38 protein-coding genes (2 of these 38 running past the window's edge) are annotated in these 57,671 nt (G+C 71.2%); 17 read left to right on the top strand and 21 right to left on the bottom strand.

Annotated features, from left to right (window positions below; all coding sequences use genetic code 11):
• Positions 1-411, bottom strand: partial view of a GTPase HflX gene (gene hflX / locus D7X30_RS24980; RefSeq protein WP_120565462.1) — the 5' portion only. Its footprint begins 1,059 nt before the window's first position; only the first 411 of its 1,470 coding nucleotides appear in the window; the start codon lies at positions 409-411; the stop codon falls past the left edge of the window.
• Between the two features lie 89 nt (positions 412-500).
• On the opposite strand from hflX, the gene D7X30_RS24985 reads away from it, so the two are divergent.
• A complete protein-coding gene (locus D7X30_RS24985) occupies positions 501-3,272 on the top strand; it encodes a hypothetical protein (protein ID WP_120565463.1) in 2,772 nt (923 codons plus the stop codon).
• Positions 3,269-4,186: a CPBP family intramembrane glutamic endopeptidase gene (locus D7X30_RS24990; RefSeq protein ID WP_233591766.1), complete on the top strand. Its 918-nt coding sequence runs from the start codon at positions 3,269-3,271 to the stop codon at positions 4,184-4,186. The genes D7X30_RS24985 and D7X30_RS24990 overlap by 4 nt, the downstream gene beginning before the upstream one ends.
• Before the next feature lie 9 nt (positions 4,187-4,195).
• Here D7X30_RS24990 and D7X30_RS24995 read toward each other — a convergent pair whose 3' ends face one another.
• The 11 genes from D7X30_RS24995 to D7X30_RS25045 form a co-directional block, all read right to left on the bottom strand.
• A complete protein-coding gene (locus D7X30_RS24995; protein ID WP_120565464.1) occupies positions 4,196-5,452 on the bottom strand; it encodes a type II toxin-antitoxin system HipA family toxin in 1,257 nt (418 codons plus the stop codon).
• On the bottom strand, positions 5,439-5,786 hold the full coding sequence (locus D7X30_RS25000; RefSeq protein ID WP_120565465.1) for a helix-turn-helix domain-containing protein: 348 nt from the start codon (positions 5,784-5,786) through the stop codon (positions 5,439-5,441). The genes D7X30_RS24995 and D7X30_RS25000 overlap by 14 nt, the downstream gene beginning before the upstream one ends.
• 33 nt (positions 5,787-5,819) lie before the next feature.
• On the bottom strand, positions 5,820-6,803 hold the full coding sequence (locus D7X30_RS25005; RefSeq protein ID WP_120565466.1) for a hypothetical protein: 984 nt from the start codon (positions 6,801-6,803) through the stop codon (positions 5,820-5,822).
• Positions 6,804-6,868: 65 nt separating this feature from the next.
• Positions 6,869-7,666 (bottom strand): ABC transporter ATP-binding protein, encoded by a 798-nt coding sequence (locus D7X30_RS25010; protein WP_120565467.1) that lies wholly within the window; start codon positions 7,664-7,666, stop codon positions 6,869-6,871.
• A gap of 44 nt (positions 7,667-7,710) precedes the next feature.
• Positions 7,711-10,590 (bottom strand): CHAT domain-containing protein, encoded by a 2,880-nt coding sequence (locus tag D7X30_RS25015; RefSeq protein WP_120565468.1) that lies wholly within the window; start codon positions 10,588-10,590, stop codon positions 7,711-7,713.
• Position 10,591: 1 nt separating this feature from the next.
• On the bottom strand, positions 10,592-11,104 hold the full coding sequence (locus D7X30_RS25020) for a hypothetical protein (protein ID WP_147443291.1): 513 nt from the start codon (positions 11,102-11,104) through the stop codon (positions 10,592-10,594).
• Positions 11,105-11,158: 54 nt separating this feature from the next.
• Positions 11,159-11,902, bottom strand: a complete 744-nt coding sequence (locus D7X30_RS25025) for a hypothetical protein (RefSeq protein ID WP_120565470.1) — start codon at positions 11,900-11,902, stop codon at positions 11,159-11,161.
• Positions 11,899-12,444: an RNA polymerase sigma factor gene (locus D7X30_RS25030; RefSeq protein WP_233591767.1), complete on the bottom strand. Its 546-nt coding sequence runs from the start codon at positions 12,442-12,444 to the stop codon at positions 11,899-11,901. Before D7X30_RS25030 ends, D7X30_RS25025 begins: the two co-directional genes overlap by 4 nt.
• Before the next feature lie 120 nt (positions 12,445-12,564).
• Positions 12,565-14,487, bottom strand: a complete 1,923-nt coding sequence (locus D7X30_RS25035; RefSeq protein ID WP_120565471.1) for a M23 family metallopeptidase — start codon at positions 14,485-14,487, stop codon at positions 12,565-12,567.
• Between the two features lie 119 nt (positions 14,488-14,606).
• Positions 14,607-15,827, bottom strand: a complete 1,221-nt coding sequence (locus D7X30_RS25040) for a GAF domain-containing sensor histidine kinase (RefSeq protein WP_120565472.1) — start codon at positions 15,825-15,827, stop codon at positions 14,607-14,609.
• Positions 15,828-15,956: 129 nt separating this feature from the next.
• Entirely contained in the window at positions 15,957-16,703 is a 747-nt protein-coding gene (locus D7X30_RS25045; RefSeq protein ID WP_120565473.1) for an SDR family oxidoreductase, read from the bottom strand.
• Between the two features lie 121 nt (positions 16,704-16,824).
• On the opposite strand from D7X30_RS25045, the gene D7X30_RS25050 reads away from it, so the two are divergent.
• Positions 16,825-17,715 (top strand): LysR family transcriptional regulator, encoded by an 891-nt coding sequence (locus tag D7X30_RS25050; protein ID WP_120565474.1) that lies wholly within the window; start codon positions 16,825-16,827, stop codon positions 17,713-17,715.
• A gap of 12 nt (positions 17,716-17,727) precedes the next feature.
• Here the strand turns inward: D7X30_RS25050 and D7X30_RS25055 are convergent, their stop codons facing one another.
• The 5 genes from D7X30_RS25055 to D7X30_RS25075 form a co-directional block, all read right to left on the bottom strand.
• Positions 17,728-18,300 (bottom strand): glutathione S-transferase family protein, encoded by a 573-nt coding sequence (locus D7X30_RS25055; RefSeq protein WP_120565475.1) that lies wholly within the window; start codon positions 18,298-18,300, stop codon positions 17,728-17,730.
• 87 nt (positions 18,301-18,387) lie between these two features.
• Positions 18,388-19,869, bottom strand: a complete 1,482-nt coding sequence (locus tag D7X30_RS25060) for a serine hydrolase (protein WP_120565476.1) — start codon at positions 19,867-19,869, stop codon at positions 18,388-18,390.
• A 56-nt stretch (positions 19,870-19,925) separates the two neighbouring features.
• Positions 19,926-22,496 (bottom strand): magnesium-translocating P-type ATPase, encoded by a 2,571-nt coding sequence (gene mgtA / locus D7X30_RS25065; protein WP_233591768.1) that lies wholly within the window; start codon positions 22,494-22,496, stop codon positions 19,926-19,928.
• Positions 22,497-22,620: 124 nt separating this feature from the next.
• The gene (locus D7X30_RS25070; RefSeq protein WP_120565478.1) at positions 22,621-24,552 is read right to left on the bottom strand and encodes a penicillin-binding protein 2; all 1,932 of its coding nucleotides are present in this window, start codon (positions 24,550-24,552) and stop codon (positions 22,621-22,623) included.
• Positions 24,553-24,654: 102 nt separating this feature from the next.
• A complete protein-coding gene (locus tag D7X30_RS25075; protein ID WP_147443292.1) occupies positions 24,655-27,285 on the bottom strand; it encodes a right-handed parallel beta-helix repeat-containing protein in 2,631 nt (876 codons plus the stop codon).
• Between the two features lie 295 nt (positions 27,286-27,580).
• Here D7X30_RS25075 and D7X30_RS25080 point away from each other — a divergent pair, with 295 nt between their 5' ends.
• The gene (locus D7X30_RS25080) at positions 27,581-28,240 is read left to right on the top strand and encodes a cytochrome b/b6 domain-containing protein (RefSeq protein ID WP_120565480.1); all 660 of its coding nucleotides are present in this window, start codon (positions 27,581-27,583) and stop codon (positions 28,238-28,240) included.
• Positions 28,233-28,928: a molybdopterin-dependent oxidoreductase gene (locus D7X30_RS25085; RefSeq protein ID WP_120565481.1), complete on the top strand. Its 696-nt coding sequence runs from the start codon at positions 28,233-28,235 to the stop codon at positions 28,926-28,928. Before D7X30_RS25080 ends, D7X30_RS25085 begins: the two co-directional genes overlap by 8 nt.
• A 9-nt stretch (positions 28,929-28,937) precedes the next feature.
• Here D7X30_RS25085 and D7X30_RS25090 read toward each other — a convergent pair whose 3' ends face one another.
• Together D7X30_RS25090 and D7X30_RS25095 are read right to left on the bottom strand one after the other, a co-directional pair.
• Complete coding sequence (locus D7X30_RS25090; protein ID WP_120565482.1) at positions 28,938-29,372, bottom strand: hypothetical protein; 435 nt, start codon at positions 29,370-29,372, stop codon at positions 28,938-28,940.
• Between the two features lie 13 nt (positions 29,373-29,385).
• The gene (locus D7X30_RS25095; RefSeq protein ID WP_120565483.1) at positions 29,386-30,174 is read right to left on the bottom strand and encodes an alpha/beta fold hydrolase; all 789 of its coding nucleotides are present in this window, start codon (positions 30,172-30,174) and stop codon (positions 29,386-29,388) included.
• 201 nt (positions 30,175-30,375) lie between these two features.
• On the opposite strand from D7X30_RS25095, the gene D7X30_RS25100 reads away from it, so the two are divergent.
• Together D7X30_RS25100 and D7X30_RS41710 are read left to right on the top strand one after the other, a co-directional pair.
• Positions 30,376-31,107 (top strand): SAM-dependent methyltransferase, encoded by a 732-nt coding sequence (locus D7X30_RS25100; RefSeq protein ID WP_120565484.1) that lies wholly within the window; start codon positions 30,376-30,378, stop codon positions 31,105-31,107.
• Between the two features lie 133 nt (positions 31,108-31,240).
• Positions 31,241-32,278: a hypothetical protein gene (locus tag D7X30_RS41710; protein WP_147443293.1), complete on the top strand. Its 1,038-nt coding sequence runs from the start codon at positions 31,241-31,243 to the stop codon at positions 32,276-32,278.
• A gap of 21 nt (positions 32,279-32,299) precedes the next feature.
• Here the strand turns inward: D7X30_RS41710 and D7X30_RS25105 are convergent, their stop codons facing one another.
• On the bottom strand, positions 32,300-32,662 hold the full coding sequence (locus D7X30_RS25105) for a hypothetical protein (protein WP_120580531.1): 363 nt from the start codon (positions 32,660-32,662) through the stop codon (positions 32,300-32,302).
• A 68-nt stretch (positions 32,663-32,730) separates the two neighbouring features.
• Entirely contained in the window at positions 32,731-33,351 is a 621-nt protein-coding gene (locus D7X30_RS25110) for a hypothetical protein (protein WP_120565486.1), read from the bottom strand.
• A 284-nt stretch (positions 33,352-33,635) separates the two neighbouring features.
• On the opposite strand from D7X30_RS25110, the gene D7X30_RS25115 reads away from it, so the two are divergent.
• The 10 genes from D7X30_RS25115 to D7X30_RS25160 form a co-directional block, all read left to right on the top strand.
• Positions 33,636-34,991, top strand: a complete 1,356-nt coding sequence (locus D7X30_RS25115) for a sensor histidine kinase (protein WP_120565487.1) — start codon at positions 33,636-33,638, stop codon at positions 34,989-34,991.
• Positions 34,988-35,944 carry a cyclopropane-fatty-acyl-phospholipid synthase family protein gene (locus D7X30_RS25120; RefSeq protein WP_120565488.1) on the top strand — a complete coding sequence of 319 codons (957 nt, stop codon included), beginning with the start codon at positions 34,988-34,990 and terminating at the stop codon, positions 35,942-35,944. Before D7X30_RS25115 ends, D7X30_RS25120 begins: the two co-directional genes overlap by 4 nt.
• A gap of 147 nt (positions 35,945-36,091) precedes the next feature.
• Positions 36,092-36,514 (top strand): hypothetical protein, encoded by a 423-nt coding sequence (locus D7X30_RS25125; protein WP_199724542.1) that lies wholly within the window; start codon positions 36,092-36,094, stop codon positions 36,512-36,514.
• 247 nt (positions 36,515-36,761) lie between these two features.
• Positions 36,762-38,012: a DNA repair exonuclease gene (locus tag D7X30_RS25130; protein ID WP_120565489.1), complete on the top strand. Its 1,251-nt coding sequence runs from the start codon at positions 36,762-36,764 to the stop codon at positions 38,010-38,012.
• On the top strand, positions 38,009-41,209 hold the full coding sequence (locus tag D7X30_RS25135; RefSeq protein WP_120565490.1) for an AAA family ATPase: 3,201 nt from the start codon (positions 38,009-38,011) through the stop codon (positions 41,207-41,209). The genes D7X30_RS25130 and D7X30_RS25135 overlap by 4 nt, the downstream gene beginning before the upstream one ends.
• A gap of 398 nt (positions 41,210-41,607) precedes the next feature.
• A complete protein-coding gene (locus tag D7X30_RS25140; protein WP_120565491.1) occupies positions 41,608-44,991 on the top strand; it encodes a carboxypeptidase regulatory-like domain-containing protein in 3,384 nt (1,127 codons plus the stop codon).
• A 51-nt stretch (positions 44,992-45,042) separates the two neighbouring features.
• The gene (locus D7X30_RS25145; RefSeq protein WP_120565492.1) at positions 45,043-47,769 is read left to right on the top strand and encodes a hypothetical protein; all 2,727 of its coding nucleotides are present in this window, start codon (positions 45,043-45,045) and stop codon (positions 47,767-47,769) included.
• 12 nt (positions 47,770-47,781) lie between these two features.
• Positions 47,782-54,315, top strand: a complete 6,534-nt coding sequence (locus D7X30_RS25150) for a HEAT repeat domain-containing protein (RefSeq protein ID WP_120565493.1) — start codon at positions 47,782-47,784, stop codon at positions 54,313-54,315.
• Positions 54,312-56,171 (top strand): SWIM zinc finger family protein, encoded by a 1,860-nt coding sequence (locus tag D7X30_RS25155; protein ID WP_120565494.1) that lies wholly within the window; start codon positions 54,312-54,314, stop codon positions 56,169-56,171. The genes D7X30_RS25150 and D7X30_RS25155 overlap by 4 nt, the downstream gene beginning before the upstream one ends.
• A gap of 399 nt (positions 56,172-56,570) precedes the next feature.
• On the top strand, positions 56,571-57,671 hold the 5' portion of the coding sequence (locus tag D7X30_RS25160; RefSeq protein WP_120565495.1) for a reverse transcriptase family protein. Its footprint extends 348 nt past the window's final position; 1,101 of the gene's 1,449 nt are visible here — the first part of the coding sequence; it begins with the start codon at positions 56,571-56,573; its stop codon lies off the right edge, out of view.

The raw sequence follows: 57,671 nt of genomic DNA on the forward strand, positions 1-57,671 counted from the left end.
TTCCGCGTCCGTGTCCGTGTCCGTGAAGGCGTCGTCGTCCTCCTCCGACGGGTCCTCCACGTCCGCGCCCGCATCGCCGGGAGCGACGGGTGCGTCCGGGTCCTCGGGCTCCGCGTCGGCTTCGGCCTCCCACTTCTCCCGCGCCTTCGACGTCTTGCCCTGCGCGCCGGACGGGATGACGCCCGAGCCGCCGGTGAGCGCGGACAGCTCCTTGAGCTTGCCGGAGCCGAGCACCGTGCCAGTGGCCAGCCGCTGCCGGCGCTGGGACACGGTCGCCACCGCGTCGAAGCCCAGCGTGTGCACCAGCCGCTTCAGCTCCGCCAGGTCGGCGGCATGCGCTTCATCCGTCACCCCGGGAAGCTGGACACCAACGAGGACGGCGCGCGGGCGCTCGGGAAGGGTTTTCGCCATGCATGGGCTCGTAACACGCCGGGCCCCGGGATGAGCGGTATGGTGTGTCTGTTGACGGGGGCCCGTCGGGGCTCCCACGGGGGGCAGGCATGTACTACTGCACCATCTGCGGCTTCTACGGCTCCTTCATGCTCCAGCCCCAGAGGTGCCGGGGCTGCAGGGCCATGGGTTCCATGAAGAAGGTCACCCGGGTCATCTTGAAGGGGAAGCCCAACCGCAGGCCCGGGACCTACACCCTCCGCAGCGGAGAGGTCATCCGCCGGTCGGGCTTCAAGGTGTCCCCGCGCTCCAACGAGGCCCGCAGGGAGATCAAGAGCTTCAAGGCCCCGCTTCCCGACAACCTGCGCTCCCGCGGAAAGCAGCGGCAACCGCTGTCGGGCAAACGGCCCTCCCGGCGGTCGCCGCCGCCCATCGAGCTCGCGATGGTGGTCGACGAGAAGGAGGAGGAGGCCGCGCTCGACCTGGGCGTGGGCACCTTCAACATCAACCACTTCAGCGCGAAGACGGAGCAGGACAAGAAGGACCTCCTCCTGCGCCTCTTCCTCCAGAACCCCTGGCTGGACGTGCTCGTGCTGCAGGAGATCAACAAGAAGGCGCTCCCCCTGCTGCTGGAGATCGACTTCGAGAAACACGGGCTCGCCCTGGCGCTGGGGCCGCAGATGCAGGCGGTCTACCCGAAATACAAGGGCCAGAAGGTCACCGAGGAGGACTCCGACGACGAGGAGGAGGAAGAGGACCTCGAGGCAGAGGAGAAGGGGACGGGCGACTGGAGCCTGGGGAAGAGCCAGTGCGAGTGGTACCCCATCATCTACAGGAAGAGCTCCTGCGCCCATACCGGCTGGCGCGCCTTCAGCGATGACTCGGTGGTGCGGCGGAGCTCCAGTAAACGCGCCAAGGAGCCCATCCACTGGGCCAAGCCGGTCAACCGCACCAAGGCGCCCAAGGGCTGGAGCACGCAGTTCCCCAAGCTCCTGGCGGAGCGCAAGCAGCAGTACGAGCAACTCAACGAACGCTTCATCTCCTGGCGTCCGGTGGTGGTCCATGACGTGCGCATCGGCGGGCGCGACGTGCACATCGGCGTGGTCCACACCTCCCCCGCGGGGAAGGGGCTGGGCCGGCTGGGTGAGTACGAGCAGGTGTCCGGCTTCTTCGAGCACGTCTCCGAGAACAACGACCTGCCGTGGATCATCGCGGGCGACTACTACATCGACCCCGAAGCCTCGGTGGGCGTGAACTCGGACACGAAGAACCGCAAGTGGGACGACCTCTTCCACGAGAGGGCCGCGGCGCTGGAGCTCACCCTGGCGGTTCCCCTCTCCGCCACGAACCAGTCCCCCCAGACCGGGCGCAGCGTGAACTCGAAGAAGAACAAGGAGCAGTTCGAGCAGCAGGGGTACATCAAGGACTGGGCCCAGGTGGGCACGAGCTTCAAGCTCAACAAGCGCGCCGACTTCTTCGTCATCAGCCGGGCCTTCGCCCTCCATCACACCGGCATCTTCTCCCCCTTCAAGGGGCTGCTCCCGGTGGATCCGAACCACCAGGCGCTCAACTTCTGGTCCCGCACGAGCGACCACGCCCCCACCGGGGGCATCTTCTGCACCACGCCGTTGTCCTCGAAGTGGGCCCAGAACCGGCAGCTCATCTCCGAGTCCCTGGGCTCGCGCCAGTCCCAGGCCCAGCTCCAGGTGTGGGAGCTCCACAAGCAGGCGGTGGACGCCTTGCAGTGCTCCACCACCCAGCTGGGCTCCCTGCTGAAGCGGCTGCCGGAGGATGCCCAGCGGCTGACGCAGCGGCTGTGCGTCCTGGTGATCAAGGCGCTCAACTCGCCTGCGGCCATCGCCATCCAGGGCAGGCCCTACCCCCATGACGCGCAGGCGTACGCGACCTGGAAGCTGAACTCCCAGAACGTGACCGAGCAGCACCTGAGCGACTTCTTCGGCCTCTGCGCCCAGGTGGATCCCTCCACCGTCTGGCTGAGCAACAACCCACTGGATGAGCTCGCGGTGGTGTTCCGCAATGCCTACCGCGCGCTCCAGCAGCTGGCCGTCCGCGCGGGCAGCTTCGACCTCACCCCGGAGGGGGAGACGTACTCGAAGGTGAAGCTGGGCGTCCTGTCGCCGTCGTCGAGCCTCAAGGGCAAGGAGCAGGCGACCGGGGAGCTGGAGGAGGACATCATCGGGATGCTGAGTAAGTACCTGGAGCAGCGGCGCGACCAGGGGTCTCCTCCTGAAGTCCTGCCCGGCTGCACCCAGGGAAGCGTCAACCAGTTCCAGGTCCCGGGAGGACGGACCGCCTGCTCCGCGATGGCGGTGCTGGGGATCGCGGCGCTGCTGTCCAACCCGGACGGGCTCGACACCGGCGGCATCGACAACGTGCTGCTGGAGGGCACGGCGCTCTACCAGCGGATGAACACGGCGACCGAGGACGAGGCCCTGCTGATGCAGGCGTTGGCCCTGTCCTGCGGCGGGGTGGTGGATCCGCTCGTCCTTCAGCCCCAGGCGCCCTACTACAACCCGCTGGAGATTCCGGAGGAGGACGTCATGCAGCGAGGGCTGCTCATGGCCACCTCGGGGTCCGTCCACCGGGACACCCTGCCCCAGGAGCTGCTCGGCATCCTGAAGCAGGCGCCCCGAATGGGGGTGGCGCTGGTGCTCGGTGGCTACACGGTGGCCGTCGTCCGGAGGGACGATGCCTTGTATCTCTTCGACTCCCACGGCTGGAAGACCCGGAGCAACGCCTTCGTGCAACGGTATGCCTTCGTCAACCAGCTCCTGGACGACGTGGCGAAGATGGCGAGGAATCGCGCCCTCTTTGATCCCGAGATAGGCGTCACCCTGTACCTGCCCGCCGAGAACTCATGACGCCCCTGCGTGGTGATGTCGCCGTCCTGCTGGAGAATGCTCCGCCGAAGCGCCAGGCGCTGGCGGAGGCCGCGTTCGTGTTCTTCGCGGTGCTGGGCCCGTCGTCGGTGGCCCGGCTGGGCCGAGGCGCCGCCGTGGCGGTGGAGCTGGCGCTGCTCGCGGGAGGGCTGCTGCTGCTGCGTCCCTGGGAGTCCTCGCGCCGTGGGGCGTGGTGGGGCGTGCTGGGCCTGGTGGTGGCGCTGGGCGGCGCGGGCGCTGGCGCGTGGGTGGCGTCGGACGCGGAGATGACGAAGGGCTTCTCGCTGTCCATGGCGCCGCTGGTCATCCGGGCGCTGGGCATGTGCCTGCTGGTGGCGGTGCTGTTGTGGCGTGACGGTCAGGGGCCCGCGCAGGTGGGGCTGGTGCGCGAGGGCTGGGCGCGCGAGCTGCTGCTGGGCGGAGGGGTGCTGGTGGGCACGTACGTGGTGCACCTGGCCGCGTCGGTGCCACTGGCGGCGGTCGCGGTGGCGTTGAAGCTGGCGGGCGAGGAGCTGGCGGCGCGCAAGGGCGTGGCGGCGGCGCTGCTGGACACGGGGCTGGGCATCCCGGCGTTCGCGGCCATCATGGTGGTGGTGACGGGCTTCGAGGAGTTCGTCTTCCGGGGCTTCCTGGTGCCCCGGCTGAAGGTGGTGCTGGGGGGCTGGGTGCCGGCCATCCTGGGGGCCGCGGTGCTCTTCTCCGTGGGGCACTTCTACGAGGGCACGCTGGCGGTCTTCCAGACGTTCGTGATGGGCGCCTGGTTCGGCTTCGTCCTCTGGTACCGGGGACGGCTGCTGCCGCTCATCGTGGCCCACGCGGCCTTCAACACCATCAGCTTCGCGCTGATGCTGTGGCTGTCGCGCTCGGGCTTCCTGGAGAAGCTGCCGCCCCTCTGATGCTCTGGCTCAGAGTTCCGTGCCGTACTCGAAGCCCTCGTAGTCGAAGGCTCGCTCGATGGCCTTCAGGTCCGCTTCGGTGCCACCACTGTGGCTGACGACGTCGCGCCAACGGGACGACACGCGGGCCTTCATCGCGTCGATGACCCGGGTGGCTTCGTTCCTGGACAGGCGGAAGCGGGCGCATTCGCTCAAGAGGTTGCGGCGATTGGCGCGGCGATGCTGGGCGCTTCCCAACTCCATCGCCAGGTCGCGCTCCGTGCTGGCCTGGGGCGCCGGGGTCAGGTCATAGGCGGGCGACAGGCTCCAGTGGGCGTCGGGTGCGATGAGCGCATGGTTCCGGGGATGGTCGTCGATGTTCGAGATGAGCGCGTTGAACACCATCCGGGAGAACAGCTCGCGAAGGTCCTCGTCCGGGTCGCGGACCCAGCGTTTCAATTCATCCGCCAGCAGCAGGTATGACCAGCTCCTGCGCTCGCGAGGATCCGCTCGTGGATCTTCATCCGCACGGAGCACCGTCAAGGCGCTGACCATCCGGTGGCGCAGGTAGTTCGGACCGGTACGCTCCCGGTCGAAACGGCGCACCAGGAGCACGTCATTCCCCGCGACCCGGATGAGCCTCCCGGAGGCGGCGCGAAGACCACACTCGCGTGCGAGCTCCAGCATGCCGTGCTCGACCACGGCGTTGTTCCACCGGTCACTTCTCGATGGGAACTTGGCGATCCACAGGCCGTCATCGTCCTCGACGACGTTCTTGGGACGCGCGCCGCCCATGGAGCTGCCGGGCTGCACCAGCGCGTCGACCTGGGGTGACTGCGGCAGTCCCTGTTCGACGCGACTTGCCTCCTCGAGCAACTGCCGCAACTGGAGCACCTTGTTGAACTGATGAACGGGAGCGGGCGGCGTGGTGCTCTCCCCGAACGACAGTGCACCCGCGCGGTCCTCCGGCGAGTTGAGCAGGAAGCCGACCTCATTCAGGTCCCCGCGCCCCAACTGACGTTCGATGACCCTGCGTCCCCACGCATCCGGAGACGCGTCTCGCAGCGGACCGAAGATGCCTCCCAGCTTCGCTGTCGTGAAGACGCCTTCGCGTAACGGGAGTTCGAATGGATCCAGCGCGACGGCGCGGGGATTGGCCAGGTAGCTCCTGCCGTAGACAAACTGCCCCACGCCTTCCTGCTGCACGTAGCGTCCGCAGGTTACGACGTCGAGCGACGCCGGAAGCTGGAGGTACACGTAGCAACCGGACGGATCAGAAGTCGCCATCGAGTCCTCCCTTCGCCACGAGATCCACCCGCGCGCGCTGGCGCGCGGACTCCAACGTCTTGCCCTCTTCATCCCGGTCCGGCGAGGCCAGGTCGCCGAACTCGCGCTCAAGCCCCAGCGCCCAGAGAACCGTGAAGTAGGCGCTGAGCGCCGTGGTGGGGCTTCCTTCCTCGATTCGACGGATCGTGCCAAGGGCCAGCCCCGTCTTCTTCGCGAGGTCCACCTGCCGGAGTCCGCGCCGGGTCCGTGCGCGCTCAATGTTCTGCCCCAGGGTGGTGATGGAGCGGGCCACGGCGAATGGCGTCGTGTCGTGGGTCAGATTCTGGCGAGGCATGACCAATAGATTGGTTCTAAATGCGATTTAAAATCAATCTATTGATTGAATTCGAGCCAGCACACCAGGCATCAGCTCGGACGCCAGCTCCCTTACGAGCCCGCGGGCCACTTCCGCGGTGGGCAGCCCTGAGTGGCGGGCCACTTCGTCCGGCAGGTGGCTGGACGCGGCGTCCCGCTCCAGTTCGCGCCAGGCTTCGCGGCGAGCTGCTTCCACTCGCTCGCGGGCGACCGGGGACAGTTGCTCCAGCGCCCACGCGTCGATGGCCCAGGACAGCTCCGCGTGCCTCAGTTCATCCGGGGCGATGGTGCCCAGGGACTCGCGCACCTGCGCGTCCTCCGCGCTCCGGGCCTGCCAGCCCGCCAGCAGCGCGCCAAAGGTCTCCCGCACGCAGCCCTCCACCGCGTTCTCGATGGCGAGCGCCTCCAGTGACCGGGACTGGAAGGGCTCCACCTTCAGCTCCGGCATCGGCGCTCCGTGACGGCGGGCCAGCGACTCCATCGCTTCCGCGTGGCGCACCTCATCCTTCGCGGAACGCCTCGCGGCGCGCACCAGGTGCTCCGGCGCGCCGTGTTCAGCCAATTCTTCCGCGAGCCTTTCGAAGGCCGGCACGGACGCGGCCTCCAGGTGCGCCATCTTCGCGAAGAGCGCTCCCAGCGTGGTCGTCCCCAGCGCCACCGCGCCGTCGCTGCACAGCCCTTCTGGCCTCCGACCCTCGCAGAGGAAACGGGCCTCGCAGCTCACCTCATCGCGCAAGCCGCCGTCCTCCCCCGTATGGGGCCCCTGGACGCGAGCGCAGGGCGGCCTGGCCCCGAGCGCCTCGCATAACTCCTCACAGGAGGTGTCCTGGGTGGGGACGCTTCCGTCACGCAGGGTGGCGGGAAGGAAGAAGGTCTGCTGTTCCCAGTTCTCATCCGGATCACATCCCCACGTCGAGGAACACCCCACCCCCAGGGTGGCGACGGGCGCGAGCAACCACAGACGCTTGAACATGGGACGCAGCTTGCCGCGGGACATGCGGACTCCTGCTTCCACCACGAACCCGCCGGCCCCCGGGCAACCGCAGCCTACCTGAATCCTTGTCAAGCCTGGGGCGCCTGGGTCTGCGCGGAGCGGCGCCGCAGCCAGTTGCGCAGGAAGGCCTTCACCTCCGGGTGCTGCGACTGACGGAAGTGGTCCGGCGGGCCGTACTCCACCACGCGTCCCTCGTGCATCAGCGCCAGGTTGTCCGCCGTTCCGAAGGCGGAGGCCACGTCCGGCGTAATCACCAGCGACGTGGCGCCCAGCTGCTGCTTGCCCGTGGTGATGATTTCGTTCACCGCCGCCGTGGTGAGCGGATCCAGGCCCGCCGTGGGGTCGTCGTAGAGCAGGATCTTCGGCTGGAGGATGGTCGCTCGCGCGAAGCCCACGCGCTTCTGCATGCCGCCGGACAGCTCTCCCGGGAAGCGCGTGGCCGCGTGCGACAGGCCCACCTTCCCTAGCGTCTCGTTCACCGTCTTGGTGATGTCCGGCTCGGACATCTTCGTGCGCTCGCGCAGCGGGAACGCCACGTTGTCGAAGACGTTCAGCGAGTCGAACAGCGCGTTCGCCTGGAAGAGGATGCCCAGCTTGCGGCGCATCTGGTTGAGCTCGGTCTCGTTCATCTTCGCCACCTCCGCGCCCTCCACCAGCACCACGCCCCGGTCCGGCCGCATCAGGCCCATGATGTGCTTCATCAGCACCGTCTTGCCCGAACCGGACACGCCCATCAGCACGCAGGTCGTGCCCTCCGGCACCACCAGGTCCACGCCCCGCAGCGCCGCCTGCCCGCCAAACGACTTGTGCAGGTCCCGCACCTCGAGGGTCAGCTTCGGCGCCGGCTCACGGCTCGCGTCACTCATCGCCCTGGAACCCTACCGCGCACGCCCTGCCGGCCGCTCTGGATTCACGCTTGCCCGCTCCCCCGCTTCCGGCGCGCGCGGCGCATCCCGAGACCCCACAGCCCCAACGCCAGCAGGCCCGCTCCCGCGGACAGCCCCAGGAGGACACTCCGCCCCATGCCCCCGGCGGCGGGCCGCACCGGCACCAGCGCCGCGTCCCCCATCACCCCCAGCCCGGCCCACATGGCCGCGGGCTCTCCGTCCTCCCATGCCTCACGCTGGGCCTCGCGCAGCGCCGACGCCGCGCCCTGCCCCGCCGCCAGGTGCCGGTAGTAGCGCTCCAGCAGCTCCGCGGCCTCGGCGTCGCGCATGGGCCACAGGCTGGCCACCACGGCTCGCGCTCCCGACTCGAAGAAGGCCCGCGCGAGGCTCAGCACGCCTTCGCCCGCGAGCTGCGCGCCGGAAGCTCCCCGGCAGCTGGAGAGCACCACCAGCGCGTCCCGCAGCCGCAGCTCCGCGATCTCCCGGGGCTGGAGCAGGCCGTCCTCCCCCGCCGCGCCCGGGGCCAGCACCAGGGCGGAGCGCTCGGGGGACTCGACGTCCACGACCGCGTGCGCGGCCACGTGGAGGATGCGCACCGCGTCCCAGTGGGACGCCTTGAGGGCCTGCTCGGACGCCTCCGTCCCCATGAGCAGCCGGGGCTTCACGGCCGTGTCCTCCAGGGCCTCGCTCACGGTGCGTCCCTCGCGCCGTGCCTCCGGAAGCGCGCCCAGGCTCGCCGTCTCCAGGAACATGCCGCCCCTCGCGGAGGCCACCGCCGTGCCCTGAAGGGTGCCACCCCGGTCTGGATCCGCCAGGACCAGGGCCTCGCCTTCCGGAGGCCGTGCGGGCTGTTCGCGCCAGTGGTGGAGCAGGCTCGCGGAGGGCACCCGCGCCAGTTCGTACCGGGTCATCAACGGCGGTCCGTCCGCGTGCTCCCGCAGCGCGGCGAAGGGCAGGTCGTGCAGCGGACCATCCGGCACCAGCAGCAGGCGCGACACCTTGGGTGGCAACTCACGCAAGGCGGGGGCGAGCAGCTGCGCGTACAGCGCCGCGGCGGCCGCTGCCTCCGAACCATCGCGGCGCTCGATGAGGCCCGACAGGAGCGCCACCATGGGGCGCAGCCGTGCGCGCTCCGGGATGCGATACGCGCGCGTGCCTTCGCGTGTCACCGCCAGCACCCACGCGCCTCCCGCGCGCTCGCCCTGAAGGTCGTGGTCCGTGCCCGCGAGGAAGACGAGCAGGGCCTCCTCCTCGCCCAGGCGCTGCTCGGTCGCGGACAGCGACGCGAACGACAGCTCCGCGCGCTGGGTCGCGGGTCTCAGCTCGCGCTCGCGGCGCTCCAGTTCCTGGAGCTCTCCCAGCAGCCGCGTGCGCTCGGACGCGGACAGCGCCGGATCCAGGAGCCGCCGCTGGGTGGCGGACAATCCGCGCAGCACGCCGTCCCGCGCCTTCCGTTGCTCCGGTGGCTCCTCTTGCGTCGGGAGCGCGCGCGAGGCCACCAGCGCCTCGAACAACGTCCTCGCCCGCAGGCGCTCACTCACCGCGAAGGCACGCTCCAGGGCTTCGCGGGGAGGCACGGCGGAGGCCTCTCCCGCCTCCAGCGTTCGGCCCGCGAGCCGGTGATAGTCACTGGCCCAGCCGGAGAAGAGCTCGGCCTGGCTGGTGGCATCCCGCTGCCACTGGCGCAGCACCTCCACCGCGGCGAGCGCGCGCTCCGCCTCACCCAGCGCCTCCGGCAACGGGCGCGTGCGGAAGGCCACCATCGACCGCGCTCGCCACGCGGAGGCGAGGTAGAGCGGGTTGTCGTGCTCGGCGGCCAGTGCCAGCGTCTCGTCCACGTCCCGCCACGCGGCGGCCGCATCCACCGCCGAGCGGCGTTCGGCGCGCGTCCACAGACAGGAGATGCGCCGCTCGGGCAGGCCCGTCTCCCGGGCGATGTCGATGCAGCGGCCCAGGGCGTCTTCCGCTTCGTTCCGCTCCTCCGGCCCGTCGCCCAGCAGCTCCGCCACGAGGCGCAGCGACATCGCCTCGAAGGCCTTGCTGCCCGCGCGCTCGGCGCTCGCGAGCGCCTCCCGCGCGAGCCGCAACAGCTCCGGCCGGCCCCCTGGTTCGGGGCGCTCCTCCTGCCGCCGCCAGGCGAGGTTCGCGAGCGCGAAGCGGACGCGCGCCTCCGTGCCCGCGTCCTTCGTTCGCTCCGCCAGCTCCGCGAGCCGCGCGAAGATGTCTCGCGCCTCGTCGAAGCGCCCCAGGTTCACGCTCACCGTGGCCAGGGGGCTGAGCAGCTGCTTCTTCATGCCGTCGGTGCCGTCCGGGAACGTCAGGGCCTCCGCGCGCTTGAGCAGGCGGTAGGCGCGGCCCAGGTCCTGGCCCAGGTCGGACAGCTCGGCCGCCTCCAGGATGAGCGCGCGCACCTCCAGCTTCGGATCCCCGGAGGCCCGGGCCACCTCGCCCACCCGCAGGACCCACTGGTGCGCTTCCTCCGTCCGGCCGCGCATCCCCAGCACGCTGCGCAGATTGATGCCGGCCAGCACCTCGCCCTCCGCGTCCCCCTGCTCGCGGAACGCGAGCGCCGCGCGGAGGTAGGACGCCTCCGCCAGCGCGGGCTCGGACAACAGCTCCATGTGCCCGAGCACCAGCGTGAGCCACGGACGGTCCGGGTGCCGCGCGATGAGCCCCTGGAGCCTGCGCCGGGCCTCGTCGCGCCCCGGGAGCCCCTGGGCGTTCCGGAAGAAGCACATCGCCGCGTCGGAGCCCTCCGGGTGGGCGTCGAAGGACTCCTCGCACCGGGCGAGCGAGGAGGGCTCCGGAGGGACGGCGGCCCACGCGGGGGCGCACAGGGCCAGCCCCACCCCCAGGGTGAAGCCGCCCAGCCACCCCACGCGCTGTCGCCGCCCTCCGGTCACCTCAGGACTCCTCGGTCTCCACCCAGCATTTCCCCATCGTGACAGGCTCCGGCATGGTTGTGCCGGGGTCCCCAGCGCGGGGAATCAGGCAGTGGAGCTCCCCGGGCGGCGGCGGCGGATCCCCCAGCCCTTCCCGCGTGAGGATCAGGTCGCCAGCGGTGAGCTGCTCGGCGTCCTTCGGCAGGATGAGCTGCGCGCGGACCCCGGCGGAAGAAGGGGCCCTGGCGCTCACCCACAGGGGCGCCGTAGGGCTCGCGATTCCCGTGACGGTCGCGAGCACGGCGCCGTGTTCATCCAGGATGCGCAGGGTCATGGGCACCGGGGCCCCCCTGCGCAGGACGGACGCATCCACGGAGGCCTCCACCGTGTCACGCGCGGCCCCCGCCAGCGGCTCCGTGGTGATGACCCAGCTGTCCTGCGGGGGCGCTGCCTGCGCCGCGGCCGAAACGCCCCACAGCAGCGCCATCACCGCCAGCGCGCGCACCCATTCCCTACCGACATTGATTGTCTTCATACATCCCCCTCTGTTTGTCATTGAGCCGCCGGCCTGGCCCAAGTGGTACGGCACTCACCGCAACCGGTTCATGAACGTACTGCCGCGCTGGACGCTTCCATCCGGAAGCAGCGCTTCCACCTGCCACAGGACGCGCGCTCCGGAGGGCAGCTCCGCGAGCACGTCCGGCGGCACCGTGTACTCGCGCGACCCCAGCCGCTCCGCGCGATGGAACACCTTCAAATCCTCCGACGACACCTGCACGCTCCAGGACACTGCCTGGGGCACTCCGCTCCAGCGGAGCACGAACTGCTCGCGGGGAAGCGCGGTGGCTTCCGGCACGCTCGAGGTGATGGCCTCCGCCGCGCCGCCACGGATGAGCGTCGGATCCACTTGCGCCTGCTGCTGCCGCACCACCACGACCGCGCCCACCAGGACCACCACCGTCGCCGCCATCGCGGTCATCGCCTGCCGCCCCTGCCAGAAGCGCCGGGCCGTCAGAGACACCACCTTCGCGGGAGTCTCCACGGCTGTCGCGGGCACCTCCGCCTTCCCATCCGCCGGAGCCCCCCGCTCCGCCTCCGCCGCTGCCTGCGACATCGCCTTCGCCAACCGCCAGGCTTGCGCCCACGCGGGATCCGCCGCGACGCGCTCGATGACCGCCCGGCGCTCCTCCACCGGCAACTCCTGCCTCACCGCGCGCCAGACGAGGTCCGCGTCCACCGGCTCCCCTGCCGCGTCATCCTCGCGCAGCGCCGTGCGCAGCCGCTCCACGCCCGCGGCCTCCAGCGTGTCATCCTCGGGACGGCGGTCGCTCACGGCTGGACTCCCTTCAGGGAGAGACAGGCACGCAGCGCGCTCAGCCCCCGGTAGATGAGGTTCTCCGTCCGCTTGGCCTCCCACCCCAGCAACTCCGCGGCCTCCGGGACGGTGTGCCCTTGCAGGTGCAGCGTCACGGCGAGGCGGCGGTCCTGCACCAGCCCCTGAAGACAGTCACGCACGGCCCGGGCAATCTGCGCGGCCCCCGCCGCTCGCTCCGGGTCGCCTGGCGCCACCGGTTGGGCGGGCCCCTGCTCCACCTCCTCCAACGCCACCTCCTTGCGAGCCCCCATCCGGCGAAGCTCGTCGATGAGCGTCGTGTACGCCACCCTGTACAGGTACGCGGGGGTCAGCTCCGCCTGGCCCTGGGTGCGCCCGCGCAGCTCCACCACCTTCATCATCGCGACCTGCAACAGGTCCTCCCGCCGGTCCGCGAGCGACGCGGGACAGACGCTCGCGAGCGCCCGGCCCAGGTCACGCCGCAGCGTCTCCAACCCGGCGTCCGCGGATGCTCCCGCCCATGGGCCGTGCCGCAACTCCAAGATGCCTCTCCTCGCGAAAGGGCGCCGAGCGTCGTTCGAACGCATCATCGGCGGCCAGGAGAAGCCGGGCAATCCGGGAAAATTCCCCAGAGCCCGCGGGCTCTGGGGACGACACTCGCGCTACCGGAGGTTCGCGTCCCAGGCAATCAGACGCAGGTCCCCGCCGCCCGTGCCCGTCGTCAGGCGCACGGCGGTGATGACGAAGCGGGTGCCCACGGTGGTGGGGGTGGCGGCCAGGCCGGACACGATGGCGCCCGCGCGCTCCTTGCCGGAGCGGTGCACCTTGCCCTCCAGGTCCACATCCCAGGTGTAGACGCGCAGGTTGCCCGCGGTGTCACGCACCGGGGTCACCAGGTGCTGGGCCCCCACGCGCGCCGAGCCGACCTCCAGGATGGCCTCACCGTCCTCGTGGTCACGGCGCACGAACTGTCCGGCCGCCGAGACGTCGAAGGAGATGTTGCGCAGCACGCCGTTGGTGAGGCGCACGCTGGCCACCACCATGTCGCGCACGCTGTTGCCAATGGTGACAGTGCTGATGGACACGTCCGTCACCGCGCCCGCCAGGTGGGTGCCCCGCTGGATGAGCGTCTTCTGCGGGGTGATTTCCCACGCCGTCAGGCTCAGGTTGCCCGAGGGCGTGCGCACCGCCGTGACGACGCCGGTGAAGCGGTTCACGTCCCCGTCCACGCGGCCGTTGAGGATGGGCGTCAGCGCCACCTTCGTCGCCTCCTCGCCGAAGCCGTTGCTCCTGCGGGTCACCGTGTCCTGCGTCGCGGACGTCTCCCACGTGCTGACCTTCAGGTGGCCCGTGGAGTCGCGGAAGGCGCTCACCACGCCCAGCCCCTCCGGGAGAGCGGCCAGGTTGATTTCCGTCGCGTCCGCGTCGCCGCCGGCCTCGCCCTTGCGCTCGATGGAGCCGTTCGAGGCGACCCGCCAGGCGATGAGCTTGAGGTTCCCGCTCCCGTCCCGCAGCGCCGTCACCACGTCGCGCGTGCTGCTGCTGCCAGGGTGGGCCATGGCGATGGAGGTCGCCGCGCCCGCGGAGGCGTCATGCAGCTTCGTGAAGTCGCCGCCCGGCGACAGCTGCCACGAGTTCAGCGCCAGCCGCCCCGTCACGTCCCGCGTGGCCGTCACCACCATGCTGCCCGAGGCCGCCATGGCCACCTCCAGCGCCGGGTCCCCGGTGATGTCGCCCCGGCGCAGCAGCGGATCCGGGTGGATGGCGGAGGGGAACAGGTCCAGCGCCTCGTTCTGCATCGGGGCGAAGCCAATCGACGAGTTGTGGTCCGCATTCCCGCTCTTCCGCCATGCATGCGAGTAGGGCAGCGGCAGGGACGTGCCCACCGTCGTCTCGCTCGTCATGGGCTGCAGGTGCACGTGCAGGTGGGGATGCGCCGAGGCGCCGGAGCTGCCCACGCGGCCCACGAACTGCCCGCGCTTCACGCGCACCCGCTGCGCCGCGGGGACGATGACCTCCCGGGGCAGGTCCCCCACGCGGTCCTCCGCGTCATCCACGTAGGTGGCGTTGAAGGGGCAGAGTTCCTCCGGGACGCTCCCGGGCTGCAGGTGCGCGTAGAGGATGATCTTCCCGTCGTCCGTGCGGATGTTCACGTGGTTGCCCGAGCGCGGGATGCGCAGCGGGTTGGAGGTGCGGCCCGGGTGGGGCACGTCGTCACCGCCGTGCACCATCGGCTTGAGGCCCTCCGGGGCGTTGCGCCAGCAGGTGAGCACCTCGCCATCCGCGATGGCGGTAACGGGCAGCCCGTAGATGACCCAGTCGGAGTTCTTCGGGTCGGCCGCGTAGTCCGCGAAGGGAATCTTCACGCGGGTGAAGCGCTTCTCGTCGTCGTCGAAGCGCACGGCGTGCAGGTCTCGGTTATGCGTGCCGCCGTGGTCATTGATGATCCACCAGTGGCTGCCCTCGGGAAGGTCCGCGCTGTTGCCGGGAAAGGCATACGTCTGCGCGGACGCGCCGAAGCCCAGGGTGGTGAAGGCCACGGCGGTGAGCCGGACCACGGAACGGAGGCGTGGGGACGGTGACATGGGGTGCTCCCGAGGAGTGACACCCGGCGGCCGTGATGGCCATCCGGTTTCGCGCCTGCCCCCACCCAACGGAAATGCCCCTCTTTTCCCCTCACCCCCGCCGCGCGATTCCTCCCCGCCTACCCGGCCACCACCGGCAGCGACAGCGCGAAGCACGTGCCGGACCGGGACGTGGAGAACACCTCCAGGGTGCCGCCGTGCGCCTCCGCGATGCGCCGCGCGAGGTACAGGCCGATGCCCAGCCCCTTGGAGTCCGGTCCCCGCGTGAAGCGCTCGAAGAGCGTGGGCAATTGTTCGGACGGAATGCCCATCCCCTGGTCGCTCACCGTCACGCGCACCCACGGCCCTTCCGGACGCGACTGCGCTTGCAGGCGGATGTCCACGGGCCGCCCTGGCGGCGAGTGCTTGAGCGCGTTCGCCACCAGGTTCTCCAGCACCTGCCGCACGCGGTCTGGATCCGCGACCGTCACCAACTCCTCGGGTCCCTCGAAGTGCACCGGGCGCTCGGGCGTGCTCGCGGTCGCGACCAGCTCCCGCACCAGCCCCGTCAGGTCCACCGGCTGGGGACGCAGGCTGAAGAGGCCCTGGTCCAGGCGTCCCACGTCCATCAGGTCGTTGATGAGCCGGGTGAGGGAGCGCAGCGACGCGGCCGCGCCCGTCGCGTCCCGCAGGTCCTCCGGCGCTTGATTTCGCGCGGCGCGACGCTGGATGAGCTGGATGCGGGCCTGGAGCGGCAGCAGGTGGTTGGCCATGTCGTGCGCGAGCACGGTGATGAGCTCCTCGGCGGCCTTGCGGCGGGCCTGCTTCACCGCCAGCTTCGTCAACTCCTGCACCAGCTCCACGCGGTGGGCCACCATGCCCACCCAGCGCGCCACGGCCTGCAGGAAGCGCAGGTCATGGGGGGTGAAGAAGTCATTCCGGGCGGACGTCACGGCGAGGACGCCCCGCGTCTCCATGCCGATGGGCAGCGGCACCATCAGGGAGGAGCGCACCCCCAGCCGGTGCTTGATGCCGGGGAGCTCATCCGGGTCCTCCTCCTGACGGCCAGTCATGAAGGGCGCCTCCGTTTCGTACACCTGGACCGCGCGCCCTCCATTGGCCAGCGGCATCCGGTCCAACCCCAGCGACTTCTGCAGGCGGGCCATGGGCGTGTCACTGGTGCCCACCGCGACGAGGCTCTGGGTGCTCTGCTCGAAGAGGAAGACGTCCACCTTGTCGGCGTTCAGCAGCTCCGAGACGAGCTGGCCCGCGGTGTCCAGCGTGGGGCGCAGCTCGGCCGCGGGGAGGGCCAGCAACTGCTCCAGCGCCCGCAGCCGGGGGTCCTCCCATCCACTGCCCATCCCTGGGTTCTCGTCGATCACGCGACAACGGTGGGGACGCCTGCCGCCTGGAGCCACCCGGCGGCGCAGGCGTCCCTCTGGAACGCGAGCCCCACGCGCCGCCCGGTCCCCTGCCCGCACGTCAGGCGTTCAGACCATGCCGCCGTTGGCGCGGAGGACCTGCCCGTTGATCCACCCGCCCTCCGGCCCCGCGAGGAAAGCCACGGACGCGGCGATGTCCTCCGGCGTACCCAGCCGCTCCAGCGGGTTCAGCTTCGCCATGCGCTCCACCAGCTCCGGGGACTTGCCGTCGAAGAAGAGCTCGGTGGCGGTAGGGCCCGGCGCCACGCAGTTGACGGTGATGTTCCGGCCGCGCAGCTCCTTGGACAGGACGGCGCTCATCGTCTCCACGGCGGCCTTGGTGGCCGAGTAGACACCGTAGTTCTCCATCCGCAGCCCGATGACGCTGGTGGAGAAGTTGATGACGCGCCCACCGTCGCGCAGGCGGCGCGCGGCTTCACGCAGGCCGTTGAACGTGCCCTTGATGTTGACGGCCACGTGCTGATCAAACAGCGCGTCGTCGAAGTCCGCGAAGCGGATGAACTTGCCGATGCCAGCGTTGTTCACCAGCACGTCCACGCCACCGAACGCTGCTTCCGCCGCGTCGAACATCCGGGGGAAGGCGGTGGGGTCGGCGACATCCGCCTGGATGCTCAAGGCCCGGCCCCCCGCTGCTTCAATCCTGCGCACCAGGGCCTCCGCCGCGTCCCGGCTGCCCGCGTAGTTGACGATGACGTTGAAGCCGTCGCGCGCGAGCCGCTCCGCCACCGCGGCGCCGATGCCGCGCGAGCCGCCCGTCACGAGGGCCGTCTTCTTCTGCTGGGTCTGGGTCGTCATGGGTCTTCTCCTCCGGGGTCCGCCGACGTCCGCGCTGGGGCGTCGGGTGAGGACAAGATGGACCTTTCCGCTCCACGGATAATCGGCTTTGTTCCGGCATCACTGTTCGACAGGGCGGACAATGGACCGGTTCGACGCCATGAAGGCCTTCACGCGCATCGTGGAGCGCCGGAGCTTCACGCAGGCCGCGAAGGACCTGGGCCTGCCGCGCTCGTCGGTGACGGACGCGGTGAAGCAGTTGGAGGAGCGGCTGGGCGTGCGACTGCTCCAGCGCACCACGCGGCACGTGAGCCCCACGTTGGACGGCGAGGCGTACTACCAGCGCTGCGTGTCACTGCTGGCGGACCTGGAGGAGGCGGACGCGGCGTTCGTGGGGGGCCAGCCGAAGGGGCTGGTGCGCGTGGACGTGCAGGGGACACTGGCGCGCAGGGTGGTGCTGCCGCGGCTGCCGGAGTTCCTGGAGCGCTACCCGGGCATCGAGCTCTACATGAGCGAAGGCGACCGGCTGGTGGACCTGGTGCGCGAGGGCGTGGACTGCGTGCTGCGCGCGGGTGAGCCCAAGGACAGCGACATGGTGGCCCGCCGGGTGGCGCTGCTGGAGGAGGTGACGTGCGCGTCCCCGGCCTACCTGGCGCGGCACGGCGTGCCGGAGAGCATCGAAGCACTCCAGCACGGGCACCGCATGGTGGGCTTCCGCTCCTCGCTGACGGGGAGCCTGATTCCGCTGGAGTTCACGGTGGGCGGTGAGGTGCGCCACGTCGTGCTGCCCACCACGATGTCCGTGAACGGCGCGGAGACCTTCGTCGCCGCCGCGCGGCTGGGGTTGGGACTCATCCAGGCGCCGCGCTACCGCCTGGAGGAGGACTTCGGGCGCGGCACGCTGGTGCCCGTGCTGCCCCAGCACCCACCGACGCCCACGCCCGTGTCCCTGATGTACCCACGCAACCGGCAGCTGTCCCCGCGCGTGCGCGTCTTCATCGACTGGCTGACGCGAGGCTTCACCGCGCCCTGAAGCTCGGAGCGCTCAGCGCAGCTTCAAGCCCTTGGGCCGGGCCTGCAGCCGGTCCACGTAGGCCTCCAGCTTCGGCCGCCCCGTCGCGCCGCCCTGCATGCGCTGGTAGATGAACATGGAGCCGATCATCACGTCCGCGGCGGTGAACCAGTCGCCGAAGAGATAGGGCCCGTCCCCCAGCTCACGCTCCATGGCGTCCAGCGTCTGCGCGTACTCCGTCCACCCGCGCTGCGGCAGCGTGGGGGCCTTGGCCATGTGGTCGCCCATCGACGGCTCCAGCTGCGACGTCGAGTACACCATCAGCGACAGGTACCGGCCGCGCTCGGGCGCATCCACCTTGGGCGCCAGCTTCGCCTGCGGGTACTTGTCCGCGACGTAGAGACAGAGGGCCGCGTTCTCGAACACGCGCGCCTCTCCGTCCACCAGCGCGGGCAGCTTGCCGGCGGGGTTCACCTTGAGGAACTCGGGCGACTTCTGCTCCCGCTTCTCCAGGTCGATGGGCACGATTTCGTACTCGACCCCCGCCTCATCGAGCATCCACTTGCCAATGACCGCCCGGCTGCGCGGATTGAAATAGAGCTTCATGCAGGCACCTTTCGTGAGCACCACGTGGAACCGCCCCCCGGACTCAACGCCCGGGGCGCGGACCGCATTCGCTCACATCCGGTGCGCCTATGGCACGGCCTTCGTCGCGGGCGGCCCGGACTGCTGCGCACCCAACTTCTGGAGCGCGGCCGCCGCGTTGGAGTTCTTCGGGTCCAGTTCCACCGCCTTGCGGTAGTTCACGCGCGCCTGCTCCTTGTCGCCAACCACGAGGTACGCCTCCCCCAGGCTGTCGTAGCCATTGCCCACCTGGGGGAACATCTCCACGTTGAGCTTGAAGATTTCAATGGAGTCCGCCGCGCGGCCCGTCCGGAGCAACTGGTAGCCCAGGCTGTTGAGCTGATCATCGGAGAAGTCATACGCGTCCGGCTTCGTGGCCTTCAGCTCGCGGTAGCGCGCGACGGTCTTCGCGATGGGCTCATTGTTGACCGTCATGCTCAGCATCTCCCGGATGCCCAACCGGGGCGCCTTGGGCGGGATGCCGTGGAGCACGCTGAAGAGGCCCGCGGCCAGCTCCTTGAGCTTGTCGCCGCGCGACGTGTTGTCCAGGAGGATGACCACCTCCTTGCCCACCGGCACGCGGTAGATGCGCGAGCTGAACCCGTTGATGCCGCCGCTGTGGCCATTGGTGGCGAGCACCGTCTTGCCGTCGTTCAACGGCAGCGGGTCCATGGTCAGGCCGAAGCCGTAGTCCTCCAGGCCGGGCGTGAACATCTTCTGCTTGAGGGCCTCCGGCAGGAGCTTGTTCTCGTAGAGCGCGCGGTCCCAGCGGTAGAGGTCCTCCACCGTCGAGTACAGCGACCCGGCGGCATGGGCCAGGGACATGTCAATGTAGGCGGCGTGGATGTAGCCGTCCGACGTGAGCTGGTGGCCGCTGGCCCGCTTGGGCAGCACCGTGGCGTAGACGTCGTAGCCGGAGTCCTTCATGCCCAGCGGCGTGAAGATGCGCTCCTGCACCGCCTGCGCGTACGTCTTGCCGGTCGCACGTTCGATGATGGCGCCCAGCAGGAAGTAGCCGGAGTTGCTGTAGGCGAACCTCGAGCCGGGCTCGAACTCCAGGTCACCGCTGGCGAACTGCTTCACGAAGTCCGCGACGGCGTAGGGATTGCGAGACACCTTGGAGAAGAAGTCCGCCGCGTTCGTGTAGTTGGGGATGCCGGACGTGTGGTTGAGCAGGTGCGTGAGGGTGACGCGCGAGCCCGTGTCCTTGCGGTAGTCCGGCAGGGCCGACACCAGCGTGTCGTCGAGCTTCAGCTTCCCCTCCGCGACCAACTGGAGGATGACCATGGCGGTGAACTGCTTGGTCATGGAGGCGATGCGGAACTTCGTGTCCGGCGTGTTGGGCACGTTCCATTCGAAGTTGGCCTGCCCGTAGGCCTTCTTCAGGATGACGCCCTTCTCGTTGGCGACGAGCACCGCCCCGTTGAACTGGCGCATCTGGTGGTACTGCGTCAGCAACTTGTCCAGCTCCTGCTGTCGCGTCGCGGCACTGGCGGCGACGGGGATGAACAACAGCGCCACGGCCAGCAGGCGCAACGGGTTCCAGGTCATTCGGTCTCTCCCACGCATGAGCCTCCCTACGTCCCGTTGGCGGGACGATTGCATCCTCAGGCGGTGTCGAAGCGGCGGAAGAACCAGCGGTTGAGCACCACCGCGCAGCCCAGGTACAGCGCCACCAGCGCGCCCAGCGATACGAGGATGGCGGGCGGCGGCGGCACGAAGCCGAAGTAGTGCCCCAGTGGCGTGAAGGGCAGCACGCAGGCCACCGCAACCACGCCCAGCGACGACAGCACCAGGAGCCGCGCGGGGGGACTGCGCGCCACGCCGCCTCGGGTGCGGATGATGAAGATGACCAGCACCTGCGTGGTCAGCGACTCCATGAACCAGCCCGTCTGGAAGAGCGGCGCCCCGGCGTGGAAGACGTGCAGCAGCACCGTGAAGGTGGCCGCGTCGAAGAGCGAGCTGAGCGTGCCGAACACCGCCATGTAGAGGCGCACGAAGCGCAGGTCCCAGCGCGTGGGCCGCGAGAGCTGCGCCGAGTCCACCGTGTCCAGCGGGATGGCCAGCTCCGACACGTCGTACAGCATGTTGTTGAGGAGGATCTGGATGGGCAGCATGGGCAGGAACGGCAGCACCAGCGACGCCAGGGCCATGCTCAGCATGTTGCCGAAGTTGGAGCTGGTCCCCATGCGGATGTACTTCATGACGTTGCCGAAGGTGCGCCGCCCCTCCAGGACGCCCTCGTGCAGGACGCCCAGCTCCTGGCGCAACAGCAGCAGCGCCGCGGCCTCGCGCGCGACGTCCACCGCGCCCGCGACGGAGATGCCCACGTCCGCCTCGTGCAGCGACGGCGCGTCGTTGATGCCGTCCCCCAGGTAACCCACCACGTGGCCGCGCTGTCTGAGCGCGCGCAGGATGCGGCTCTTCTGCGAGGGGGACACGCGCGCGAAGACGGTGGTGTCCTCCGCCCGCGCGCGCAGGCCCGGGTCGTCCAGCAGGGCCAGCTCCGCGCCGGTGAGCACGCCTTGCACCTCCAGCCCCAGCTCCTGGCAGACGTGCACCGCCACCCGCGCGTTGTCGCCCGTCACCACCTTCACCGCGATGCCCGCCTCACGCAGCGCCGCCAGCGCGGGCCGGGAGCTCTGCTTGGGCGGATCCAGGAAGGAGGCGAAGCCCGCGAAGACGAGTCCCGTCTCGTCCTCCGGGGACAGCCGCCCATCCTGGGACGGGACGTCGCGCCAGGCGAGCCCCAGCACCCGGAAGCCCTGTTCGCCCAGGGCGTCGGCGCGGGCTTGCAGCTCCTCCCGTGCGGCCACGTCCAGGGCTCGCGGCGGCCCCTCCGGGACTTCACACGCTTCGCAACGGGACAGCAGGGCCTCCGGCGCGCCCTTCACCACCAGGACGCGGCGTCCGTCCCTCTCCAGCAGCACGGACACGCTGCGGCGCTCGAAGTCGAAGGGCAGCTCGTCCTGCTTGCGCCAGCCCTGCGTGCACTCCACGCCCCGGGCCAGGATGGCCTCGTCCATGGGGCTGCGCAGGCCGGTGGCGAAGTGGCTGTTGAGGCAGGCCCACGCGAGGGTGCGCTCGCTGTGCTGGGAGGTGGCGTCCTCGGTGCGCTCCAGCCGGATGTTCGCCTCCGTGAGCGTGCCCGTCTTGTCGGTGCACAGCACGTCCATGCAGCCCAGGTCGTGCACCGCGCTCAGCCGCTTGACGATGACGTCCTGGTCCGCGAGCCGCAGGGCGCCCCGGGCGAGCGTCACCGAGACCACCATGGGCAGCAGCTCCGGAGTGAGCCCCACCGCCAGGGCCATGGCGAAGAGGAAGGACTCCAGCAGCGGACGCTCCAGGGTCAGGTTCACCAGGAGCACGAACAGCACCATCAGGACCGTGAGCCGCATCAGCATCACGGAGAAGCGGCGCGTGTCCCGCTCGAAGGCGGTGGAGGCGACGGGCGCGTCCAGTCCCCGGGCGATGCCGCCGACCTCGGTGTCGCGGCCGGTGGCGAACACGAGCGCGCGGCACGTGCCTGCCAGCACCGACGTGCCGGCGAAGACGGTGTTGCCCACCTCCGCGAGCGGTGCGTCCGCGGACGCGAGGCCCGGCGCCTTCTCCACGGGGTAGGGCTCGCCGGTGAGCAGCGACTCGTTCACGGACAGCGCGTGTGATTCCAGGAGGCGCGCGTCCGCGGGGACGCGGCTGCCGGTGGCCAGCAGGACCATGTCCCCGGGGACGAGCTCCGTGGCGGGCCGCTCCTGCTCCACGCCGTCGCGCAGCACCCGGGCGCGCAGGGCCACGGCGCCGCGCAGGCGCTCCGCCGCGTTGCTGGCGCGGTGCTCCTGGACGAAGTCCAGCGTCACGCTGATCAACACGATGACGGCGATGATGGCGGAGCTGGTCAGGTCATGGACGACGGCCGAGATGCCGCACGCCACCAGCAGCACCAGCACCAGCGGGTTGCCCAGCCGCAGCAGCAGCTCCAGCGGGAGCGGCCGGCGGCGCCGGGACTCCAGCTCATTGGGGCCCAGGGACTCGAGCCGCGCCTCGGCTTCCTGTGGGGTCAGTCCCTGTGAGGTGCTGCCCAGCCGGGCGAGGAGGGACTCGGCCGGCTCGCTCCAGGCGGGTGGCCCTTCGCGCTTCGGTGCTGGCCTCCGCCGGGAGTGGCGCGGGGGACGAGCCACGGGCCTGGTGCCCTGGCCGCTCAAGCGTTCGGCGCCCATCCTCGCAACGTGGACAGTGTCCTCCGGGGTGACCAGCCGCCAGCGCGGAGCAGGGGCACGGCGCTCGGAGGGACGGCCCCGTGCCCTAGCTGGCGTCGTCTCTCTTGAAGGAGAGGACCAAGGCCCCGTCCAACGCCTGGAGGAAGCGGATCGCTAGCGGCAGTGCGACGCGGCCGCCCACGCCGCCGCCCTCCACGAACACCGCGAAGCCGATGCCGTCACGCACGCCGACGAACCACGCGTGGGTTTCGGGCGGCACGGACAAGCCGAACTCCGCCGTGCCTGTCTTGCCCATGAGGCCCGGCATGCTTGCGGCGGACTTCGCCGTGCCGTCCGTCACCACCGAGCGCATCAGGTCGCGGAGCATGACCGTCGTGCCCGCGCCCAGCCGCGCCTCCGGGCCGGGCTCCGCGTCCGCGAGCAGGCGCGGCGCGTGCCAGACGCCGGTGGCCGCCGCCGACACGACGGTGGCCATGTGCAGCGGCGTGACCAGGACGCGGCCCTGGCCCATGGCGTCCGCCGCACGCTCGGCGTCGTCTTTCGGCGGGGGGAAGGTGGCGCCCGGTGACGGCAGTCCCACGTCGTAGGGCACCCCGAAGCCGAAACGCCGGGCCGCGTCCTCCAGCACGCGGGGGTCCAGCTTCGCCGCGAGCTGGATGAACGTCGTGTTGCACGACAGCGCGAACGCCCGCCGCAACGTGGTGGTCCCCAGCACCTCGGATTCGAAGTTGCGGAAGCGCTTGCGGCCCACCGTCACCTCCAGGGGACAGTCCACGCGGGAGTCCGGCTTCAGGCCGCTTTCGAGCAGCGCCGTGGCGGTCACGAGCTTGAACGTGGAGGCCGGGGGATAGCGCCCCATCAGCGCGCGGTGCCACCCCTCCCCGAGCGGCCGGCTGGCCATCGCCAGCACCTCGCCCGTCTTCGTGTCCACCGCGACCAGCGCGGCGGGCTGGGTGACGTCCACGAGCGCCGCCTCCGCCGCATCCTGCACGTCCATGCGCAACGTGGTGCGGACATCGCGGCCCGGCTCTCCGTCGAAGCGGTACAGCAGCTCGCCGCCACCGGCACGGCGCTGGAGCCGCACCTCACCGGAGGGACGTCCCGCCAGCGTCCGCTCCTGCGCGCGCTCCAGGCCGGACAGGCCCACCACGTCGCCCGGCTGGTAGGGCTGGCCCAGCGACTGGAGCGCCTCCGCCGTGATTTCCCCTACCCGGCCCAGCGTGTGCGCGGCGAAGCCCTCCGCGGGGCTGAGGCGCGCGGGCTTCTTGCGGAAGAAGATGCCGGGCACCGGCGCGAGCACGGGGCGAAGCTGCTGGTAGCGCTCCGGGCGCACGTCGATGAACGCGAGGAACTGCTCGGGTTGCGCGCTCGAGGCGTTCAACGCGGCGAGCACCTTCGCGGGGTCCACGCCGAGCTGCGACTGGAGCACGCTGGCCACGGCCGCGCGGTCCTTCACCCGGCCCGGCATCACGCCGATGCGAATCACCTCTCCCGGAACGGTGAGCGGCTCCCCATTCGCATCGAGCAACCCGGCGCGAGGGCCCCAGCTCCGCGTGCGGCCGAAGCGGTCTCCGGGCCGTGCGTCCGGATGGAACACCTCCGGCGTCCAGCGCAGGCTCCAGCGCTTGCTCCGGAGCACGAAGCGCAGGCGGGACTCGACCTCCCAGTCACCCAGTCCCCGCAGCGTGTGCACGCCGTGGAACCTCACCACCGCCGTGGTGGTGTCCTGGGACTCGAGCACCACCTGGTCGAAGCGCGAGGCGATGACGCCCAGGTCCTGCCTCCAACGCGCGTGCTGCGCGTCGAAGTCCTGGGGCGCGTCCACGAGCCCCTGGCGCTGCGCGGCCACGTCGTTGCGTGCCCAGGCCTCCAGGTACCGAAGGGCCAGGTCCTCGGCGCCTCCGGGCACCACGGCAGGCGTGGTGGGCGCGGCGGGCTTCGTGGCTCGCGGCGCGCACGCGGGAAGCAGCAACAGGAGGCAGAGCCCCACCCAGGAAATGACCGCCCGTCCGTACACGCGCCCTCGTCTACCGCGCCCTCTTCGCCGAGGCGAACATCCGGCGGTTCTGAACTTCATCTGGACCGACTGTCGGTCCACCGCGCGCACGCACAGCGTGGCTCAGCGGACCGTCTGCACCTGGGTCTTGCTCGCGCCGTCGCCCGTCGCCGTGATGGTCAGCGGGCCGGCGGTCGCGGCGCGGAAGTAGAAGATGCCTTCGCGCTGCTCGTTCTTGAGGCTCACCACCGACACGGGCTCATCCGCGCAATCCGACCGCAGGTGGAAGGTCGCGCCCGGATCCGACGCGGCCAGCGTCACCTCCGGCACGGACAGCGGGGCCAGGTTGCCCATCAGGTCCCAGCCCTGCACCACCAGCTCCTCCGAGCATGTCTCCGCCTCCAGGGTCCGCTCCGGAGTGACGAAGCCCACCTGACGACCAGCTCCCTGCGTCTCCACGTCCACGGCGACGGCGTTCTCGTACACCTCGCCGTTGTACCCGTCACCGGTGATCCGGTTGCGGCTGATGAGGTTGGCGGTCCCGTTGTCATAGATGGCGGCCTGGTAGGAGGTGTTGGTCAGCTTCGCCTTCGTCAGCGTGTTGCCGAGCACCTGGATGCTCTGGGGCTCAGCGGGAGGCGTGAAGCCATCATCCACCGCCTGGGACAGGTCGACGCCGACGTCGTTCTCCTCCAGTTCGTTGTCCTCGATGCGCAGGTCGTGGCACAGCTCCCGCCCCGCGCCGTAGTACTCGCCGCCCACCACCAGGATGCCGGAGCCCGTGGCCGCACGCTTCGGGTCCCCGTCCCACAGGTACGCATTGCCGTGCACCCGGTTCCCCGCCACCTGCCCGGAGACGCCGTATGCGAGCTGGATGCCGATGCGCGCGATGCGGTCGGTGGGCGCCAGGCCATCGATGACGTTGTCCTCCATCGTCACCTCGACCCGCCCCTGCACCGCCACGCCCACCTTCTGGTAGCCCATCAGCTCGCTGTCCCGGATGACCAAGGTCACCGGCGTGGCCCCCGCCGCGCTGTTGCGCACGTCGATGGCGAAGCCCTCCTGGCATCCGCTGCTGCCTCCCTGGTTCAGGTCCTTCACCGCCGTGTTCTCGATGGTGCTGCTCGCGTCCTCCAGCAGGATGCCGCGCAGCCGGTCCACGCCCTCGTCACACACGTCCGACAGGTTGCGCGCCGTCACCGTCACGTCGCGCACGTTCGCCACCGCGCCCCGGTTGCGAAGCACCGCGCCCTTGTAGTTGTCCCCCGCCCCGTCCTCGGACGCGGTCAGCGTGTGCCCGCCCCCGTCGAACGTGAAGCCGTCCGGGATGAACACCGCGCTCTGCACCACGCAGTCCTCGCGCAGCGTCACCTGTCCGGGCGACAGGGTGATGGCGCAGGCGGTCTCTCCCGGGCCGCAGCGACGGCCCATCCAGGTCACGGGGAAGGAATGCCGCGAGCTCGCGCCCGAGGCGTTCGTCACCACCAGCTCCACGGTGGGCGTCACGTCCGTCGGCACGCAGGAGAGCTCCGTCCAATCCACCGTGCTCGTCGCGGCATCCCCCACCGGAGTGCCGATCGCGCCCACGTTTGACGCCCAGGCGAACGTCATCGCCTCGGCGCGCGGATCCAACGCTTCCACCGTGAACGTCACGCGTTCGCCCGCGAGCGCGCTCGTGGCGGACTGCGACGTGGTCTTCACGATGGGCGGCGCCTCCGCCCGCACGCACAGGTTCACGAGTTGCTCCGTGCTTCCACCAAAGCTGTCCGTCACGGCGCCCTTCAGCTGACAGCCGCAGTCCAGGGGCGCCGCCGTCGGAGTGAAGGAGGGATTGGCCCGGGTGACGCCCTCGAAGGTGCCTTCGCACGTCGCGCTCCAGGAGTAAGTGAGCGCGTCTCCGTCCTCGTCCGCCACCGTCGCCTGGACCTGGAAGGGAGTGCCCAGCATGACCCGCTGGGGCTCTCCGGCCACGGCGGCCACGGGCGAGCGGTTGAACCACGTCTTCCGCAGCGACGCGGGCCCGCGCACGGTGCCCACGCCGATGTGGAACTGGAGCGTGGACTCCGCGCCCTGTGCGTCCGTGACCCGCAGGAGAATCAACGCGTCATCCTTGAGGGTCGGGTCGTATCCGGTGCCAGCATCGGGGACCGGCGGGCGCGCTGCTGTCCATTCACAGGTCGCGTCCTCGCAGGCGAGCACCCCGCCGGAGGCGGTCCATTCGTAGGTCAGCGCCCCCTCCTCCTGGTCACTCACCTGCGCGCTCAACGCCACGGTGTCGCCAGGAGCCACGATGCCGCTTTGCGCCCGCACCCCGTGGATGCGAGGCGCATGGTTGGCCAGCCCTGGCGCGCCAGACTCCGGCAGGGGCACCAGGACCAGGAGCGCCTCCCCATACAGCGACAGCTTCACCCCGGCATCCACACTCAGGGGAGCCATCCCCGCCTCCGTGGAATCCCGGGCGGTCACGGCCAGTTGGAGCTCCTCCTCGGGAGACTCCGGCTTGACGACGGCCGACCACGCGATGCCGCCATCTGGATCCGTCGCGGACGTCAGCGCCTTCGTCTCCGTGGTGCCCGACGCGTGCGTCACCGAGGCCGTCACCTCGATGACCTCCAGGGACCGGGGCGGCGCGACCACGAGCCGCGCACCACCGGCCAGCGGTGCCGTGAAGGCGGGCTCCTCCTCCACGCAACCCAACGTGCTCAGCAGCAACAACCCCACGAGGTGCAACACACGGGCGGGTTTCAGGGTCACGGCATCCTCGGGGAAGGCGGACGGGATGAGAACGATACCGGCTCATTCCCACCCGTCCAATCCACGGGACCCGCCGCCCCTGTGCGCACCACACGCCGTCCAATGCCTGCCAATCCCCCGCGACCCGAGGGCCGGTGCTACGGCAATCCTTGCTCGGCGCTGTACGGCTCGACCGGTCGTTGCCCAACTCCGGCAGGAGGGCTTCACACCGCGACAGCGAAGTCCTCTCCCGAGCGTTCGCGCCACCCTCCCGCCGCATGGTCCCGGACCGCATCGCGGTGCTGCATTCCACCGAGTGCACCCGCCCGAGTCCCGCCGTCCCCAGCCCTGGCCCATCCGGCTCGCCCACTGGGCCAACGTGCCGCTGCTCGCCATCCTCGCGGCCAGCGGGTTGCAGATCCTCGTCGCGTATCCGCTCATGGGAGCTCGCGGGAGGCCCTTCGCGCTCTATCCCTTCCAGGACGCCGTGCCGCCGTCGTGGCTGCGCCTGGGGGACTGGCTCGCGGGGGCGCGAAGCTGGCACTTCGCGTTCGGCTGGTTCCTGGCCCTCAACGGCTTCGTCTACGTGCTCTACCTCGCCATCAGCGGCGAGTGGCGCCGCCGCCTGTTCCTCCCGCGCCGCGACACGCGCGATGCAGTGGCCACGCTCGCGTACTACCTGCGGCTGCGCCCCGCGCCCGCGCAAACGGGGCTCTACAACGGGCTCCAGCGGCTGGCGTACAGCGCCACGCTGCTCATGGGCGCGCTGTCCGTCCTGTCCGGGCTCGTCCTCTACAAGCCCGTGCAGCTCCAGTGGCTCACGGCCCTCTTCGGTGGCTACGACCCCGCGCGCTTCGTGCACCTGCTGCTGCTCGCGCTGTTCGCGTTCTTCACCGTGGGCCACGTCGTCCTGGTCGCCCTGCACCCGCGTACCTTCGGAGAGATGATCACCGGCGGGAGGAAGCCCGATGTCTGAGCGCGTCCTCACCCGCCGCCGCGTCCTCCTGGGCGCCACCGCGCTCGCCACCAGCGCCTGCGACTCCCAACATCCGCGCGCAGGCTTCCTCGGCGTGATGGACCGCTTCAACGAGCGCGCCCAATCCGCCCTCTTCCACCCCAGCCGGCTCGCCCGCGAAGAGCCCGTCGAGCAGCTCACCCCACCCGGCGACTTCCCCCAGTACTTCCTCTCCGAAAACGTGCCCCTGGCCCCCGCTGGCTGGCGGCTGGAGGTGGGCGGGCTGGTGGCCCGGACGCGCGCCTTCACGCTGGAGGAATTGCAGCGGCTGCCCCGGACCGACTACCGGATCCGCCACCACTGCGTGGAGGGCTGGAGCGCGGTGGCGTCGTGGCACGGAGTGAGCCTCCGCGACCTGGCGCAAGCCGTGGGCGCGGACACGCGCGCGGGGTTCGTGGAGTTCCGCTCGTTCGACCAGGGCTACTACTCGTCCTGGGACGCGCCGAGCGCGCTGCACCCGCAGACCGTGCTCGCGTACGGCATGAACGGAGCGCCGCTCATCCCCGGCCACGGCGCGCCGCTGCGCCTCTATTCGGGCGTGAAGCTGGGCTACAAGATGGTGAAGTACCTCACCACCGTGCGCTTCCTCCCGGAGGCCACGGGGGGCACCTGGGAGGACCGGGGCTACGAGTGGTTCGCCGGCGTGTAGCGAACGCCTTCAGCGCTTGGAGGTGACGACACCCGGCAGGAACGGCGTGAAGCCGCGCTTGCGCAGGCTCTCGCGCTCGGCGAGCAGGGCCGCCAGGGCGGCTTCGCGCGTGGGGAAGTGGTTCACCGCGGCGCCGTTGATGACGCCGCTGGTGCCAATGTACATGAGCGTCATCTCGTCGCCGCCGTAGCGGTACGAGCGGTGCGTGTTGCGCTCCAGCACCTCGCGGCGCACCTTGCCGAAGGTGCGTCCCGCCGTGTGGCGGACGATGAGCCCACTCAGGTTGATGAGCAGGTCCACCCGGCCGTTGAACTTGGCGAACTGCGCCTCCACCTCGTCCCGCCAGCGAAACACGTCCTCGTCCGACACCAGGATGCAGTCGGTGAAGTGCGCGGTGACGACGTCGTGCTCGGCGTCGCGCTCGAACGACATACCCCAGGCCATGGCACGTCCTCCTTCAGGCCTGCGCGGTGTTGCCCGCGAGGAACGCCGACACCAGCGCGGCCGTCTCCGCCGGACGCTCCACCTGGGGGTAGTGCCCCGGCCCCGGCAGGTGCGTCATGCGCGCGTTCTGGATGAGCCCCACCACCGCCTGCTTGAGGAACACGGGCGGCAGGAACGGATCATCCGTGGCCACCACCAGCGTGGGCGCGGTGATGGCGGACAGCCGGTGCGCGAAGCCGCCCGCCGTCCAGGAATCGAAGCACTGCTCGATGGCGTCCTTCGACACCGCGCCCGAGTCCTTCAGCAGGACCTCCAGCGACTCCGGCGACAGCTGCTTGCAGGCCAGGCCCAGGATGGTCTTCTGCTTCTCCCGGTCCCCCGCGGAGGTGCGGAACAGCCCGGCCGCGTCCGGAGGCAGGGGCAGCCCCGACGCGGGCACGGTGTTGAGCAGCACCAGTCCGCTGACGCGCGAAGGCGACTCCGCCGCCACCCACTTGGCGATCTGCCCGCCCATGCTGTGGCCCACCAGAACGAAGCGCTGCGCCTTCGCGTGGTCCGCCACCGCGAGCACGTCCTTGGCGTACTGCTCCAGCGTGTACCCCGACGCCGGCCGTCCGGACGCCCCGGTGCCCCGGTGGTCCGGGACGATGAGCCGCAGGCCGGTCATGTCCAGCTTCTCCAGCATCGAGTCCCACACCGCGCCGGACACCATCCACCCGTGCACCAGCACCACGTCGCGAGGACCGTCCCCGAACACCCGGTAGTTCAGGGGTGTTCCATCCGTCGCGGTGGTCGTGGGCATGGGGGCTGTCCTCTTCGGGGGGAAAGACTGAGAAGTCACGTCTTGCAGGGGAGGCGTAGCAAGCCACGAGTGGGGCATGGCCGTCCACCTGCTCGAGGGTTGCCTGACGGTCCGAGGGGCGAGCTGTCCTGACGGGTAGGTGCACGTGGAGGGAATGAAGGGTGGGAGCGGGTGCGCGCTTACGGCAGACTCGGGTGCGTCATGACGGATGGACGCAGCGGGACGACGGGAGCGAAGCGCACGGTGTACTGCGAGGACGCGCTCGCGTGGCTGGACGCGCGGCCGGTGTTGGAGGGGTGCTCGATGGTGGCGTCGATGCCGGACGTCTCCGAGTTCCCGCAGCTCACGGTGCCCCAGTGGAAGGACTGGTTCGTGGGGGCGGCGGCGAAGGTGTTGTCGCGGGTGCCGGCGGACGGGGTGGCGGTGTTCTACCAGTCCGACGTGAAGAAGGACGGGGCGTGGGTGGACAAGGGCTACCTGGTGTCGAAGGCGGCGGAGGCCGCGGGGTGCGACACGCTCTGGCACAAGGTGGTGTGTCGCAGGACGCCGGGGACGGTGACGTTCGGGAGGCCGGCGTACTCGCACCTGCTGTGTTTCAGCCGGGGGTTGAAGACGGACGCGGCGAAGTCCACGGCGGACGTGTTGCCGGACCCCGGAGAAGTGACGTGGACGCGAGGCATGGGGCTCAACGCGTGCCTGGTGGCGTGCCGCTTCATCCTGGAGCAGACGCGCACGCGCACGGTGGTGGATCCGTTCTGTGGCCACGGCACCGCGCTCGCGGTGGCCAACGCGCTGGGTCTGGACGCGGTGGGCGTGGAGCTGAGCCGCAAGCGAGCACGCCGCGCGAGGAACCTCCAGGCGGCGTGGACGGGCGGGAAGCTGGTGCTGTCCAGTGCGAGCGGTGACGGCGAAGAAGACGCGTCGCCGGAGTGACGGCTCAGGCGTCGTCCTCGAAGTATGAGCGTAGATGGCTTGCGGCTCTATTGCGCCCCAGGCTTCATGACTGAGAACAAAGGAGGAAGACGCAGTGCCCACTACGAATCAGGCGCTAGATTCGCTTAGGAGCATGCAGGAAAGCATCGAAGCAAAGCTCAGGCGTTCCATTGACCATCCTGGATTTGCTGCGCGCCTCATGGACGCAGTGACGCGCATTCGAACGGGTTCTCGGTCGGCGCTAACTCGTGCTCACGAGGTAAGTACTGAAATACAACGACCAGCCACCGAGGCACGTGACAAAGCAAATCTCCAACTTCAAGACTTACAACAAGAGTATTCAAAGCAGCAACAAGCAGTTGGCTTTGCCAGCAACCACGCTGAGCGCGAAACGGCCCAACTGCATGCTCGCGAACTTGAGCGAGACTTGATGGAGCTAGGCAATAAAATCAACCAACTCACCTCCAAATCAAACATCGAAGTCGCCAGAATTCTCGAACAAGAAACAAAATCTTTTGACAGCCTGATTTCCGAAATGAGTGGCTATCTCGATGACGCGTCCGCGATGCTGCGCGGACTAGATGCCACCGAGAAGGTCAAGGAAGTCGTAAAAGCTGACTTTGCAACAAAATCAGAATCCTTCTTGGAGGCTGCCAATTTTCATCAAAACCAAGCCAGCTGGATGCTTGTGTCAATGGCTATCATCGCCCTCACGCTCATAACTGGCATTTACATACTTTTCATTCATTGGCCTGCCCTACCAACGCCTCCATCTGCTGGTTCAGCCTACCGAATCCCAATTGACCAAATCGTTCTTCTCGTGACAGGCCGCATAGCGTTTCTGCTCCTTGCGGGATGGGCCTTAAAGTACGTTGCAGAACTTCACCGGTCCCATGCTGAACAAGCCGTTATTTACCGAGACCGCAAAGCTGCATTAGGAATCGCAGAAGCAATGCTCGCAGCGTCACCAGGAGATGACCAACAACGCGAACTCCTCAGGATGCTTGCCGATGGATATCTCAACTTCGAGCAAAGCGCATTCCGTCGACATCACAGCGCCGCAACAAAGGAACCTGCCATTGATGTTCAAATCAAAAGACTCAAGGATGCGGTTGAGGCTGTGAGACCGCTTCTGGAGCCAGTTGCAAAAGCCTATGAGAAAGCGAAGTAGCAGTCACAAAACTATGCATCCTTAAGGGCGCTCGCGACGGCGGCGACGGGAGAGCTCACGGAGCGCGCGCGACGGCTTCGGGGGTGCAGCCACCGCCTTGGCCACCCGGTCGAAGTCCTTCGCGGGCAGGACGATGGACTCCTCGTCCATCGCCTTCCACTCCAGCCGGGTCAGCGCTGGAGAGCTGTACTCGCGCAGGGGCTGTCCGGGCTGGAGCGGCACGAAGGCGAGCCGGGAGCCCCGGCGCGCCTCCAGCACCACCTTGTCCAGCAGGCTGATGGCCTCGGTGATGATCTCCGAGACGTCCCCACCCAGCTCGCGCCGCAGCCGTTGGACCTGCTCCATGACCGGGTCGGAAACGGTGGGTTGCAATCGATGGGACATGGCGAGCACTCCTGACTCACTTCTGATGCGGAAGTGAGTCACTTAGTCCTCGCGCTTCGGAGATGCAATCAGGCCGCTTGCGCTCCCGCGAGCGCCTGGGCCACGTCCTTCTCCAGCTGGGTGAGGAACGTCTCGAACAGGCGCTCCTCCAGCGCGAGCGCGGGCTCCAGCGTCGTGCCCACCTTCTCCAGGCGCTCCATGCACGCGTCCTCGATGGCGCGGCGGTGGGACTGCTCCTCCACCACCACGCGCCCCAGCTCCTCGCGCACCACTGCGTGCCGCGTGGCCGCCTTGTAGAGCGGGTAGAGCACCATCGCCCGGCGCTCCACCACCGACGTGGTGAGCAGGTAGTGCAGGTACACGTCCGTCGTTCCCGTGACGCCCGTCACCCACTCCGCCAGTTGCCGATCCAACGACTGGAACCACGCGGACGCCGCGCCCACGCTCAGGAACTCCGTCACGTCCTCGCGGCCCGCCACCTCACAGGCCAGCCGCTTGAACGTGAACGCGTGGCGCGTCTCGTCCGCCAGGTGCCCCAGCACCTCCTGCGACGGGTGCCGGTCCGCCACCGTGCGCGAAATCTTCCGCGCCCCGATGAACTCCAGCAGCGACAACGTGTGCAGCCACCGCACCTCCAACTCCGGAACCTGGGCCAGCTGCCGCAACACCGTCTGGATTCTGTCACGCATGGGGCGCCCCTCTATCGCGCCCCGCACACCCTCCCAAGCACTGTCGCTCCGGACAGGAGTCATCACTCTCCCTGACCGGGAAGCCAGGGACGGCGGACTGGCCAACAATGTCCATGCCCCCGCGTTTGACCGGGGCGCCCCCGTCGCTTTTGCTTCTCCGTGTCGAGGGCTGTGCCTGGTGCCGGGGGGTTGACCAGCATGCGTCCATATCGCGGAGACCTTCATCCGTCCGGGCCCCGTCCTGCCCGCGCCGCCGTGTCCCGGTCCGGCACCGGAGCGCGCGCATGAAGTCCCCGCCCCTGTCCTCCTGCCAGGGAGTGACGGCCTTTCGCCGCTGGATGCGCGCCCAGGACGCGGGCCGGCTCCTCGCGTCCCTGCGTGCGCGCCCCCTCGCGGGCTACCTCCTCCGGGGCTCGGCGCTCGTGGGCGCGGTCGCGTGGGCACCCGGCGCCCACCCCTTCTTCGCCGTGCCCTTCACCCCCGCGCTCGCGTGCTTCCTGCCCGGCGCCGTCCACCGCGTCGCCTTCGCCTGCGTGCACGCGCGCCACCGGCGCGTGGGGGCCGGGAGCTGGCTCGCGTGGCTGCCGGGCCTGGCGCTGGAGCACTTCTTCCTCGCGGGCCTCACCGCGCTCGCCGCGCCTCGCGGAGCGCTCGTCCTCGGCGTGCTGCTCATCGGCACCTCGGCGGTGCACGGCCGGCGCTACCGGGTGACGTGGCGCGAGCCCTTCCTCATGGTCGGCACGCTCGTGGCCCTGCTGGGCGCGGCGGCCCTGGCGTGGCACTCCCAGAACGGGCTGCTCCTCGCCGTCGTGGGCCCCGCGGCCCTCGTCGCCCAGCTGTACCTGGGCTCGCTCGCCATGCGCTACGACCAGGCCCGCTCGGACGCGGACCGCCTGCGCGCCGCCGTGCACGCGCAGCTCGTGGAGCAGCAGGAGCGCGACGTGGGCCGCCTCACCCAGGCCATGGCGGAAATCCTGGGCCACCAGCAGGGCATGGACCAGGCGCTGCACGAAGCCGGCACCGCCGCGGACATGATGAAGGCCTTCGGCACGCAGCGCGGCGTGCTCGCGCGCACCGGCTTCGAGGACCAGGCCCGCCAGCTCCAGGACAGCCTGCGGCAGCTCCAGGAGATGGTGAAGGAGGTGCGCGCCAAGAGCCGCCGCTTCGCCGGCACGGAGCCGGAGGCCGTGGACCTGGGACTGGTGCTGGAGTCCGTGCAGGCCCAGGTGTCCCTGCGCTTCCCCGACGTGGACATCCACGTGGAGATGCAGATGTCGCGGCCGCCTCGAGCGCTCCTGCGCGGCGGGCCGCTCACGCTGCGCCGGGTGGTGGAGAACCTGGTTGTCAACGCATGCGAGGGCAATGGCGAACAGGGCGCGTCCCGGGTCTTCATCCGAGCGCGCACCGAACCCCTCAGCGGGCGCCTGGAGGTGGAGATCGAGGACGACGGACCTGGCTTCCCTCCGGAGCGCCTCAACGCGCCCGCGGAGGAGCTCTACACGACCAAGTCCCAGGGCACGGGACTGGGCCTCTACACCAGCGAGTGCCTGCTCCGCGCCAGCGGAGGCCTGCTGCACCGGCACAACGGACCGGGCGGCGGCGCCCTGCTCCGCATCCTGCTGCCCCGGGAGTACCCATGAAGCCCCTCAGCGCCCCCACCCTGACGCCGTCCACGACCCTGACGCGCGGGCGCGACGCGAATGAGGCGGTGGCCCCGTCCAGCGGCCCGCCCCTGCTCACCCTGTTCGACGTGCGCGCCTACCATGAAGCCCTCGCCGCGCGCGGCCTCGCGCGCCAGGGTACGAGTCCGCGCGTGTACTGCCACACGGGCCTGGTGGACCGGCTGCCTCCGCCCGGCACGCCGGGGCCGGAGCTGCGCGAGCGGCTGAGGGACTCGCAGGAAGCGATGCTCGCGGAGCTGGCACGCGCCATGGGCCCCTTCCCGGACGGCGGTGAGGTGCTCGACATGGGCAGCGTGCTGGGCGGCAGCGCGCTGTACTGGGCCCAGGAGCACCGCGCGCGCGTGACGGCGATGGTGACCGTGCCCACGCACCTGGAGCAGGTGCGCCGCTTCGTGCACGAGGCGGGCATGGGCGCGCACGTGCAGGTCCGGCAGTGCACGGGCGAGCCGCCCCGGACCCGCGAGAGCTACGACGCCGTCATCGCCGTGGAGAACACCTGCGCCCTGCCCCGCGCGGAGTGGCTGCGCGGCGTGCACGCCCGGCTCAAGCCCGGCGGCATGCTCGCCGTCGCGGACTGCTTCTGGGTGCGGCCCAACGCCGTGCATCCCTCCGAGAACGCGTGGAGCCGGCACCTGGGCAGCGTGAACGCGTTCCTCGCCGACGCGCGCGATGCGGGCCTGGAGCTGGAGGCGCACGACGACGTGTCCGCGCAAGCGGTGGGCTTCTGGACGCTGGGCTCGGAGCTGCGCGTCCACGAGCACCTGGCCCGTGCGCCCACGGACGCGCACAGCCTGCGCGCCGCGCTCAACGCCGTGCGCACCGAGTCGCGCCGCGAGCACCTGTGGCTGCAACAGGGCCTGCTGGATGGAGGCCTGGAGTACGCGCTGCTCGTGCTGCGCCGTGAGGCCTGAGCCATCACTCCCGAGCATGCGGCCTGGCGGGCCCCTGCCCCATGGCACGTGGGGAGGGCGGCCCGGCGGCGTGCAGCCCCCGGACGATGTCCCTGCGTCGCCGCACCCCCAGCCTTGGGTTCGTCACACCAACAAGGGGGGTCGAGCATGAAGGGTTTCACGCGATGGATGGTGCTGGGGGCGGTGGCGGGCGCGCTGGCCCTGACCGGGTGCCAGAGCAAGGACCGCTCGCAGGAGAACATGGGCGGCGGGACGGGAGGCTCCGGAAGCACCCAGGGGACCCAGGGCACCGAGCCCGGCATGGGTGCGGGGCATGAACAGAGCACGAGCCCACCCCCGAGCCAGGGCGAAGGTTCGACGATGGACCAGGGCATGGGCGGATCCGGCTACGACGCGGGCACGGGCGGATCCGGCTACGACTCGGGCACGGGTGGCTCCGGCTACGACTCGGGCACGGGCGGCTCCGGCATGGAGGAGGGCACCGGCACCGGCATGGAGGGCTCCGGTGGCTCGGGCAGCACCACCGGCGGCAACACCGGCTCCGGCACGGTCCCCGAGCCCACCCGCTAGGCACTGAGCCTCGGGACGGCGCGGGCGTGCCCTGGTGGCGCGCCCGCGCCCCTCCTCGAATCTTCATCAGCGCCCGCGTTGCCGGGCGCCCAGGAAGCGCAAGAGGGCTGGACGCGCATCCAACGTGCCGGATTTCCACCGGTGAACTCCCCGTACGACCTGGGGACATGTCCTGTGTCCACAGGCGCATCACACCTGGGGGCGGGAAAGTCGAGGGACGACGGGACTCGGGTACGGTGCCCGCACGATGCGCTTCTCCTTCGTGCACGCCGCGGATCTCCATCTGGACACGCCGTTCCGGGGAGTGGCCACGCACGGCCCGCTCCTGGAGCGCTTCCAGCAGTCCACCTTCCACGCGCTCGCGCGCATCGTGGACGTGTGCCTGCGCGAGCGTGTGACGTTCCTCCTGCTGGCCGGGGACCTGTTCGACGTGAAGGACCGCTCGGTGCGCGCGCGGCTGGCCCTGCGCACGGAGCTGTCGCGGCTGGACCGCGCGGGCATCCAGACCTTCATCGTCCACGGCAATCATGATCCGCTGAGCGGGGACACCGGCACGCTGGGGCTGCCCGCGTCGGTGAAGGTGTTCGGGCCGGAGTGGGAGGACGTGGAGGTCCAGCGAGAGGGCCGCAGGCTGTGCCACGTGCAGGGCGTGTCCTATCCGGACGTGGAGGTGCGCGAGAACCTGTCCGCGCGATTCCGCCGCACCGGCGAGCACTTCAGCGTGGGCCTGTTGCACGCGAACCTGGGCGGCGACGCGGGCCACGCGAACTACGCGCCCTGCACGGCCGCGGACCTGGCGGCGGGCGGGCTGGACTACTGGGCCCTGGGCCACGTGCACACGCGCGCGGAGCACCTGCTGCCCGGCGGCGGCGTGGCGGTGTACCCGGGCAACCCGCAGGGCCGGCACGTGCACGAGACGGGCGAGCGCGGCTGCGTGGTGGTGGACGTGGAGGACGGCGTCGCGAGCAGGAGGTTCGTGCCGGTGGACCGCGTGCGCTGGCACCGGCTGGACGTGCCGCTCGCGGGCGTCACGTCGCTGGACATGCTCCAGGCGGTGGCCACGGAGGTGGTGGAGTCGCGCTGCGCGGAGGACTTCGACGGGCACGCGGTGCGCCTCACGCTGGCTGGACGCGGCCCGCTGCATCGGGAGCTCGCGCGGCCGGGAGCGAGGACGCAGCTGGAGGCGGACCTGCGCGAGCGGTTGGCGCGCGCGCACCCGCCGGTGCTGCTGGAGTCGCTGCGCGATGGCAGCCGGCCGGAGGTGGACCTGGAGGCGGTGCGCGCCGGGGGCGGCTTCCTGGGCACGCTGCTGGAGGAGGCGCAGGCCCTGTCCCATGACGACGAAGCGCTCGCGTCGCTGTGGGACGACGAGGACCTGACGACGCTGGGGCAGCGCCTCAAGCGGTTGGGCGTGGATGCGCTGGAGGCGCCCCGGCCGGAGCTGGTGGCACAGGCGGGCCAGCGCGGCGTGGAGCAACTCCACGAGGAGGCATCATGAAGCCGGGCCTGCGCATCAACCGCTTCCAGGTGGACGGCTTCGGGCACTTCCGGGGGTACTCGGGGACGCCGGGGCCGGGGCTCACGCTGCTGTACGGGCCCAACGAGGCGGGCAAGAGCACGCTGCTGGCGTTCCTGCGCGGCGTGCTGTTCGGCTTCGAGAAGCGCGGCCAGCCAGAGCGCTACGAACCGGAGGGCGCGCTCTTCGGCGGCGAGCTGTGGCTGGAGACGGCGTCGGGCCCGCTGGTGGTGCACCGCCACGGGGGCAAGCGCGCGTCGGAGGGCACGCTCACGGTGCGCGGCCTGGATGGACAGCCGCTGCCGGAGACGCTGCTCGACCAGGCGCTGGCGGACGTACCGCGCGAGCTGTTCTTCGAGGTGTTCGCCTTCCGCCTGGATGAGCTGTCGTCGTTCCAGCGGCTCGCGCAGCAGCGCGGCGTGTCGGAGGCGCTGTTCGCCGCGGGCATGCAGGGCGCGCGAAGGTTGCCGGAGGCGGTGGAGCGGCTGCGCAAGGACGCCGAAGCGCTGTACGCGCCGCGCGGGCAGAAGCCGGAGTTGAACCGCGTGATGAAGGAACTGGAGGAGGTGCAGCAGACGCTGCGCGAAGCGGGAGACCGGCCCGCGCTCTACTTCTCCACACGCGACCAACTGGCGGAGCGCATCGCGGAGGGCCACGCGCTGGAGGTGGCGCGCAAGCACACCGAGCATGAGCTGGACCACGCCTCGCGCCTGGAGTCCGCGCTGGGGGACCTGGCGGTGCTCGCGCGCGACCGGGCGGAGCTGGCCACGCTGCCGGTGCTGGACACCTTCCCGCCGGGCGCGGAGACGCGGCTGGAGGACGTGCTCCAGCGGCGCAAGACGTACCGGGCCCAGCAGGCGCAGCTGCATGAGCGGCTGGCGCCCATCGAAGAAGCGCGGGAGCGGCTGGCGGCCCCATGGCCCGTGCGCGAGCGCGCGGAGTCCCTGCGCACGGCGCTGGCCACGTACTCCGGACACTCCGAGCAGCTTCGCTCGCTGCCCGCGCGCAGGGCGTCGCTCACCTCGCGGCGGCGGCAGCTGGAGCAGTCGCTGGGAGAGCTGGGGCTCGCGGTGGACGCGGGCGGGCTGCTCGCGATGGACCTGGGCGCGCGGGCGCGAGGAGAGCTGGAGTCAATCGCGGGGAGGCTGGACGCGGCGGACACGGCGCTCGCGCAGTCGGAGGCGGAGCAGGCGCGCACGCGCGAGGAACGGGCCCGGCTGGAGACGGCGCTGGGGCGGGTCCAGGCGGAGCTGGAGGCGCTGCCCGAGGAGCGGCCCGCGCAGGTGCGGCAGCGGCAGGCGGCGGTGGGACGGATGCGCGCGGTGCGCGGGGACCTGGAGCGGCTGGCCGAGCAGCGGCTGGAGCAGCGCCGTCAGATGGACGGAGTGCGGGCGCCCACGGACGCGGTGCCGCTGCGCTCGCTACTGCCGCTGTCGTGGGTCGTGGCGGCGGCGCTCGTGGCGCTGGGGTTCGCGGCGCTCGCGGCGTGGCTCGCGGGTCCGTCGGTGGGCGTGCTGTGCGCGGTGGGCGGCCTGCTGCTGGTGGGGTTGCTGCTGTTCGTGCGCCACCGCGTGGAGACGGCGCGCAAGGCCAGCCTGGAGGCGCAGGCGGCGCGGCACCGCTGGCGGCAGCAGGAGGAGGAGCGCTTCCGTTCGGTGCAGGCGGCGATGAGCGCGCGCGAGGAACTGCTCCAACGCGAGCTATTGAACGCCTCCGGCGCGGCGGGGCTGTCCCCGGGCGCGTCGCTGTCGGACCTGGCCGCGCAGGAGTCGCAGCTCGCGGAGCAGCTGACGCAGGCCGAGCGGCGCGAGCTGCTGGTGCGCGAGGAGGACACGCTGCGCACGGCCTGGGACGCGTCAGTGCGCGAGGACCAGCGCGTGGAGGAGGCGCGGCTGCGCGCGAGCCAGCGCGAGGAGGTGCTGCGCGAGGAGTGGATGGCGTTCCTGGTGGCGCGCCGCTTCCCGGAGGCCCTCTCCGCGGCGTCGGCGCTGACGCTGTGGCTGGATGCCGCGGCGCTGCGACAGCGGCGCTTGGACCTGCGCACGGACGAAGAGGAGTTCACGGTGGCGGAGGCCGCGTGCGACGCGGTGACGACGCGGCTGCTGCAGGAAGCGCGGGCGGCGGGCCTGCCCCAGGGGCCGCCGGAGACGGTGGCCGCGCGGGTGTCCGTGGCGCTGGAGGAGGTGCGCTCGAGGGCGGCCGACCAGCGGCACCTAGACGGCCAGCGCGGCGAGCTGCTGGCGGAGAAGGCGCGCCTGGACCAGCTGGCGCTGGACGAGGACCAGGCGTGGGAGGCGCTGCTCACGGAAGGCGGATGCCAGGACGAGGCCACCTTCCGCCGCCGCGCGGTGCAGGCGCGAAGGTACGCGGAGCTGGCGGCCCGGGTGCGCGAGCACGTCCAGCGGGTGCAGGCACTCACCGGCCTGGGTGAGAACGCGGCGAACGAGGAGGTCCACGCGGCGGGCGGTGAGACGGGCCTGAAGGAACAGCTCGCCACGCTGCGCGAGCGCCACAAGGCCGAGGGCGAGCGGCACAAAGCCGTGCTCACGGAGCAGGGCAGCCTGAAGACGCAGCTGTCGCAGTGGGAGAACGACGACCGAGTGTCGCGGCTGCGCATCCATGAGGAGACGCTGCGCGCGAAGGCGGCGGAGCTGGCCACGCGCTACGCGGCGGACCGGCTGACGCTGGCGTTGCTCGGAAGGGCCCGCCGGAGGTTCGAGGAGGAGCAGCAGCCGCGCGTCATCCAACTGGCGAGCGAGCTGTTCTCCGAGCTGACGGCGGGGCGCTACCGCCGCGTCTTCATCCCGGCCGGGGACGCGCGCGAGCTGCGGGTGAGCGACGGCGCCAGGGACTGGAGCGCGGAGCAGCTGTCCCGGGGCACGCGCGAGCAGCTGTTCCTCGCGTTCCGGCTGGCCGTCATCCGCGACTTCGGGGAGACGCGGGGCGCGCTGCCGCTCATCACGGACGACGTGCTGGTGAACTTCGATCCGGAACGGGCCCGGGGCGCGGTGCGGCTCTTCGCGAGGCTGGCGGAAGCCCACCAGGTCATCGCCTTCACCTGCCACCCGTGGCTGCGCGAACAGTTCGAAGCGGAAGGCGCCCACGTCCTGGAGCTGCCCGGCGCCACGAAGTCCTCCCGCGAAGGTGCCCAACCCTTACGGGTGGTCTCCAGCGGATAGGCAGGCGCACAAAAAAATACTGGGAGCGCGCCCCCTCGACGCGCTCCCAGTAACTCAACCCCTCCCCCGAGGGGTCCCCCTCATCCGGATGCGGCCCCCAAAGCTCCGCGTCCGTCCTGCTTTTCCTTCAAGACGTCGACTACCGAAAACCTTGAGTCCCGGAAGATCGACCCCCGAAACCCTTTCCCCCTCTGCCCGGTCCGCTCTGCGTCCCGAGCCCTTGGATCCTGGTGGCTCTGCCCCCAGCATCCCCACCTCGCCTTCAATACGTCGGCCGCGAAAAACCTTGGTTCGGCCCTGATTTTTTTCGCCGCGCCCTCTGACGCGGCCGGCCGGACGGCCCTCCCCGGGGCCTGCGTCAGCGCTGCTGCTACAGTCGCCCACCCTGGAGGGGCGCCATGCGGAAGCCGTCGGCGGTGGTCATTGGAGGCGTCGTGCTCGCGCTCCTCATCGGAGCCGGGGTCTTCTGGTGGCTGCGCCCCACTCCCACCACCCCCGCGTCCCCCCCGGCCGCCAGCGCCGCGCGCCGCCAGCTCCCCCCCGCGCCGCCCCCACCGCCCCAGGGCGCCCTCCAGGTCCAGGGCCGCGTCGTCGACCTCCAGGGGCGGCCCGTCGCCGGCATCGAGGTCTCCGCCTCCGTCCCCCTGCCCGGAGAGACCCTGACGGAGCTGCCGTGTGACACGAACCAGCCCGACGTCTCCCTGGCCTCGGAGGAATGCGCCTCCACCACCGCCAACCTCTGGGTCCAGGAGCTGGTGGAGACCCACCGGGGCGGTGCCTTCGTCCTGTCGCGCACCACCTCCGCCCAGGACGGCACCTTCACCCTGGAGGGCCTGCCCCAGGGGACGGTCACCCTCTGGGCCCTGGGCTCGCAGGGCGCGGGCCTCCTGGAGGATGTCGCCTCCGGCACGCAGGACGTGACGCTGGAGCTCGAAGTCAGCCAGCCGCTCACCGGCCGTGTGGTGGACGAGGACGGCGCCCCGCTCTCCAACGTCCAGGTCACCCTGCTGCACACAGGCACGGCGCGATTCTTCGACACCCGGACCGGCGCGGACGGCCGCTTCTCCCTGGGCCCCCTGCCCGAGGACACCTATGGCCTCCTCGCCGCCCAACAGGGACGCATCACCGCGTGGATGCAGGAGGTGGCCGTGGGCCCCCTGCCCGAGGACGTGGTGCTCTTCTCCCCCCGGCGCATCGTGGGCACGGTGGTGGACGGCGAGCAGCCCGTCGCAGGCGCCACCGTCACGGAGGTCGACGGCGATCGCGTCACCACCACCGACGCCCGGGGGCGCTTCACCTTCGACGGCCTGTCCCCCGGCGAATACACCCTGGAGGCGGAGCAGGGCGGCCTCCTGGCGCGCGAACCGGTGACGCTCCCGGAAGACCCGCGCGAGGTCCAGGTGACGCTGCGCCTGGGCACGACCTTCTTCGTCGAAGCCACCGTGCGCGACACCGCCGGCAAACCCGTGGCCCAGGCGGAGGTGAGCGCCAACCTTCCGAGTGAGATCGCCAAATACGCCGTCACCCCCTTCTTCCAGCCGCTCGGCCGAACCGACGCGGACGGCCGCATCCGCCTGGGCCCCCTCCAGGCCCGCGGCTACACCTTCCAGGTGGTGGCGGACCGGCTGCTGGACCTCACCGCGGTCCGCACCGTCGCCGCGGGCGGACCCGCGCTGGACTTCGTCCTCTCCCCCGCGCTCCTCGTGGAGGGAATCATCACCGACGCCGCGGGCCAGCCGGTGGCGGACGCCTCCCTGTCGCTGCATCCACCGGCCCGGAAGCGCCCGGCTGGCGCGCCTCCGCCCGTGTACGCGCGCTCGCTCATCGTGATGCACCCGCCCCGCGAGGCACCCCTGACCTTCGACGCCACCTCCAACGCGGAGGGCCACTTCGCCATCAAGGTGGACCAGCCCCTCTCCGGCACCCTCACCGTCGAGGCCGACGGCTACCTGCCGCGCAAGCTCCAGGTCCGCGCCCCCACCTCCGACCTGAAGCTCACCCTGGACGCGGGCGCCACCGTGCGCGGCACCGTGACGAACTCGCGCGGCACGCCCGTCAACGAGGTGGACGTCTCCCTGGTGAAGCAGGAGCCGGAGCCCTCGCCCGGCGCCCGCGAGGACGACGAGCCCCGCGAAGCCCCGGAAGACGACGACGACAAGATCGACATCGTACGCATGACCTTCGCGGCGACCTCGGGCGAGGACGGCCGCTTCGACATCAAGGGCCTGCCTCCCGGCACCTATACCGTGTGGATGCGGACCACCGCGGGCGGCTACGAGCGCCTCATGCCCGACCGCGTGGTGCTGCGCGGCTCGGAGACCGTGGAGCTGGCGCTGCGCCTGGACCTGGACGGACGCGTGGGCGGCATCGTCGTGGACGCGGAGGGCCGGCCCCTGGCGGACGTCACCGTGGACGCCACCGCGAAGGAGGACGAGGCCAGCAACGGCCGCTCGTACTCCCCCCTCTCCGCCAAGACGGGCCCGGACGGCCGCTTCGTCCTGGAGCCGCTGGCGCGCGACTGGGACTACGAGCTGACGGCGGTGAAGCCGGGCTACGCGCTGCCCAAGCCGCCCGGAAAGCGCGACGCCGAGGACGAACCCGACTTCGGGCCGGGCGAAGATGATTCCGACGAACCGTTCCACGACCGCATCCAGCGGTGGCTGGAGGAGAGGGAGGGCCCCAAGATCACCGCCCGCGCGGGGAACATGGAGGTGCGTATCACCCTGGCCTTCCAGGGCCGCATCACCGGCCGGCTGGCGAGGAAGGACGGCACGCCCATCACCCGCTTCACCGTGAACGAAGAGACGGTGCGCGACCCGAAGGGCGCCTTCACCGTCTTCGTGGACGAGCCCGGCCCCCAGCACCTCACCTTTGAGATACCGGGCCACGCCCTCACCCAGCGCGACGTGGACGTCCCCGAAGGCCGCGACGTGGACCTGGGCACGGTGCGCGTGGACACGGGCCACGTCATCAAGGGCCGCGTGGTGGACGACGCCACTGGAACCCCGCTGGCCGGCGTGTCCGTCTCCCTGGCGCTGCCGGCGGAAGACGTCCGCAACGCGGAGCACGCCGAATCCTTCGCGGACGACATCACCGGCCTGGACGGCACCTTCCAGCTGCCCGCCGTGGAATCGCGGCCCTATGTGCTCACCGTGCAGGAAGCGACGCACGCGTCCCTCGAGCGCAGGGTGGGCCCCAACGAGGACACGCTCGAATTGCGTCTCCCCTCCGCCACCCGCCTGGAGGTCTCGGTGCGGGACGAACAGGGCCGGCCTGTCAGCACGCCATTGACGGCCATCCCCAAGGCGGACCCGGAAGCGCAGCTCATCGCCATGGCGCACCACGGCGTGACCCAGTTCCGCGACCTGGACCCGGGCGACTACCTGGTGAAGCTCGCGGGCATGTCACCCCTGACCGTCATTCCCCGCCTCGTGCACGTCGAGCCGCAACGCGTCACCCGGCTGGACCTCCCGGTGACGACGAAGGGCACCACGCTGAGGCTGCGCTGGGGCGAGCGCGGGCAGTCGGGCACGCCCTACCTCATCCCCGGCCGAGTCCCGGCCCCCTCGGAGTCGGCCGCATCCAAGGAGGTGCAGTGGCTGCGAGAACAGGCGCTCATTCCGGAGCTGTCGCGCAGGGATGTCTGGGCCCGCCTCCCTCCCGGGCCCTACACGCTTCTCGTGTTGCGAGAACGTGAGGGACGCTGGCTCTCGTTCCGCGAGGACGTGACGGTGGGCACCGGCGACACGCAGGAGGTGGAGGTCCCCGCGCTTCCGTGGTGAGGCGGGTCCAACATGCCTCGCGGGGCAGGGGAGCTGTGTTAAACCCCACGTATGACCCCGAGTGACGCGCTGAGCGCAGCAGACCTCGAACGTCTGGCCAGGGCGGATGCACCAGACCTGGCCGAGTCCGTGCTGGCCTTCCTGGACCAGCCGGACCGCACGTCGGACACGCCGCTGCCACAGGGCGCGCTGTCCTTCGACGCGCTGAAGCAGCTCCTGGAGCAGGCGCGCGCGAGCGACGACAAGCCGGACCGCCGCAAGGGTTCGCATGAGGCGTGGCAGCGCTTCCTCGCGCAGAAGGACGTGCCGCTGCCGCCGCGCCTGCTGCTCGCGGACCTGCTGGTGTCCCTCTACGAGAAGAACACCGAGCCCGCGCGCGCCGCCCTCATCACGCTGGTGAAGGAAGCGCCGCTGAAGTTCGGCCTGTGGGCGGGCCTCAAGCGCATCTACAAGCTGGCGGAGGCGCGCCACGACGCGGAGATGTTCGGCGCGCTGGCCTGGCGCTTCGACACCGAGCGCGGCGGTCGCCGTCACCGCGAAGTCAGCGGCGGCACCCTCACCTACCTCCAGCGCCGCGCGTGGCGCTTCCTGCGGCACCTGGGCGCTGCCGTCCCGGAGCTCTACCCGCAGTTCGCGGTGGAGGTGCTCCGGCACTACGACCTGGAGACGACGTGGTCGCAGTGCTGGGTGGCGCACCACATCTGGGCGCACAACAGCAAGGGCTACTCCGCGTCGCGCTTCGCCATCCAGCCGCCGAACGACATGGTGAAGCAGCGCATGTACCCGGACGCGTGGAAGCGCTCGCCGGACGCGCTGATGCGCCTGTTGGACACGTGCCAGTCGGACCCGGCCGCGAAGTTCGCCATCCAGGGCCTGCGCAAGGACTTCCCGGAGGCGCTGCGCAAGGTGACGCCCGCGTGGCTGGACCGCCTGGCGCGCCGTCCGCTGGGCAGCGCGCACGACTTCCTGGTGGAGACGCTCCAGGGCTCGCCGGACTTCCACCAGGGCAAGCTGCGCGCGGCCGGGCTGCATGAGGCGGTGCTCGCGCTGCTCTTCTCCCCCAGCAACAAGGCCCGCGCCTACGCCATCGAGTACGCGCGCGGCCACGCGCAGGACCTGGCCGCGGACCGGCTGGCGGACCTGGTGGAGAAGGGCGAGGACGACGTGCAGAAGTTCGCCGCCGCCGCCCTGGAGAAGCACAAGCCGCGCGACCTGGGGCTGCCTCTGCTGGGCCGGCTGCTCTTGTCCACCCCCACCGCGGCGTTCGCGGCGAAGTCGCTGGAGCAGTCCTTCGACCGCGCGGAGCTCACTCACGACTTCCTGCGCGAGCTGCTCTGGGGCATGCCGGAGCAGCGCAACTGGGCGAATAACTACGTCGCCAGGAAGTACGCGGCCGGGGAGATGCCGGCGGACTTCTGGAAGGTGACGCTGACGGAGGCGAAGCGCTCGTCGCGGCAGCGCGGCGTGGAGGACCTGGCGATGAAGGCCCTGTCCACATACAAGCCGGCGGACATCGGGCCGGAGTGGCTGCTGGACCTGGTGGCGCACCCGCGCCTGGGCCGTCAGGCGGCGCAGTGGCTCACCCGCGCGGACAGCCTGCCGGGCCTGGACGTGGAGCGCGTGAAGGCGCTCGTCTTCAACGGCAAGTTCCGCGGCACGGCGCTGGAGCTGCTGGGCAACCGCAAGCTCTTCACCGCGCGGCAGCTCACGGTGCCCTGGCTGCTGGCGCTGGCGCGTCGGGCCGACCCGCAGCTGCACGACTTCGCGCACCGCTACCTGCTGGCGAACGTGGTGCCCGCGGACTTCAGCGACACGGGCGACGCGGACGCGGGCCTGGAGCGCCTGTTCGACCTGGCGCTGGGCGCGAAGCAGCCGCCGCCGGTGCGTGCGTTCGCGCAGATGTACCTGCGCTGCCACCACCCGGGCATCGGGCCGGAGCAGCCGGAGTCCAAGTCCTACGAACTGCGCCCCCGCGCGCCGCGCAAGGCGTACACGGCGGAGCGGCTGTGGCCGGCCCTCTTCGATGAGCGCGACGACGTGCGCCGCTTCGCACTGACCATCGCCCGCTCGGAGCTGCGTGCGTGGGGCTACCAGACGCGCGTGTACGAGCTGGCGGACTCGGACGCGAAGGAGATCCGCAACCTGGCCTATGACGCCCTGCTCAACGCGGGCGAACCGGGAGCGGACGCGCGCCACACGCTCCAGCCGGAAGAGCTGGACGCGGGCAAGGTGTTCGCGCTCACGGAGTCCACCAAGCGCAGCACGCGCGAAGTGGCCGTGGAGCTCATCCGCCGGCACTACGCGCGGCTGGGTGGCGCGGAGCGGCTGTCCGGCCTGATGCAGAGCGCGGACCGCGAGGTGGGCCTGTTCGCGGTGCGGCTGCTCTGGGAGAAGCACCGTCCGATGCACCTGCCGGAGGGCTGGAAGCCCGCGGGCGGCGGCAAGGACGAGCGCGAGGCGGGTGGCACCACGCGCTTCAGCGACGTGGAAGCGCTGCGCACGTTCCTGCGGCGCATGATGTTCGGCCTGCCTCCCGGGCGCGCGAAGGAAGCGCGTGAAGGCGACGTGCAGCGCCGGCTGTCCGCGAGCGTGGCCAAGCGCCGCGTGGTGGAGCTGGTGCGCGACCTGGGTCTGGAAGACGAGAGCTTCGCCCGCGTGGTGGCGCCCGTGCTGGGCGAGTTCACCGGCTCCGTGGCGAAGGGCGAGTGGCAGAGCTGCCTGGCCTCGCTGGTGCAACTGCGTGCGGCACACCCGGGCGTGCAGCTCGGCGGCATCTAGGACAACGACACCATGGCCAACCTCTCCATCGGCAACATCGAGAAGGTCCGTGCGCTGGCGGCCAATGCGCGCCTGCTCATCGTGGGCGGCACCCGCGCCGCCGCCGACAGCCGCCTCACCGCGTACGACCCAGCGACCAACAAGGTCCTGTGGACTTCACCCCTGCCCGCGCACGTGCTGGGCGTGGCGCTGGCCGGCGAGCAGTTCGCCGCGGCGGGCGCGGACGGCACCGTGCGCTTCGGGTCGCTCACCGACGGCACCGTGAAGTTCCAGCTCCACAACGCGCATCCCGGAGGCTGCACCGCGGTGGCGGCGAGCCCCGACGGCAAGGTGCTCTACACGGCCGGCGCGGACGGCTTCGTGCGCGCGTGGGACTGGGACAGCACGAAGAAGCTCAAGGAGTGGAGCGCGTCCTCGCAGCCGCTGCGCGCGGTGGCGGTGGACCCCACGCACACGTACGTGGCCTGCGCGGGCGATGACAGCGTGGTGCGCTCGTTCACGGTGGCGACGGGTGCGCGCCGGGACATGCCGGGCCACGAGGGCGCGGTGCGGGCGCTGGCCTTCACGCCGCGCGACGGGCGGCTCGTCTCCGCGGGTGACGACGGCAAGCTGCGCATTGGCTACCTGGTCGGCGCGGTGGAGTTCGAGGTTCGCGGCGACAAGGACAGCGGCCACGCGGGCTCCGTGCTGGGGCTGGTGTTCCCGCCCACGCCGCCGGCGGAAGCGGGCCAGGACCCGGCGGAGCGCATCGCGTCCGTGGGCAGCGACGGCAAGCTGAAGGTCTGGCGGCTGGACGAGCGCCGCAAGCCGCGCACCTTTGAGCTGGGCAGCAAGGCCCTGAACGCGGTGGCCTTCGCGCCCCCGGCGAACCCGCGCCAGGCGAAGCAGCTGCTGGGCTACCTCTTCGTGGCCGGCGAGGACCGCCGCGTCACCCGCATCACGCTGGGCACGGACGGCAAGCCCACGGACGAGACGACGGCGTTCGGCCACGGCTTCGACGTCTTCAACGAGGCGCTGAAGGCCGCCCTCCCCCGCCGCGAGGCCGCGGTGAAGGAGGCGGTGGCCCTGCTGGAGCCGGAGGCGCTGGACTTCGTCCTGGGCGTGCTGTCCTCGGACAAGGACATCGCGGCGCGCCGGCTGGCGGCCACGGAGCTGGGCAACCACGGCCGCACCGCCGCGCGCCCGAAGCTGCGCGAGCGCCTCAACGACGACGACAAGACGGTGCGAGCCGCGGCGCTGGACGCGCTGGTGAAGCTGGAGACGGAGTCCCCGCTCGCGGCTCCCCGCACGGCGCTGGACTCGCGCTTCGTGGACACGCGCGTGCAGGGTCTGCGCCTGCTGTCGAAGCTGGGCAGCGCGTCGCCGCTGGTGCCGGGCCTCATCGCCAGCAAGCTGCCGGACACGAACGCGGAGGTGGGCACCGCCGCGCTGGACGCGCTCACCACCGTGTCGCCCAAGGACAGCACGGAGCCGCTGAAGCTCGCCTTTGAGCGAGGCCCCGCGGCCCTCAAGGTGGAGGTGCTGCTGCGCGCGTCGGTGGCGGGCCTGCTGGGCGACCCGCGCCTGCAGCCGCTGGTGGCGCGCGCGCTGGACGACGCGGACCGGGACGTGCGCCGCGTGGCCTTCGCGGTGCGCGTGCTGGAGCGCCGCCCGCTGGCCGCCACGCTGGAGGCGAAGGACGAGGAGTTCGCGCGCACGGTGCGGGAAGTGACCCGCATGCTGACCCTCCAGGCGAAGCGCGCGGCCGGAGACGCGGAGGCGAAGTTCAACACCGACGCGGAGCTGGCCGCCTCGCGAGAGCAGCTCTTCGGCAAGACGCCCGCCGGCACCGCACTGACGGAAGCCGACCTGGAGCCGCTGCTCGCCGCCATGGCGTGCCGCATGCCTGACACGGCCGTACGTGGCGCGCGCGTGCTGGCGCAGTTGGGTGACGGCCGCGCCCTGGGCGCGCTGCTCCAGCTGTCGCGCGAGGACGACGCCGCCATCCGCCGTGAGACGGCCACCGCGCTCCAGGCGTTGCAGGATCCGCGCGCCCGCGAGCGGCTGGTGTGGATGCTGGACGACGCGGACGGGGACGTGCGCGCCGCGGCGCTGGCGGCCGTGGTGGCGCTGGACTCGGACGCGCCGCTGTCCGCCGCGGAGGCCGCGCTGCGCTCCGGTCACGAGGACGTGCGCGTGCGCGGCCTGGACCGGCTGGTGAAGCTGGGCGCCAAGGCGGAGGGCGCGGAAGGGCTGCTGGGCGACGCGCTGGAGGACGAGTCCGCCAAGGTGCGCGGCGAGGCCTTCCGCACGCTGTGGGCCTGGAACGACAAGGAGCCGGTGAAGGCGCTGGACCGCGCGCTGGCGGGCCGCTTCCCGGACCTGCGCACCCGCGCCGTGGAGGTGCTCGCGCAGCGCGGCACCGACGACTGGGCGCTGGAGCGGCTGAAGAAGTCCGTGGAGGACCGCGACGCGAGCGTGGCCACCGCCGCCTACGAGGCGTGGGTGAAGCTGGCCGGCAAGGAGAAGGCGGAGCCGCACCTGGCCGCGCTCAACACCACGCACCCGGCCCTGCGCGAGAAGGCCGCCAAGGCCTCCGTGCACGCCCCGGCGGAAGCCATGCGCTCCGCGCTCCTCAAGCGCGTGCAGGACGAGCACCTGGACGTGGCCTTCGCTGCGTTGGAAGCGCTGGACAAGCTCATCCCGAACGAGAACGGGCCGCTGCTCGCGGGCATCGCGGCGTCGGCGCTGCCGGTGCGCGTGCGGGCCTCGGAGCTGCTCGCCCCGCGCGGCGCGGAGGACATCATCGAGCCCATGCGCGGGCTCATCACGGACAAGGACCTGGAGCGGATGTACCCGCCCGCCATCCTCGTCCCGCTGCGCATCCGCGCGTCGCGAGCGCTGGCCACGCTGGGCTCGCGGCGCCTGCTCGGCTTCTACGCCACCACGCTCCTGCCCCACGAGGTGTCGGACCTCCAGGAGCAGGGCGCGCGCGGCCTCGCCACGGCCAGCCGCCGGGGCGACGAGGGCGCGCTGCTGGACGCGCTGGGCCACTCGCTGGTGGCGGCGCGTTCGTGGGCGGCGGACGGTCTGGCCCGCCTGGGTGACGTGCGCGCGCTGCCGGTGCTCACCGGAAACCTGCGCCATGAGCACCTGCCCATCCGCCTGGGCGCCATCCTCGCGTTCGCGGCCCTGGGCCACGAGGGCGACGGCGGCCTGCTGCACGGTCTGGAGGACTCCGCGCGCGAAGTGCAGGAGATGGTGTTCGCCATCGTGCTCGCGCGGGACCTGCGCGCCAGCCGCGAGGGTGGACCGCCGGACCTGCTGACGAGCGCGCTGTCCAGCGGCCGTCCGGAGGTGCGCTACGCCGCGGCCCGCGCGCTGGAGCTGCGCACGGAGCCGGAGGCGTACCGCGCGCACCTGGTGGAGGTGCTGCTGCCGCCGCGTCCGGAGAAGGTCGGCGACATGAAGGACTGGCCCGCGGAGGAAGAGCGGGCGAAGCGCGTGATTGGGCTCGCCGAAGCGCTCTCCAGCGGTCAGCCGGAGCAGCGCTACGCGGCGGCGCAGGTGCTGCTGCTGCGCAACAAGCCGCTGGACTACTTCCGTGAGGCGCAGAAGGTCGCGCGGCCCAGCTCGCTCCAGGCCCCCTGGAAGCCGGAGACGGCCGAGGGCGCCGCGCACGTCATCCAGCCCTCCACGCTGGAGAAGCAGGGCACGGCCTCCGCCACGGGCAAGAGCTGGCTGCGCCGCCTCTTCTCCGCGGTGAAGCCGACGGATGGCGCGGGCACCGGTACGCCGCAGAACGCGACGCAGGCCGAGCGTCATCACCTGCGCCGCCTCGCCTTCGGCGCCTACGTGGGCCTGCTGCGGCAGGTGACCGCGGGTGACGAGGAAGGCCACCGCGTCCGCCGCGACGCCGTGGACCGCGTGGTGAAGCTCACGCAGGAAGGCTACGCGGGCACGTCCGCCGCGGTGGCTGCCCTGCTGCGCGCGCTGGAGGATCCGCACCAACTCGTGCGCCGGGCCGCGCTCGCGGGCCTCAAGGAGCTGTACCCCGCCGGCAGCGACGAGCCGCTCGCGCTGGCCCTGGCCTCGCTGTCGCCGGACGTGGCGCGCGCCGCGCTGGAGGAGCTGGCGGAGCGCGGTGACAAGGCCCGTCCGCGAGTGGCCGCGGCGCTCAACTCGCCGCTGCCGGAGGTGCGCAAGTCCGCCTTCGAGCTGCTGGAGAAGCTGAGCCCGCCGGGCAGCCTGGATCCGCTGCTGGCCGCGCTGGGCAGCGAGCACGCGGACCTGCGCGTGGGCGTGATTGAGCGGCTCGCGGGAGCCAACGACCCGCGCGTCACGGAGGCCCTGGGCCGCGCGATGGGCAGCGAGCACGAGGACCTGCGGCTGCGCGCCGCGGAGCTGCTCGCGTTCCGGGGCGACGACCGGGCGGTGGAGGTGCTGGGCACCTTCCTGCGTTCGGAGACGTCGGCCGTGGCCCGCCGTGCACAGGAGGCCCTGGCGCGACTGGGGACCTCCGCCGCCGTGGCCGCGCTGGCCGCGCGCCTGACGGTGGCCACGGAGATTCCGGAGCGCACGAAGCTGGTGGCCGCGTTGGGTCGCACCCACCGCGCGGACGCGCTGGACGTGCTCGCGCGCCAGAGCGTGGAGGACGAGGCCCCGTCCGTGCGCCTCGCCTGCGTGACGGCGGCGATGCAGCTCACCTGGCCGCCGGAGCAGGAGAAGCTGAAGGAGCACGAGCGCGAGCTGAAGAAGCGCGACGCGGCGCTCGCGGTGCGCTTCCTGCGCGTGGCGGTGAAGAGCCAGGACCCGGAGGTCCGCAAGGCCGCCGCCCGTGAGCTGGAGCACGGCAAGAGCGAGGGCCAGGACGCGCTGCTCGTCCAGCTCTTCAACGACCGCGACGTCACCGTGCGCGCGGCGGCCGTGGAGCACTACTCGAAGCGAGTGGTGGAAGAGGGCGCGGCGGTGGAGCCACTGGAGGAGATCCTCCGCGCCGGAGCCCGCGAGCTGATGCTGCCCGCGGCGGAAGGCGTCGCGCACCAGCGCCGCGCCAGCGCCCTGCGTCCCCTGCTGCTGTACGCGCGCGCCGGAGAGCCGCACGAGCGAGGCCGGGCCCTGCTCGCCCTGGGCACCCTGGGCGACGTGCGAGCCCTCTCCGAGTTGGAGACGGTGGCCGGCGGAGGCACGCCGGACGCCCCGGCCGAAGAGGACATGGTGTTCGCCGCCATCGAGGCGCTGGGCCGGCTGGCGAACCGGATGCCCGACGGCGAGGACCGCCGCCGCATCGAGGAGAAGGTGGAAGCCGCGGCCACGGACGGCGCCGCCTTCCAGCGCCAGGAAGCCGGCGTGCGCGGCCTGCGCGCCCTGGGTGGAGAGCGCGCCCGGGTGAAGCTGGAGGCGCTGCTCGCCGACGGTGAGACGGACGACGACGTGCGCCGCACGGTCGCGGAGGAGCTGGGCAAGTTCGGAGACCCGGCCGCCGAGGCCGCCCTGGCCGCCGCGCTGAACGAGGAGGACGACGACCTCCGCGCCGCCGCACGCAAGGCGCTGGACGTGCTCTTCCCCAAGGAGCGCACGCGGGTGGAGTTCCTCGCGGTGCAGAGCGAGCACGAGGACATCTCCGAGCCCGCCGCCACCTACCTCGCGAGCGAAGGCGACCCGGCGCTGCTCGTGCCCCGCCTGGCCACGCTGGACAACGTGGCGCTGCGCCTCCGTCTGCGTCGCGGCCTCGCCCGCCGTGGCGCGATGCCCGTGCCGGAGGTCATCGCCCTGTTCGGCCACGACAAGCCGGAGGCCCGCGAAGAGGCCGCGCGGCTCGTGGGCACCTGGACGGGTGACGCGCGTGAAGCCGGCGCCGTGGACACGGCCGGGCTGACCCGCGCGCTGGTGGCCGCCGAACGGCGCACCGCCACCGCATGGACCACCGCGCAGCCTCCGAAGAAGGAGCCGCTGGCCGCCGCCTGGGAGCGCCTGCTCTGGGCGGGTTCACGGCTGGGCGCGAAGGAGCTGGTGGCGACGTCCGCCGAAATCCTCCGCAAGGGTGAGGCCCAGGCCCCCGCCGCCGTGCGCCAGGAAGCGGCGCGAGTGCTGGGACGGCTGAAGGCCACGAGCGAGGCGCAGGCCCTGCGCACCGCGCTCGGTGACCCGGACGCCGCCGTGCGCGCCGCCGCCGCGTCGGTGCTGGCCGCGCTGGTGCCGGAGCAGTCCTCGGCCTGGGCGCTGGAGGTGAAGCCCTTCGACCCGGTGGCCCTGGGCCCCACGGGCGCGAAGGTGGCCACGTCCGCGCTCACGGCCAGCGAGGGCCGCCGGCTCGCGGTCCCCGCGCTGCTGGCGAAGAAGGACCTGGAGCCGCTCAAGTCCGTGGCCGCCGACGCGAAGCCGGAGGTGCGGCAGGATGGCTGGGCCGCGCTGGGACGCCTGGGCGGAGACGAAGCCGCGGCGCTGCTGAAGACGGCGGCGTTCGACAAGTCGCAGTCGGTGGAGCTGCGCAAGGCGGCCTACCGCGCCCACAAACGTGCACGCCGGGCCGCTGAGCGCGCCCGGAAGGAAGGTCAACCGTCGTGAGCACCGCAACCGCACGTCATCCCGTCGCGCTGAGCTACGCCGCGCAGAGCGACGTGGTCGTCACGCCGGACGCCTCGCGCGTGCAGCTGGCCCTGGAGGGCTCGCGAGGCACCGTGGGCGTCAGTGGCCAGGTGAAGGACCCCACCCTCTTCCGCGACGCGCTGGCCGCCGCCTTCGCGGTGCTCTCCAGCGACCTGCGCTACCGGGGCCGCGACCGCACCGCGTACCTCGCGTACCTGATGAAGCAGGGCAAGCGCGCCAGCGCTCAAATCTGGGAAGCGCAGAAGGCCTTCCTCGACAACGCGCTGGAGGGTGAAGAGAAGAAGGACGCCGTCCTGGACCCCGTCCTCACGGTGGATCCGGATCAGGTCTCGCTGGAGGTCTTCTCCCGCGACGAGAGCGCCTACGCGCGCCTCGCCTTCGACAACAGCCTCTTCGACAAGCGCCAGGCCGCGCACGGCTCCACGTTCCTGGACGTGCCGCAGGACCTGCCCGCCCGGCTGGACCGCCTGCGCGCCTACGCCCCGGTGGTGCTGGAGGCCCACGTCGCCCCCACCGCGAAGGCCGCCCCCGCCACGGAGCCCCGAGCCCCGCGCACGGTGGAAGTGCCGCACGCGTGGCTGCGAGGCTTCCTCCAGGTGCAGTCCGCCGCGACGCTGCCGGCCACCACCTGCTCCATCGCGCCCATCGACCTGTACAACCTGCTCTTCGCGCTGCGCACCCGCCGCTCGAAGAAGGCGCCCCGCGCGCTGCGCTTCGAACTGGTCCCCGGCGCTCCGCCCCGGCTGGTGCTGGAGCCCTGGGAGCAGGTGCTGGAGTGCCACGGCGGCGTGTATACGGGCAGCGCGCCCGCGGTGGTGCGCACCTTCGGCCGTCAGCGCCTCGCCGCGCTCGCGCGCCTGTTGCCCCACGCGAAGAGCGTGCACGTGCAGCTCTTGGGTCCGGGCCTGCCGGTGTTCTGGGTCATCGACCTGGGCGCGGCCACGCTGACGCTGGGACTCACCGGCTGGACGGAGAGCGGCTGGTCCAGCGCCGCCGCCTTCGACGCGCTGATGCCGCGCGACGTGCCGGAAGGCCTGGCGGAGTCGCTGCGCAACCGCCTGCGCAAGGACGGTCCCCTCGCCTTCGAAGTGCTGGCGAAGGACGCGGGAGCACCGAAGGACCAGGTGCGCGCCGCGCTCCAACTCGAATGCCTGCGAGGCCGCGTCCTCTTCGACGTGTCCCGCGGCGCCTACCGCCCGCGCGAGCTCATGCCCACCCCGGTGGACGAGGCCGCGCTGCGCTACGGCAACGAGCGTGAAGCGCGCGCCCACCGCCTGCTCGGCGACGGCGGCCCGGGCTCCGGAGAAGTGAAGCTCACCCAAGTGCACGACCTGGTCGGCGAAGGCACGCGCATCCAGGGCGAAGTCGTGGACCGCGAGGCGGTGCGCAGCTTCTTCCCCAGCTTCACCATGGACCTGGAGGGCCGCGTGAAGGACGCGGGCTGCGGCTGCCCGCACTTCCGCCGCTCCGGTCTGCGCGAAGGCCCCTGCGAACACATGCTCGCGCTGCGTCTGGCGTACGCCCGCCGCCGCGCCGAGGAAGAAGCGCTCCGTCAGACGCCGGAGGGCCGCAAGCTCATCCGCGCGGAGACGCGCGCGTACGTGCGCCGCGACCCGGCCACGGGACTGGAGCAGGTGTATCGCGTGTCGCTGGACGGCAAGGTGGTGGCCCTCACGTGGGGTCCCCGCCTGGGCGATTCGCGCCACCAGCGACTCTGGTTCGACACGGACACGGAAGCCCGGACGGCGTACTTCAGCCGTTTGGAGAAATTGACCGCGGACGGCTACATCGACGCGGCCTCGACTCTGGTGTAAACACTCACTCAACGGCCCGGCCGCCGACGGGGCGGCCGGAAGGATGGTGGCGCCGGACGAAAACCGAATAGCGAGTGGTCGAGAGAGGTCTGGACCGCATCAGCCTTAACGCCTCGAGCGTAGGAACGGCGTTGCGCCGTTCTGGTTGAAATGCTGGACACTCTCCGCAAGGTAGCCTGTTCTTGGCTCTCTCCCTCCCGAGCACTACCGTCGGGGCGGGAAGCGGAACCAACGACGCAGCCGCCGTTTTCCCACCCCGACGGTAGTGCTCGGGAGGGGAGAGCCGGTGAGGCTACCGTGCCCCAGGTGAGCTGGTGGTGCCTTCCTGGCCTCCCTCGACCGCTCGAATTCGTCTCCGTCGCCCCTCCCTGAGCCGCCGCGCCCGTCGAAGGTAACTCGATGACCGCCAAGCTGGAGTCGTTCGTCCCCGCCGCCCCGCCGCAGGCCGCCCCTGAAGTCGCGCCCGCAGCCGCTTCTCCCAACACCGTCGCGAAGCGCGAGGCCGCGAAGGCCGCGCACGACGCCCTCATCACGCGCTGGAAGGCCATCACCGAGGCCGGCGGCACCAATGAATGGGTGCAGGCGCAGCTCGTATCGAAGGGCGCGCTCGCGGACGAGGTGGACTTCTCCTCGTTGAAGGAGAAGGAGAAGACGGCCTGGAAGGAGAAGAAGAAGGCCGAAGCGGTGGAGCGCCGCGCGCTGGAGCGCCAGGCCCACGAGGCGTGGAAGGCCACGCACGTGAACCACCTGGGCGTGGGCATCCACTGGAACGAAGCCGGCCTGCCGGACAAGTTCGACCTGGAGCACCGCGAGGAGCGCTCGCGCCAGAACGGCCTGCCCACGCTGAACAACGCGGAGGACCTGGCCAAGGCGCTGGGCCTGAGCGTGTCCAAGCTGCGCGGCTTCGCGTTCCACCGTGACGTGGACACGGGCTCCAACTACGTGACGTGGAGCATCCCCAAGCGCACGGGCGGCGAGCGCACCATCACGTCGCCCAAGCCGGAGCTGAAGGAAGCGCAGCGCTGGGTGCTCTCCAACGTCGTGGAGCGGCTGCCGGTGCACGGCGCGGCGCACGGCTTCGTGGCGGGGCGCTCCATCCTCACCAACGCGCTGGCGCACCGGGGCGCGGACGTGCTGGTGAAGGTGGACCTGAAGGACTTCTTCCCTTCCGTGAACTGGCGCCGGGTGAAGGGCCTCCTGCGCAAGGGCGGCCTGCCGGAGAACACGTCCACGCTGCTGGCGCTGATGTCCACGGAAGCGCCGCGCGAGCGCATGACCTTCCGGGGCAAGACGCTGCACGTGGCGAAGGGGCCGCGAGCCCTCCCGCAGGGCGCGCCCACCTCACCGGGCATCACCAACGCGCTGTGCCTGCGCCTGGACAAGCGGCTGTCGGCGCTGTCGCGCAAGCTGGGCTTCACATACACGCGTTACGCGGACGACCTGACCTTCTCCTGGACGAAGGCGAAGGCGCCCAAGGCCCGCCGCGCGCAGGGAGCACCG

This window comes from Corallococcus sp. AB011P, assembly GCF_003611605.1.
In the GTDB taxonomy this organism is placed as follows: Bacteria; Myxococcota; Myxococcia; order Myxococcales; family Myxococcaceae; genus Corallococcus; species Corallococcus coralloides.

Excerpts from the sequence above, each read along its gene's own strand:
- D7X30_RS24985 (WP_120565463.1), top strand. The coding sequence starts at position 501 with ATGTACTACTGCACCATCTGCGGCTTCTACGGCTCCTTCATGCTCCAG.
- D7X30_RS24990 (WP_233591766.1), top strand. The coding sequence starts at position 3,269 with ATGACGCCCCTGCGTGGTGATGTCGCCGTCCTGCTGGAGAATGCTCCG.
- D7X30_RS24995 (WP_120565464.1), bottom strand. The coding sequence starts at position 5,452 with ATGGCGACTTCTGATCCGTCCGGTTGCTACGTGTACCTCCAGCTTCCG.
- D7X30_RS25000 (WP_120565465.1), bottom strand. The coding sequence starts at position 5,786 with ATGCCTCGCCAGAATCTGACCCACGACACGACGCCATTCGCCGTGGCC.
- D7X30_RS25005 (WP_120565466.1), bottom strand. The coding sequence starts at position 6,803 with ATGTCCCGCGGCAAGCTGCGTCCCATGTTCAAGCGTCTGTGGTTGCTC.
- D7X30_RS25010 (WP_120565467.1), bottom strand. The coding sequence starts at position 7,666 with ATGAGTGACGCGAGCCGTGAGCCGGCGCCGAAGCTGACCCTCGAGGTG.
- D7X30_RS25020 (WP_147443291.1), bottom strand. The coding sequence starts at position 11,104 with ATGAAGACAATCAATGTCGGTAGGGAATGGGTGCGCGCGCTGGCGGTG.
- D7X30_RS25035 (WP_120565471.1), bottom strand. The coding sequence starts at position 14,487 with ATGTCACCGTCCCCACGCCTCCGTTCCGTGGTCCGGCTCACCGCCGTG.
- D7X30_RS25040 (WP_120565472.1), bottom strand. The coding sequence starts at position 15,827 with ATGGGCAGTGGATGGGAGGACCCCCGGCTGCGGGCGCTGGAGCAGTTG.
- D7X30_RS25045 (WP_120565473.1), bottom strand. The coding sequence starts at position 16,703 with ATGACGACCCAGACCCAGCAGAAGAAGACGGCCCTCGTGACGGGCGGC.
- D7X30_RS25050 (WP_120565474.1), top strand. The coding sequence starts at position 16,825 with ATGGACCGGTTCGACGCCATGAAGGCCTTCACGCGCATCGTGGAGCGC.
- D7X30_RS25055 (WP_120565475.1), bottom strand. The coding sequence starts at position 18,300 with ATGAAGCTCTATTTCAATCCGCGCAGCCGGGCGGTCATTGGCAAGTGG.
- D7X30_RS25060 (WP_120565476.1), bottom strand. The coding sequence starts at position 19,869 with ATGACCTGGAACCCGTTGCGCCTGCTGGCCGTGGCGCTGTTGTTCATC.
- D7X30_RS25085 (WP_120565481.1), top strand. The coding sequence starts at position 28,233 with ATGTCTGAGCGCGTCCTCACCCGCCGCCGCGTCCTCCTGGGCGCCACC.
- D7X30_RS25090 (WP_120565482.1), bottom strand. The coding sequence starts at position 29,372 with ATGGCCTGGGGTATGTCGTTCGAGCGCGACGCCGAGCACGACGTCGTC.
- D7X30_RS25095 (WP_120565483.1), bottom strand. The coding sequence starts at position 30,174 with ATGCCCACGACCACCGCGACGGATGGAACACCCCTGAACTACCGGGTG.
- D7X30_RS25100 (WP_120565484.1), top strand. The coding sequence starts at position 30,376 with ATGACGGATGGACGCAGCGGGACGACGGGAGCGAAGCGCACGGTGTAC.
- D7X30_RS41710 (WP_147443293.1), top strand. The coding sequence starts at position 31,241 with ATGCAGGAAAGCATCGAAGCAAAGCTCAGGCGTTCCATTGACCATCCT.
- D7X30_RS25105 (WP_120580531.1), bottom strand. The coding sequence starts at position 32,662 with ATGTCCCATCGATTGCAACCCACCGTTTCCGACCCGGTCATGGAGCAG.
- D7X30_RS25110 (WP_120565486.1), bottom strand. The coding sequence starts at position 33,351 with ATGCGTGACAGAATCCAGACGGTGTTGCGGCAGCTGGCCCAGGTTCCG.
- D7X30_RS25115 (WP_120565487.1), top strand. The coding sequence starts at position 33,636 with ATGAAGTCCCCGCCCCTGTCCTCCTGCCAGGGAGTGACGGCCTTTCGC.
- D7X30_RS25120 (WP_120565488.1), top strand. The coding sequence starts at position 34,988 with ATGAAGCCCCTCAGCGCCCCCACCCTGACGCCGTCCACGACCCTGACG.
- D7X30_RS25125 (WP_199724542.1), top strand. The coding sequence starts at position 36,092 with ATGAAGGGTTTCACGCGATGGATGGTGCTGGGGGCGGTGGCGGGCGCG.
- D7X30_RS25130 (WP_120565489.1), top strand. The coding sequence starts at position 36,762 with ATGCGCTTCTCCTTCGTGCACGCCGCGGATCTCCATCTGGACACGCCG.
- D7X30_RS25135 (WP_120565490.1), top strand. The coding sequence starts at position 38,009 with ATGAAGCCGGGCCTGCGCATCAACCGCTTCCAGGTGGACGGCTTCGGG.
- D7X30_RS25140 (WP_120565491.1), top strand. The coding sequence starts at position 41,608 with ATGCGGAAGCCGTCGGCGGTGGTCATTGGAGGCGTCGTGCTCGCGCTC.
- D7X30_RS25145 (WP_120565492.1), top strand. The coding sequence starts at position 45,043 with ATGACCCCGAGTGACGCGCTGAGCGCAGCAGACCTCGAACGTCTGGCC.
- D7X30_RS25150 (WP_120565493.1), top strand. The coding sequence starts at position 47,782 with ATGGCCAACCTCTCCATCGGCAACATCGAGAAGGTCCGTGCGCTGGCG.